The following is a 49,683-nucleotide window of genomic DNA, read 5'->3' as shown; positions in this document are numbered from 1 at the left end:
TTTTCGGGGTTCACTTCATTTTATAGGCTGGTTTCTTATTTTCTATTTAAGCAGATTTTTTATATTCTCTGCATGATATACTTCACAAATATAAAATATGCATTTGCAATTACTTACAATTTGATATTTTCTAGTTGGATACACATTCGCCGTAACAGAGCATCCATTAAATAATTCAATAATATTCCCAGATGGCTGATATCCTTCGTATAATAAGTTTCTTCTTACTTCCATCTTTTCAATAAGTTTTTCAACTGGAATATTTCCACTCTCTAATTCACTCTTAATTGTATTTGGTAAAAACGAAGTGTCCGCAAAAATTAGATTCTCAGATAACACTTTTCCTTTATAACTAACATTGGATACACGGTAAAGAAATGTTCCGTTTTTATCAAAGAAATTCTTTGCTTCTTTCGGGATGTACTGTCTATCAAGTACCTCTTGTTCGAGAATTTCAAACTGAACTGTATCATTCAAAAGCTTTTCTAAAGCATGAATAGATGATGTATCTCCAGAAAATAAAATATTTTTAATTGCTTGTACATTATAAGTGAATTCATTTGTTCTATTTTCCGCTACTAACATGAGGAACACCTCTTCTATAAGATTTTTTATTTAACTTATTTATAATTTAAAAGCGCTACTGCGTCTAACTGTGTAATTTCAGTTACTTCTTTACTAAATATTGCAATTGAAGCCATGTAATCTACACTCGGCCTTATATCTTCCATCATTGTATTTTCTACTAACTCTTGCCTATCCTTAAAAACTAACAAATTTGGAGGATCATTTGGAGCCGATACAGTAATATGTACTGGCGGAATCATTAGTCCTTCACCTGTCGCTTTTAGTACTGCTTCTTTTCGAGTCCAGTATGTTAAAAAACCTTCTATTTTCTGTTCATTAGGTAATTTCATAACTTGCGCTATTTCAATGTCTGTTAATACGCCTTCTGCCATTTTCATAACATCTACATTTGGATTCATTTGTTCAACATCCACGCCTACAGGTGCAGACTTTGTAAATGCAACAACAACCCACTCACCCGAATGTGAAACAGATATTTGCGGCATTCCTTCTGATAATTGTGGTCTACCATGTTGTAACTTACATACAGAGCACATTCGATCAATCGGTACTTGAACTGGCGACATAGAAAGGATCTTTCCAAGAACTAATCTACTAATTACACAACCTATTATAAATCGTGCGCGATCTGCCGATTGATGATATGAATTTACTTTCTCTCGTTCAACATCATTTAGTAAATTGTAATGCCATGATTGTAAATCTGAAATTCTGGCCCACCATATTTGACAACTATTCTCATTAAGAGTTGGTACAGAATCTACAACTTTACTCTCTATCATGTAAACTCTCTCCTTCTAAATACCAATATCACTTTATTTCAAATGAATATTATTATTCTATAACTTATTCGTTTACAACTTCTTTCTCTTTTTGTAATATAGGTAACCGCTTTTTCTTCTTCTTTGACATTACCTCTTTATCGGAAATACGTAAAGAAAATAGTAATGCTACGAGTAAAAATATTGCTGATCCAATTAATGCAGCTTGATATGGTAAGAAATCTGACTGAGCATTATTTTGCACACTATTATTTCCAAAACCAGCCAGTAAACTAGCTAATACTGCAACTCCTATCGCTGAACCTAATCTGTTTTGCACATTGAATATAGTAGTCGCTCTCCCCATAGAAGGTGGTGCGATATTGTTAAATGCAGAAAATTGAACTGCTCCGACAGACTGGCCTAAGAAAATACCGATACCAAACAATAATGCCCGAATTTGCCATGGGTTCGTATCATGATTTACAAAACTTAATAAAACAAAGATAATCGCCGTACAAATTAATCCAATAGAAATTACCTTTCGAGCTCCTAATTTCTTATATGACCATGGCACAATCTGTGAAGATATCATTAACCCAATCGCCTCTGGGAATGTCGTAAGACCTGATTCCAATGCGGAAACTCCTATTACATTTTGATACATAAGTGGAAAAACAAATAACATTCCTAATAAACCAGCTGATGAAAACAGTGAAATAAGACTCATTTTTCTAAAGACTGGTTCTTTTAATAAGCGTAAATCTAACATCGGTTGCTTTACTCTAAGTTCTACAATGATAAACAATGTAATGAATATAATCCCAGCTATCCCAGTACTTATAATTTCTGGAGAAACCCAGCCTTTTGACGGCCCTTGACTAAGTGCATAAATAAGCATCGCAAATCCTGGTGCTGAAAGAACAAAACCTAGAGAATCAAAGCGACCAGCTGATTTTTCAATATGCTCTTTTAAAAATAGTAGACCGAATAGTAACGCTACGATTCCAAACGGTAAATTAATATAAAATGCCCAGCGCCAAGACATTTGATCTACAAAAAAACCGCCAATAATTGGCCCTACTGCCGGTGCTACAGCAATTGGCAACACAATAAACCGTGAAATTTTCGGCCTTTCCTCTGGTGAAAATGTTCGGAATAACATCGCCATCCCAACTGGTGTTAAAAGCCCCCCGCCAGCACCTTGAATGATACGAAAAATATTCAATGAAGTAATATCGTTCGCTATTCCACATAATGCAGACGCAGTTGTAAATACGAAAAGAGCGGTTAGAAATACTCTTTTCGTACCGAAGCGATCTCCTAACCAACCAGAAATCGGAAGGAAAACAGCTAAGCTAACTAAATACCCAACATTAACCGTCCCCATTGCAGATGGAGGCACTTGTAATTCTTTACTTATCGTTTGCAATGCTACATTCACAATTGTTGCATCCATCGCAGCCATAAACATCGCTGTTATATATACGATACTTACAACTACTTTTGGATTTATTTTTGCCTTCATTATCGTTTTCCTACTAATATTTTTTCGCCAATATGATTACTTTTTGGATTCAAATCTTTCCAGTTATTTTCAACATATTGTAAACAATCATTCCTACTAGCCTCTTCATGTACGACATTCCAACCAATAGGCACATCAAGAAAGACAGGCCAGAGAGAATACTGGCCCTCCTCATTTTTTAGTACTTTATATGTGTAATTATCATTTTCAAACGGATTCGTCATACTGTACTTACCCCTTTCTTATCCTGCAAATATTTCGCTAATACTTGTCCAATCTCTGTAAGTGGTCCTGGTTGACATAAATCTTTATGTCTACAATCAATATCGTGTTGCACAATTTGCCCATCTAAATAATTTAGCCACGTATTTGGAGAGATAGGATCAAACCAGTCTGGTATAACAGTAGATCTAAAGAATAAAATATCTCCGTTATAAACTTTCGGTACATATTTCCCTAACAATCCTACCGAATTTACATATGTTTCTTTCAAATTTAAAATCGTCTCTTCTTTCAGACTTGCTAATGCACTTCCATCTTTACGAAGTATTTCTACTGCACTTTCCATCGTAAGTGGTTTACCATCCATATTATCTGGATCGTATCCACCTAAAGCAAGTAATGCGATTAACGCTTCTTCTTCAGTAGGTGCTTCCGTATTCGGTAAGAAGTGACCTGGATAAGAATCCAGCATAACGAGTAATTCTACTTCTTCCCCTTCATTTTGCAGTTGCGCCGCCATTGCATGCACAACATTTCCTCCGAGCGACCAACCGAGTAAACGATATGGTCCGTGAGGCTGTACTTCACGAACGTGTTTTAAATAATCCGCTGCCATCTCCTCTAAACTTTTTGGAAGTCCTTCATTTTTAGCAATACCACGTGCTTGGACACCGTAGATTGGATAATCTGTTCCTAAAGATTTCATAAGTCCTGCATAGCACCAACTTAATCCACCTGCTGGGTGTACACAAAATAGTGGTAATTGGTCTCCGCTTGCTCGTAATGGAAGCAACACATCAAGTGCACTTTGTCCATTTCCCACCTCAAGTCTTTCAGCAAGAGCCGCAACAGTAGGTGCTGCAAATAAAGTTCCGATATTTAGTTCAACCCCAAGTGCTTCTTTAATACGACTCATAAGCTGCACTGCAAGAAGTGAATGGCCACCTAGATCAAAGAATCCGTCATCAATTCCAATTTGCGGCACACTTAAAATTTCTGTAAACAGGTCACATAACATTTCTTCTTGCGGTGTTCTTGGTCCACGACTAGAAGATGATGCGATAAATTCTGGAGCCGGCAATGCCTTTCTATCTAATTTACCATTTGGAGTTAAAGGCAACTCATTTACTACTACAAAAGCGTATGGAACCATGTAATCTGGTAAACTACCTCCAGCATACTTACGCATTTCATTCGTATCAATCATTTCATTATTTGATGCGACGATATAAGAAACTAACCGTTTATCCCCTGGTTGATCTTCCCGTACAATAACGGCTACTTGCTCAACTTTAGGATGTTTCATTATTACCGCTTCTATTTCCCCTAATTCAATTCGGAATCCACGAATTTTTATTTGATGATCTGCACGTCCTATATAATCTAGCGTCCCATCTTGACGCCAACGTGCTAAGTCCCCAGTACGATACATTCTTGTACCTGGCTTACCAAATGGATCTGCAATAAAACGTTCTGCTGTTAAGCCTGCTCTTCCTAAATATCCACGAGCAAGCCCTGCACCTGCAACATACATTTCTCCAACTACTCCAGGTGGCACCGGTTGTAAATAGTTGTCTAATACATACACTTTAAGATCAGGTACACTACACCCAATTAAACTGTTTGCTCGTAAAGAGACGATTGTTTCATCTAATTCAATATAACTAACATGTACTGTCGTCTCCGTAATACCGTACATATTAATAAGTTTTGGTGCGTTATGAGAATGTCGACTATACCAATCTTCTAATCGACTTAGCTCAAGTGCTTCTCCTCCAAAAACAACATATCGTAAAGATAATTTTTGGCCAATTTCTTCATTTTCACGATCTGCTTGCATCAATTGATAGAACGCTGATGGAGTTTGGTTTAAAACAGTTACCTTTTCTTTAACAAGAAGTTGTAAAAATTCTTTCGGCGAGCGACTTACAGTATGTGTTACTACGACTAAACGTCCACCATATAATAAAGGTCCCCAAATTTCCCAAACCGAGAAATCAAAAGCATATGAATGAAACATTGTCCATACATCGTTCTCGTCAAATTGGAACCAATGATCAGTTGCTCCTAAAAGTCTTACTACGTTTTGATGAGGTATCATAACGCCTTTCGGTCTACCAGTTGAGCCTGATGTATAAATAACATACGCAATGTGCGAAGGAGATAACTGCTTCATGCGCTCCATTTCATCAATATTGTCTTCACTATATTTCTCGATTTCCCCTATTACTTTCACATCATCAACTAAAATCTTCAGTTCCTCATCACATTCAATTTCCACATCTGAATTTGTTAACACACATGATGGTTTCGCATCGTGGAGCATAAATGAAATACGATCTGACGGGTAATCCGGATCTAACGGAAGGTATCCCGCACCAGCTTTCAGAACAGCTAGTAAGCTTACAACCATATTTAAAGATCTCGGCATCGCTAAAGCAACGAGTTGATCAGGGCCTACTCCTTTTGCTATTAGCAATCGAGCTATTTTATTCGCTTTTTTATTCAACTCTTCATAAGTTAACTTTTCATCTTCAAAGACGACAGCAATAGAATTTGGATTTATATGAGCCTGCTTTTCAAATAATTGTGGCAATGTCATTTCTGGTACAATTTGAAAACCACCATTCCACTTTTCTAACACTGTATTTTTCTCTGCTAAAGTTAATATTTCTAATGTGCCAATTGATTGATCCGGATGTTTCGCTGCATCATCTAATAACAAAATGAATCGTTCAACTAATTTTTGAATCGTTTCACGTTTATATAAATCGGTACTAAATTCTAGTAACCCGTTTAAACCGTCTGGCGTACCATCAACTCCGTTACTCTCGCTAATTTCAAATGTTAGATCAAATTTCGCAGAACCAACGCTTTGAATTTCAAGGTTTGCTTCTATATCCGGAGCATCAAATGTTGCTTCTGGCGTATTTTGGAAAGCTAACATAACTTGAAACAGCGGATGACTATTTCGAGTACGTACTGGATTTAACACTTCAACGAGTCGTTCAAATGGAACATCTTGATTTTCATAAGCTGCAAGATTTGATTGCTTCACTCTATTCAATAATTCTTTAAAGCTTGGATCTCCTGATGTATTTGTACGTAACACTAATGTATTTACAAATAAACCAACTATGTCAGAGAGTGCATCATCGTTTCTTCCAGCAATCGGACTACCGATTGGTATATCAGTACCTGCACCTAATCTTGTAAATAGCGCACTAAGTCCTGCTTGCAACACCATAAACAAACTAACTCCGTTTTTCCGTGCAAGCTCTACTAACCTACTATGCATACCCGCATCTATTAGAAAATGAATTGTTTCTCCGTGATAACTCGTTTCAATTGGACGCTGGTAATCTGTAGGTAACTCCAGCTGATCTGGTAAACCTTCTAGCTCTTTCTTCCAAAACTCTAATTGTGTTGAAATAAGACTCTCTTCTGTAGTTTCATCACCAAGCAACTGTTGTTGCCAAAGTGCATAATCTGCGTATTGAACTGGAAGTGTCTCTAGCTGCACTCTGTTACCTTGACATCGTGCTTTATATGCCGCTGTAAAATCTCTCGTTAACGGTTGTAATGACCAGCCATCCCCAACAATATGGTGCAATAGTATTAGTAATACATGTTCGTTTTCATTCACTGTAAATAGTTGCAGACGAACTGCTGGTTCAACATCAAGGTTAAAACTATATCTTACCGCCTCTGCAAGCCCACTTTCTAATTCATCTTTACATGTTTTTGTTATTATCATTTCTAGATTTAAATTTTCCATATCTAAAATTTTCTGATAGGAACTACCTAATACGTTAGGGAAAATCGTTCTAAGCGTTTCATGTTTCTCAACTACATCATAAAAGGCACCTTGCAATGCTTCCTCGTTCAACTTTCCAGAAATACGAACGACTAATGGAATATTATAAGTAGGACTTGGACCTTCTAAACAATTTAAGAACCATAACCTGCGCTGTGCAAATGAAAGTGGAACTTCATTTGGTCTACTTACTTTCTTAATAGCTGGTCTTGCAGTTTTTGCTTGATCCAATTGTTTCGCCAGTTCAGCAACAGTTGGCGATTCAAATAATTTTCCTATTCCTAATTCAACACTTAACGTTTCACGAATTCTTGCCATTAGACGAGATGCAAGAAGCGAATGGCCACCCATTTCAAAGAAATTATCATCAATGCTAATGCGAGAAACACCAAGTACTTCTGCAAATAAATCACATAATATTTCTTCTTTCGGATTTCTAGCAACTCTCTCCTTGTTCATTTCATTAAAATCAGGAGCAGGTAATTTCTTTCTATCAACCTTACCATTTGGCGTTAATGGTAATTCTTCTAGCACAACAAATGCCGATGGCACCATATAATTCGCTAAACTTTCTGAAACATAAGAACGAATTTCTGAAAGGTTAATCCCTTCATTCCCTTCGGCAACGATATATGCAATGATTCGTTTATCATTTGGGCGATCTTCCCGTACCATTACTACCGCTTGTTGAATATATTCATGTCGTTGTAATACCATTTCAATTTCAGCTAATTCAATTCGGAAACCACGAATTTTAATTTGATGATCTGCGCGGCTCATGTACTCTAACACACCATCGTTACGCCATTTCACAAGATCACCTGTGCGGTACATGCGCTTCCCTGGTTTTCCATAAGGATCTGCAACAAACCGTTCAGCCGTTAACTCTGGTTTTCCTAAATATCCGTTCGCAAGCCCTTCCCCTGCAATATATAATTCACCAATTACTCCAGGTGGTACTGGTTGTAAACCTGCATCTAATACATACACGTCTGTACTCCAAATTGGCTTTCCAATAGGAGGTATACCAATTTCCTTTTTATCGATGTTCATGACAGTAGACCAAATAGTCGTTTCAGTTGGTCCATATAAGTTTGTAATAGAGCAACCTAATTCTTTTAATATATTTGCTAAATGGGCTGGAAGAGCTTCACCACCAACGAGCACATTTAGCCCTTGTAGCCTTTCTGGATATTCAGTTACTAACGCCTGCCATAACGTCGGTGTAGCTTGCATAACTGTCACTCTTTCTTCTTGTAACAGTGCCGTTAACTCAGAAGGCTCTTGAATTACCTCTTTTTGTGCAATTGTTAAACTTGCACCACTAATAAGAGGTAAATAAATCTCTAGAGCAGAAATATCAAACGCAAATGTTGTAACTGCTACTAAATGATCGTTCTCATTTAGTGAAAACATATCGTCCATAGCCAATAGAAAGTTACTTAAAGCTTTCATAGGAACAATTACACCTTTTGGATTTCCGGTTGAGCCTGAAGTGTAAATTGTATACGCAGGCTTTAAAAGTGATTCTTCATTTCTAAATGGTAGATTCCTATGAGAATATGCTTTTAATGCTAGTTCTGTTTCTTCTCGATCTAATTCGATTTTTTTTATATCATTTTCTATAACTAAAGTAGATGAAACAGATGAATGTGTGATGATATAAATTGGTTTTGCATCATTTACTATATAATTTATTCGCTCAGCTGGATATTCTGGATCTATCGGTAAATACGCTGCACCAGCCTTTAAAACTGCTAGCATACTAACTACCATTTCTATTGACCTTGAAAATACTAAAGCTACAAACTGATTTGGCCCTATTCCTTCTTCTACTAAATAGTGCGCTAGTTCATTCGCCCGTTCATTTAACTCTTTATACGTAAGGTCTACTCCGTTACACGTAACCGCTATTTTATTTGGATTTTTTTGTACTTGTTTTTCAAATAATAAAGGTAGAGTGATTAAATCCTCAGCTTCCTTAGTTTCATTCCATTCGAATAAAACTTTATGATTTTCTTCTGGAAGAGTAATGTTTATATTTCCAATCGACACGTCTTTTTGATAACCATTTATCACTAATTCTAATACATTCATAAATCTCTCTTTATGCAATGCTAGTTCCGAATCACTATATACCTCCGGGTTCGCATCAAAATGAATCATTAACTCATTTTCATCGAAACGTTTATAAACATTTATCGATAAATCATCGACAGGTCCTGCTGATAAATTATGTGTAATACCACGATTCCCAGCAAAATTAAGCCCATAATCAAAAGGCATCACATTCACTAACGGCCCGAATAACCTTTGATTTTCACCTAGTAACTTTAAGTCTCTTCTTAATTCCTCATGACGATATTTATGATGACGACGTACTTCTCGAATCTCTTTAGAAACTTGCCGTATGCATTCCGCAAGAGTTATATTTGGAGTTACTGTAATACGAAGTGGTACTAAATTCATTACCATGCTCGGTGTATAAATAGATGCAGAACCGAGACGCCCCATCATTGGTAAACCTAAAACAATATCATTTGCACCTGTTAATTTATGCATGTAAATACTTGTTACAGCTACAATAAATTCCGGCCAATTTGTTAAAGAAACATTGATATCTTCTAGTAAAGTTTTCGTGCTAGAACTGGATAAATAAGCTGTTTCTCGTAAAAATCCATTTGATGTTCTCGGCGCTCGTTCTGCTAAACTTATGACATCCGGTTCATCTGCAAACTTTTCTAACCAAAAAGTACGATCTTCCTGAAATTGTTTAGACTCACGATACTCCATATCTTCTTGTACAATTTTTGCAAGAGAACCAAATAGCTTTTCATTCTTTCTTGTTTCTTCTATAAGTGATGTATACTCTTTCGCTACCTTTTGGCTTAGAAGTGAAAATCCATAGCCATCCATCACAATGTGATGGATGCGCTGATACCAAAAGAAACGATTATTTTCAACTTGAATAAGTGCTTCAGTAAATAAAGTATCTCTTTTCAAATCGACTGGCATAGATAAATCATTTTTCATCCATACTTTAGCAGCTTCTTCAGGATTTTCTTCTTTACGAACGTCAATAAAATGCATATGAAACTGTAATTCTTCAATAACTTGCCATGGACCAATTTCATCCTCTTCGAAGCGAACATGTAGTGCTTCTGCTTCTGTTACAACTTTACGTACTGCTAATTCGAAAATTTCTTGATTAATATTTCCGTTTATTTCAACATATTCCCCAGTATTATAAATCGGATTAAGCGGATCTAATTGCTGTGCAAACCACATACCAGTCTGCGCAGATGATAACGAATGACGAACCTTTTGACTATTAGGCATTCTTTACTACCCCTTTATTATGTAGTCTATTTGTTACAGCACCTGTGCTGTCTGTGAAGATAGTAAACTGTACCAATAGGAAACAGTTGGACGTTCTGCTAAATCTGCAAAAGTTATTTCTTTCCCTTCGCGACGCCACATCTCTACTAAACTCATAATTCTGACCGAATCAAGTCCTCTATTTAGTAAGTCCTCATCAATATCAATACTCTCTACCGGCTCACGAAGTAGTTGTGCAACTAGTTCATGCACTTCCTGTACAGTGATTCCTTCACTCTCATCACTTTTTACACTTTGTAAATCTTTTAACAGTAAGTTTGTTGATGTCGTTACTGCACATCTATTAGATGCATACTCCAATGCTTGTTTATGATGGTCTAGTGAAAAATCAGCAACTGCATCTGCTACAAAAAATGGTTCTATACCATCCATAAATGCTTCACAAGCTGTTAAAAGGCAGCCGATATGCGCATAAATACCGCAAATAATAAGTTGATCTCTTCCCTGTTCATTTAAAATTTCTAATAGATTTGTCTTTTTAAATGCACTATATCTCCATTTTGTTAAGAATATATCATCTTCATTAGGAGTAAGTTCATCGACAATTTTCTTTTTATCTGGTCCAGCAGGAATACCGTCACCCCAGAAGTCTTGTAATAATCCACGTTGTTCTAACGTTTGTCCACCTGGTTGTGCAGTATAAACAACTGGTATACCAAGTTCCTTACATTTTTCTCTTATCACCTTAATATTTGAAATGAGTTCTACTTTTGGTGATTCTTTATCGCTATATGCATCAAGAAAATATTCTTGCATGTCATGGATTAAAAGAACCGCACGTTTCGGATCTGGTGTCCAGTTCACTTTATTTTTTGGTAGTTCTGATTCAACTGGCATTTTGTATACTGAAATAGATGGGATAGCCATCTAATCACTTCCTTCCAATTTTTATTTTTTTATCGCTTTACCGTAATAAGTTTTTCCGTAATGACTTTACGTAACTCTTTTTTGCTTACCTTTCCAACACTTGTTTGCGGGAATGAATCAATAAATTCAATTCGATCTGGAATCTTATAAGCCGCTATACCCCGTTCTCTTAAAAACATTTTTAATTCACTTACTGTCGGAGCTTGTCCACGAGCTATTACAAACGCACAAGTACGTTCTCCTAAATAATCATCAGGCATTGATACGATGGCTACATCATGTACTGCATCATGTGCTAATAAATGATTTTCAACTTCTTCCGCAGCAACTTTCTCGCCACCACGGTTAATTTGATCTTTATCTCTTCCTTCTACAATGATGTAACCTTGTTCATTTACTTTTACAAGATCACCTGTGCGATAAAATCCATCCTTTGTAAATGATCGTGCATTATGCTCTTCTGCTTTATAATAGCCACGAATTGTATAGGGCCCTCTTGTTAATAAACTACCTACTTCACCAGGTTTTACATCGTTATCATTTTCATCAACAACCCGTACTTCATCGAATGTAGACATCGGTCTACCTTGTGTATGAATAATGATTTCTTCCGGATCATTTAATCTCGTGTAATTTACTAACCCTTCTGCCATACCAAACACTTGCTGTAACGTACATCCAAATGTAGGGCGAATACGCTTTGCAACCTCAGCGCTAAACTTAGCACCACCTACTTGAATCACTTCTAAGCTCAATAAATCGTTATTACGAGAAGAAGCTGCATCAAGCCAAATCATTGCTAATGGTGGAACTAGAGCAGTAATCGTAACTTTTTCTTTTTCTATAAGAGCAAATGCCTCATCTGGGCTACCACCAGTTGCTAACACTACTTTTCCACCCGCATAGAAAGTTCCAAATGTCCCTGGAGAACTCATCGGGTAATTGTGCGCTACTGGAAGAACTGCCATATAGACGCTATCCGTATTCAAATTACAAATTTCAGCGCTAACACGTAAACTATAAATATAGTCATCATGTGTTCTAGGAATTAATTTAGAAAGCCCTGTTGTCCCTCCAGACAATTGGAGAAACGCAACATCACTTGGCTGAACTTCTGGTAATGGAACGGGATCTATATACAGATCACTTATGTTCACAAATTCTTCTTCTTCTCCCACTACAATTACATGTTGTAAAGTTGGCACTTTCACTTTTACTTCTCTTGCTAGTTTTCGATAATCAAAGCCGAGAGCCTTATCTGAAATAACGTAAGCACTCGCCTCACCAAACTCACAGAAATAACTAATTTCACTGCTTCGATGTGAAGGTAGTGCAAAAACAGGAAGTGCTCCAATTCGAAATAGTGCAAAGCATATTTCGAAAAACTCGATAATGTTAGGTAACTGTATTACAACTCGATCCTCTTGCTTTATTCCTAAATTCAGTAAACCTGAAGCTAAGCGATCTACTTTTTTATCAAGCTCACTATACGTCATATGCATATTACCACTTACAACTGCAATTTCATCTCCATACTTTTCAGCACGTTCTCTTAACAACGAACCAAATGTTTCTCCAAGCCAACATCCTTCTTCTCGATAACGATTTGCAAATTCTTCTGGCCATTCCGTGAAACCTGATAACATTATTTCTTCCCCCTATTTTTCATTCAGCGAATTATCTCTTAATCCTAAAGCCTTCAGCATTGTTTGGAACTTAGCTGATGTTTCTGCCAACTCATCTTCTGGTTTTGACTCAGCAACAACTCCTGCTCCTGCATATAAACGAAGTGTATTTTCTTGCACTTCAGCACAGCGAATTGTAACAATCCATTCACCATCTCCATTTAAATCGCTCCATCCTAGCATTCCTGTAAAGAATTCACGGTCAAATGGCTCAATTTTTTGAATCGCCTCTCTTGCTTCTTCCATTGGCGTTCCGCAAACTGCTGGCGTAGGATGAAGAGCAATTGCTAATTCCAAAGAAGTAGTATTCGGATCCTTTAGTTCACCTTTCACTTCAGTAGACAAATGCCACATCGCTTCACTATGAATAACGGATGGTTTTTCCGGAACATGTAATGTATGACAGTATGGACGAAGTGCAGCAGCAACCGCTTCAACTACTACCGCATGTTCATGTAAATCTTTTGGTGAAGAAATTAATTCCTCTGCTCTTCTCTTATCTTCCACTGGATCATCACTACGTGGTCTTGAACCAGCTAACGGATTAGAAATAACTTGCATACCATTACGTGAAACGAGTAATTCAGGACTTGCTCCAATTAATGTTTTATTACACTCGTTTTCATCTTCCGGTAAATTCACAGCAAATGTATAACCGTGCTTATTATGCTCTGCCAATTCGCGAAGTAGTTTTTGTTTATCAATCTTCTCTGAAGATTTAACATCTAACGATCTAGATAGAACGATTTTCTTTAAATCTCCGTCCTGAATTTTTTCAATCCCTTGCTTCACACCATTCATATAAACTTCAGGAGCTGGAACCGGTGTCATTTCAAATGTCAGTTTCTCATTTCGTTTTATCTCATTTGTTGTCTCTAACTGTAAACGCTCAGTAATTCTACTATGTTCTGGTACGATAAGTTGAACTTCTTTTCTACGATCAAAAGGCAAAGCACCAACAACGATAGGATTCGGATTTCCAGCTTGTTTTGCATTGCTTAATACCGCTTGTACAAGTTCTGTAAAACTTTCAATTTCATGATGTTTTACTTTAGTAAACTCTCCTTCTGTCAATATCGTTCGAGTTGGTGAAGCGAAAAAGAACGAAGATTCAGTTTTATAATCTTCTAATAATTTTTCCGACAGTTCCTTTACGGCTATAAGTTCATTCATAGTATTAAAACCTCCTGAATTTTTTATTAAACTCCTAATGTAGCTCCGCCATCGACACATAAATTGTGCATTGTAATATGACTCGCTTTATCAGAGGCTAAAAACAATACTGCTTCAGCAATTTCTGAAGGTTGTGCAATTTTTTGTAACGGAATACCGAGTCTATATGTATTTTGAGAACCAGCAATTATATTTTCAGCTCCATTCTCATCAGCCCATAATAATCTTTGCATTTCAGTTTCAGTAGAACCTGGAGAAACTAAGTTACAGCGAATATTGTATGCTGCAAGTTCTAACCCTAAACATTTCATAAACATCGTCGTTGCAGCTTTTGATGCAGCATACGCAGCCATCTCCATTCTCGGAGTATTTGCCGCATTTGAGCCAACTGTAACAATTGCCCCTGACTTTCTTTGCATCATATATTTACTTACTGCTCGGCACATATAGAAAACCCCTGTAGAATTTACAGAGAATGTTTTATTCCAATCTTCATCACTTAAAGAGTGAATCGCTCCCATACGTAAAACCCCTGCAACATTTACTAATATATCTATCGGTGCTATATCATTTTCAATCCGTTCTACTACTTCTTCAACAGCGGCACTATCACTCACATCTAAACGAAACGTTTTCACACGTGTTTCATTTAATTCATTTTCATTTAAGAGTACGTTTAACCCCTCTTCAGTTTGATCAGCCCCAATAACTGTAGCTCCTCTTTTTAAAAACATGTTTGCTACAACACTACCTATACCTTGCGCTGCACCAGTTACTAAAACCGTTTTCCCATCAAATTCCCCTATGTTCATTTCATCTATCCTTTCATATAAAAATTAATCAAATTCAACATCACAAATGATAACGATTTTCATTATCACTGATGATGTTAAAAATAATACACTTACTAAACTAATTGGTCAAGTGTACTTTTCATCAAAATATTATTCATTGATAATGTTTTTCATTTAACATTCTTACACCGAAATGATAATCTTTCTCAATAAACTTGTCAACCTATTTTTATTTTTCAGATAAAATATCTTAATGATTCTCAACACAATTACATCTAAAAGCATTAATAAGTACCTTACATTACACCTTTAATTCATACTCCTCTTTTTAAACTTGTAGAAGACTAACTGTAGATACCTTCATTTACAAAGCCTTATCAAAAAACAAAGTATATATTTTCTCAACATTTTTCTGAAAATACCGAGAAAATATATCTTGCAATTACTGATATATGTCTTGTTTATAATTTAAGATTTAATACGTATTTCGAATATGATGTATCATTTTTTGATATTCCAATATAATCCAAACAGGTATTTCACTCACTTTTTTGTCTCAAAAAATCCCAAATATTATATAACCTCGTTACAATCATTCATAAAAAAGCACCCTATTTAATAGGATGCTTTTTCGTATTTATAGTGTGATAGAAGATTTATATACTTATGCTACGCTGCGATACTCTTCTTCTTGTTCTTTTTTCTGCTTAGGTGCTTGAATTAAAATTGCGATAACAAATGATACGACACATAATACACCGATCACCATGAAGGTTGGTTTGAATCCACCTAGAAGTGCACCGATAAAGGAACCTGCAAGTGCTCCAAACCCAAATCCTTGATACACAATTCCGTAGTTCTTACTATGGTTTTTCATACCGTAGAAATCACCAACGATAGCTGGGAAAATAGTGATATTTCCACCAAAGCAAAACGCTACGCTTGCTACACATACGAAGTAGATACCATAATTCAAATCTACGAAACTTAAAACCAAGACTGAAGCTGCCATAACAACAAATGTACCAGTAACGATTTTTAAACGGCCAATTTTATCTGATAACGGTCCTAAAATAATACGACCTAATGTATTGAAGATTGCAACCATAGCCACCGCATTAGCTGCTGTCGCTGCGCTAAGCCCTACAAGTTGAACACCAATGTCTTTTACCATACCAATTAAGTATAAGCCACTCATACATGATGTAAATAACATAATAAATAATAAGTATACTTGTTTTGTGCCTAACATTTCTTTCGTTGTATATTCCTGAGTTTTTGTTTCATGAACTGCTCCTTGATCTGCAGCTTGATGGATTAAACAAGCGCCAATTACAATCATAGCTGTAACAATTAAACCCCAGTATATAAACGCTTGTGATACACCAACTGATTCAATTAACTGTGCGTTAACATATTTAAAGATTAAGCTACCCGAACCATATGCAGAGACAGAAATACCAGCAATTAAACCTTTACGCTTTGGAAACCACTTTATTAAATTGGATAGTGAAGTGATATATGCTGTACCATCTGCATAACCTACAACAACCCCTGCTAGTACATAAAGCAATATTAATGAGGAAGCTTGTGAACTAAGTATTAATCCTAGTCCTAATGCTAGTCCAGCTATCATAATAAGTTTACGAAGTCCCCATTTTTCTTGCAATTTACTCGCAAATAAAGTCGAAAACGCTAAGGAAAGACTAGTAATTGAGAAAGTTATAGCAACTGCGTTAAGACTCCAACCGTATTTACTAACTAAAGGCTGATTAAATAAACTCCATGTATATATCGTTCCAAGTCCCATTTGTACTATGACTGTACCAAGGACAACAAGCCATGGATTAACATTTGATTTTTTCATACCTTTCCGCCTCCTCTTTCTATTTCAATGCTTTTCGCTAAGTTTTCTTTTTTTAAGTTCATATTGACCACCTCATTTGATTTAACACCTTCATTGTATAAGATGTCCCCACTTATGTAAGCACTTACAAGGCAGAGCGTCAAAAATATGGAATCAGTTACAGAAAACGAAGGACGAAATACAAAAAGCGAATTATTAAATACGTAAGTAGCTATTATAATGTTTTGCATCAATACGACTTACAGCTGTTTTATCATCTCTCTTTATAAAAATTATGTCTCAAGTTATATGATGGCTATATTGCAATATTTTGATTTTCCTATACAAACAGAAAAAAACTATTTTCACACTACGATGCACTTTATTTTTTATAAAATAAAAAATATTTTATTGATAAATAAAACTAAATATTCACTAATATATCTATACGTGGTTTAATATATATAATAAAAAAATATTTCTGTCTTTAATGAGGAGGTACTATGAAAGCAAACGTAGGGGATACTATACTTTTTCAACGAAATAATTTAAAGATTACAGGATCTGTACTAAAACTTTATACTGAATCGGTCTTAGTTGAAATTACAGATGTAAGCGGTGGTACTTTTGAATTTGATCGAACAATTGTAAATCATAAAAACTATAAAATTTTAAATGCGAATACATAAAACAACAAAAAATAGCCCCTGCTCACCAGCAGCGGCTATTTTATATGAAAACACTTCATTAGTTTATATATCCTAAAACACTTACAATCTTACTCGCTTTTAAATTATTAATATGATAATAAATTTCTAAACCTCTTCTCTCAGCTCGTAACACTTTACCTTTCATTTTTGATAAATGTTGCGAAACAGTCGATTGTGGAATATTTAGTAATTCTGTTAATTGTGTTACGTTACAAGTTTTTCTCGTACTTAATTCATTTACAATTTGTAATCGGATTGGGTGCGCCATAATTTTTAAAATATCTACATCTTCTTCTGAAACTAAACTTTTTCTCATTTCATTCGTATATGTTGTCATAAGACATTCCCCTTTTATATGAATTCCTCTTATTTAGATCTATTTCCAAAATATTTAAAACTCCGATGTGAAACCTTTATATAAAAATAATAGAATTTTAAATTTTTAAAAACAGAACGAAATACAATTCACTTTATTTATTTGGTACATATACATAATACAATTTTAATATGTGCTCTATGTGAAGTTAGCATAAATTTGTAATGAAGATTTTTCAAACAATTCACATCTAACTATATACTTCCTCATAATACTATCCAGTGATTTTAACATATTTTAGGCGTTTGTATATACTATCTACAAAATAAATGTTGTTTAGGGGGATTTCAAATGCCAACAATGTTACAAGAAGAAGTTGAAGAAGCGCGCGAAACATATGTCAGTCGTATCATATTAGTCAGTGGATCAGCTTTATTTTTAGTAGGTGGTGTTATATCCGCAATTTCAGCTTTTAAAGCTTATAATCGTTTAGAAAATACTCCGCCTTCTACAGATAACTCGTAGGTGCATTATCTAATTCTGAATAACAAACAAATGCCACCTCTATAAAGAGGCGGCATTTGTTTTATCATAATTTTTATACTAGAAACTCACAAACAATGCTTTAAGCATGAATTACTATTGAACTTACTTCACCACAAACCGAGTCTGACTACACCCATCCTTCTGCTTCGTTACTTCTAAAACAGCTGGCATTGCGTTTTTCAGCTCTTGAACATGTGAAATGACACCGATAAAGCGGCCTGATTTTTGTAAGTCAATTAAGGCGTCAACTGCTTTTGTTAATGACTCCTCGTCTAATGAACCGAATCCTTCGTCGATAAACATCGTTTCGATGGAAATACCGCCTTCATATGCTTGAATGACGTCTGCCATTCCGAGTGCTAAGCAAAGCGATGCATTAAATTTCTCGCCGCCAGATAATGTTTTTACATCGCGTGTTTGACCAGTATATGCGTCGTATACATCTAAGCCTAATCCACTTTGACGATTTCTTTTTTCAACTCGTTCACTTCGTTTTAAATAAAATTGTCCATTTGATAATTTACGTAATCGTTCGTTTGCAATTTGAACAATTTGTTCTAAATACTCAATTAAGATGTAGCGTTCAAATGATATACGGCTTTCGTTATCACCTTTCATTACTTCATATAAATCAATAAGTTCTTGGAAAGCTTTTTCTTCCTCATGAATTTGCTCATCAATACGTCTAATATTTTCATGTAAATCAAAAATATATGTTACTGCATTTTGCGCACGTTGACGCTTTTCTTTAATGATATCAAGATTTATTTCTAAATCTTTTATATGTTCACCTAACGCTGTAATATCCATATACTCTTTATCTTTTAATTCAGCATGTAACTCTTCAATTTGTTTTGCAAGTACTTCAAGAGATGAATAATAGCTTTGAATTTCTTTTTGTAACATCTCCATCTCGGCATCACTTAATTTAGCTTCTTTATACGTTATTTGATTTGTAAACCCGCTCTGTTCAAGTTCTTTCATAAAGCGCGCGAAAGTCTCTTCTTTCTTCAATTTTGCACTTTCAAATTGAGTAGAAGCACCTTCCTGTTCTGCTTGAATACGTATATTTTCATTTTGCCAATGTTGATACGCTTCCTGCACTTTCTTCCATTCGTCCTCCATTAACCTAAGTTGTTGCATCGCCTGATCAAACTGAACTTTCCAAGCTTGTACTGTTTGTAGGTTTTCAGGAATATTTTTCTTATCATGGTCATATGAAGTACGAAGTTGCATACACTCCATTTCTGTACGGTGCTGCTCTGTTTCTACCTCACGTTTTTGTTTCTGCAGTGCATCTACTTTTTCTTCTACGCTTTTTATATTCACAGCTGTTTGCTTACGCGTTTCTTCACTTGCCTTTAACGTATTCACTTCAGTTGCTAATTGTTTTCCCTTGTGAACAAGTGCACTATATGTTTCATCTAATTTCTCTGAGCGATAGCCTCGCTTCTTAACCTCTACTATTATCTGCTCATATTGAAGGTGATAGAAATTCCATTTCTCTTCTAACTGAACATGTAATTTTTCAGCAAGATTCTTCTTGTCTCTTAAATCATTTAACTCTTTTTCATCGATCGCATCACTTTGCTCTGTAGCTTTTTTCGGATGGTTCGTACTACCACATACTGGACAAGATTCGCCATCATGTAGATGAAGAGCCAATATACCAGCTTGTTCACTTAACCAGCGACGTTCCATATTCTCATATGCACGAACTGCCTCTTGCATCTTAGTAAATGCAGTTTCTTTTTCTTTCTCGAATTTTTGTTTTTCTTGCCAAACATCATATGCTTGCTTTAAAAATTTTGCATCTTCTCGCATATTCGTTAGTTCTTCTACTTTAGCTACATATTGCTCAAGTGCTTGTTCTAGTTGTTGTAATTCACTAGACATTAGCTGTTTTTGATTTGTATGCTCTTCTAATTGTCGATCTAAGTTTTGCATACTTTCTTTTAATTTTCCTATTTGAATTTCTGTATTTTGTAAATTCAACTGTTTCTCAGCTAACGATGCAATAATCGATTGTAACTCTTCTAATCTTTGAACAAGTTTTTTTGCATCTTCTCTCTCAGGTTCTTTATTCTTTACTGCTTCATATTTCCCCTGAGCAAGTTCAAAATTACTCATTATATTTTCTTTTTTGGCGATAATTTGTTTTAACAAACTTTCAGCTTTCTGCTCATTTTGCATCGCTTCTTCGTGCCATTGTTCAAATGGTAATAAGCGCTTCGCTTGTTCCCCACGTTTAAAAGATGTTTCTTTCCTTTCAATAACTGTACGGTTTTCTTGTAAAGTGTTATATTTCTCATTCTTTTGTTGTAAATCTATAAACTTCTCATTTACAGACTTCGCTGCGTGAAAACGTGTTTCAGCATCCTTTAATTGCTTCGTTTGAACATCTTGTTCTACTTGTAATTGCTCAACTTCTGCCTTATACACAGCTGTTTCTTGTTCTAATGCTTCTACTACTTGATGCGTATTTACATGCTCTTGTTCCACTAATGTCTCTAATAATGCTCCATCTCGGATCGGTAATTTAAAAACATTACGAAAATGTAGCTCTCGCTCTTTTTGTTTTTCTTGTAAAACGTCTTTCCATTGTTTTCGTTTTTGATCAAGTAACTCTCGCATTAACTTATAACGATCTGTTTTAAAAATACGACGCAAAATTTCTTCTTTGTTTTCAGTCTCAGATGTTAATAGTTTTCGGAATTCCCCCTGCGGTAACATAACAATTTGACTAAATTGATGTTTACTTAAACCGATTAAATCTTCCACTTTTTTATTTACATCCGTTACATGGAAACGATCAACAGCTGGAACCTTCTCTTCATCAATTACTTCATATAATTCTACTGCATGTCCCGTAATCGTCTTGTTCCCTTGTTTTTTATGTCCCAGTTGTCGTTTTATTTCATAACGTTTCCCTTTTAATTGAAAGGTTAGTTCTACACTTGTATACACATTATCATCAGCAAATTGACTGCGGAGCATGCTCGTATCACTTCGTTCTTCTCCGCTGGCTTCACCATATAATACATAACAAATCGCATCAAAAATCGTTGTCTTCCCAGCACCCGTGTTCCCAGAAATGGCGAAAATACGATGCTCTCCCAGATCGTCAAAATCAATTACTTCTTTCTGTTTATATGGCCCAAATGCCGTCATAATAAGCTGAATCGGTCTCATCCTCGTTCACCTTCCCGTTCTTGCACTGTTTGTAATACTTCTACAAATAGACGTTCTTTCTCTTCTGATAAATCTAAGCCTTTCATTTCTTTATAAAAAGCCTTTAAAAGAGATAAATCATCCGTTTTATGTCTTGAAACAGTTACTTCATTTGACTCTGTGAACTCTCGTCTTTGAATAGATCTTTCAACATGCATTGCATTTGGATATACAGAGCGTATTTTTTCCATTGGCTGCAAGACAGGATTTTCATCTAATAATTTTACAAACACGTAATCTTCACTTACTGGATGTTGTAATAATTCATCTATTTTTGCTTCTACTGTTCGCATTTTACGGCGTGGTGCAAGTAACCTTTTTTCAATTGTTGCTTCACCTGTTTCGTTCAGTTCCACAATATAATAACCTTTTTTATGTTTTTCTTCAGAAATAGAATACGCAAGTGGCGAACCAGAATATCGAATGGTCTCATTACGTACGAAATGCGCTTGATGTAAATGTCCAAGCGCTGTGTAATGAAACTTATCAAAATAATGACTATTTACGTATTCAGCACCACCAATTGAAAGTGGTCGTTCTGCATCACTTGTATTCTCCTCCGCTTCTCCCGCAGAAGTTACAAATGCATGACCAACAAATACGTGTCTAGCTTCTTTATCCATCGTTTCAGAAAGCTCATTCATAAAAATACGCATCGCATCATCATGAGAACGTACATCTTCGTTTTTCAAAACATGTCTAACTATGCTTGGATCCGCATATGGAATAAGATGGAAGTGAACCTCGCCATATTCATCATTTAATATAATTGGCTCATATGGAAATTGAAATTGTCCCACAATAAATAATCCTTGTTTCTTCATTAAACTACTTCCAAAATGAATACGATCTGGACTATCATGGTTTCCTGCAACCGCAATAACTGGTGTTTGTAAATCAATCACTATTTTTTGTAAAACATCATTTAATAAGTCTACTGCTTCCGTAGGTGGAATTGCTCGGTCATATAAATCCCCTGCAATAATTACCGCATCTGGTTTTTCTTCTTCAACAGCTTGTACAAACTGATCTAATACAATCTTTTGATCTTCAGTCATATACACGCCATGAACGAGCTTTCCTAAATGCCAATCCGCTGTATGAAATAACTTCATAGTTTCCTGCTCCTTTTAATTTACTGATTTTAGTGATACGAGTTGATAGTTTATTGTAGTTTTTCCGTTTTCCCACTCTAACTTTTGTATCATTGCACTACCAATTCTTTCTTCATTTGATTTATATAAAGGCAATATTTCTTGAACTGTAAATAAGTGATAACCATCCAATGTTAATTGAAATATGTTTTCTTCTATATGTAATCTTACTTCTTTTTCATTTGAAATAATTTTTGTGTGCATCTCAAATTTCATGACAGATACAACCCCTTTTTCTAATCTCTACATTATTAATAGTATATTGGCTATGCAAGATTGACAAGTAAATACACGGCAAAGTACACACTTTTCTACTACTATATGTTTTTTATTTTTACATATAATACGGTATGTGAAATTTTATTTATTTTAAAAATAAAAATGTCTAATGTGACATCTTTATTTTTGTATAAAGTCTTTCATTACATAATATAAAACTGTAATGAAAACGATCGCTACAAAAAATGAAAATACTGCGATAATGTACCCATCCTTATTTAATAAAATGCAAAAAGAAATAGATATGATGAAAATCGGAAATACAAGTCGTACTTTATCCTTCACTTCCTCTGTCGTATCTGTATGATGAAAATACTGCGTTATCCCTATCATTAAAGAAGACAAAATAATCACCGACAATAGTAAAGGTACTGGCATTCCGATTTCTCCTTTCTCTATTTCTAATAAAAAGCAATTTTTCTTTCATCATAATCGCTTCAAATACTCTTTTTGAAGTCATTATGTACAATTTACACATATATAATAGCGTGTTTGTCATGATAATTTCAAATAATTACAATTACAGTAATGTTGTAATATTCATTTTCAACCCCAGAAATCCTGCAAATATATCTCGTCAAAATATGCGATATACAAATTAACACGTACCGTCAAGTTTAGACAAAATTTATAAAGGATATTTCAATACGTATCAAGAATTAAGAATAAGAAGATATGTAAGGGAGGATGAATTATGACTGAACACGTTTTATTTTCTGTTAGTGAAAACGGCGTTGCATCAATTACTTTAAACCGCCCAAAAGCGCTTAATTCTTTATCTTATGACATGTTGCAACCAATTGGGCAAAAACTGAAAGAGTGGGAAAATGATGAGCGAATTGCGCTTATCGTATTAAAAGGAGCTGGCACAAAAGGTTTTTGTGCAGGCGGCGACATTAAAACTCTTTATGAAGCGCGTTCAAATGAAACTGCATTGCAGCATGCGGAACGTTTTTTTGAAGAAGAGTATGAAATTGATACATATATTTATCAATATAAAAAACCGATCATCGCTTGTTTAGATGGAATTGTAATGGGCGGTGGTGTCGGTCTTACAAATGGTGCGAAATATCGAATTGTAACTGAGCGTACGAAATGGGCAATGCCTGAGATGAATATCGGCTTCTTCCCAGATGTCGGTGCTGCTTATTTCTTAAATAAAGCTCCAGGGTTTGCTGGCCGTTATGTTGCTTTAACAGCATCTGTTTTAAAAGCTGCTGACGTATTATTTATAAACGCTGCTGATTACTTTATGACATCTGATTCATTACCAATTTTCCTTACTGAACTTGAAAGTGTAAATTGGCATAAACAAGATGATGTACATACTAATTTAAAAGAAGTCATTCGTACATTTGCAACTGCTCCAAACTTAGAAAGCGAACTTTCTCCTTCATTAGAAGAAATTAATTCACATTTTGCATTCGATACAATTGAAGAGATCACCAATTCATTGGAGAAAGATCAAAGTTCCTTTGCTTTAAAAACGAAAGAAACGCTATTATCAAAATCCCCTATTTCATTAAAAGTAACTTTAAAACAGTTTATTGATGGACAAGATAAATCCGTTGAAGAATGTTTTGCTACCGACCTTGTACTTGCTAAAAATTTCATGAGACATGAAGATTTCTTCGAAGGAGTACGATCCGTTGTCGTTGATAAAGATCAAAATCCGAATTATAAATATAAGCAATTAAGTGATGTTTCAGAAGAAGATGTAAATCGGTTCTTTAACTTACTTAATGCATAATAAGGTGAAACATTAATCAGTGGGGTTCATTACCCGCTTATTATTAGCCCTCACCGATCGTCCGGTCATGCGGGATAAAATTGAGGCTATATAGTAGTGGAATTTCACTACTATATAGCCTCTTTCTCGTTTAATAATTTTTAATAAAATTTAATTTTATTAAATCAAAAATGTGTGCTACACTATTTTTAATTAAATATTCTAAAAATAAAAAGGAGGAGCAACTATGATTGAAAATTATTTTCTTTTCATCATTATGTCTATTTGTCTTATTATTTTACCCGGTCCTGATACTGCAATGGCGACGAAAAATACATTGGTTGCCGGTAAGGTCGGTGGAGTAAAAACAGTGTTCGGTACATGTGTTGCACTTTTAATTCATACTTTAGCAGCAGTAATCGGACTTTCCGCAATTATTGTAAAGTCAGCGCTTTTATTTTCTATTTTCAAGTACGTTGGAGCTCTATATTTAATTTATATTGGCATTAAAGCCCTTTTAGCGGTAAGAAACAAAGAAGGCTTTGATACGAACGATATATCTTTAAATAATGAAGATGAACACACTTCTTGCTTTCGCCAAGGGTTTCTTACGAATTTATTAAACCCTAAAGTTGCAGTCTTCTTTTTAACCTTTTTACCGCAATTTTTAAATCCAAATCATAATACGTTTATTCAACTTCTCGTAATGGGTCTTACTTACCTCGTTTTAACAGTTATTTGGTTCGCTTTTTATATATTTTTAATTGATAAAATTAGTGCTTTTATGAAAAAACCGAGGACGCAACGTTATATTCAAGGCTTAACAGGAATCGTCTTAATTGGTTTTGGTATTAAACTAGCTTTTGAAAAAAATAATTAACAAGACGAAAACCACCACTATTAATAGTGGTGGTTTTCATTTAACAACTGATTTGGCTGTTCACTCTCTATTAAAACCAGCGCTCAGTTACAACTTTTTTACGTGTATAGAATTGAACGCCATCTGTACCATTTGTACCTAAATCACCAAAGAAGGAAGCTTTATTTCCTGCAAATGCGAAGAATGCCATTGGTGCTGGAACGTTTACGTTTACACCGATCATACCAGCATCGATATTATCACGGAACGTTTGTGCATGTTTACCATTTGACGTATAAATAACCGCGCCATTTGCAAATTTAGATTGATTTGTTAATTTAATACCTTCTTCTAAATCTTTAACTCGTACAATGCTTAATACTGGAGCAAAAATTTCATCTTGCCAAATTTTCATTTCTTGATTTACACCATCAAAGATTGTCGCACCTACAAAGTAACCTTCTCCAACTTCTTCCTTAATTTTGCGACCATCAACTAATAAAGTTGCTCCATCTGCTACACCGCTATTAATATAGCCTAATACGCGCTCTTTATGAGATTCACGAATTAATGGTCCAACATAATTATCTTCGTGGAAACCGTCACCTACTTTTAACTTCTTCGTCTCTGCTACTAGTACGTCGATGAATTCATCAGCAATTTCATCAACTACTGCTACTACTGAACATGCCATGCAGCGCTCTCCACTACTTGCGAATGCAGATCCAATTACACCTTGCACTGTTTTCTCAAGATTGCAATCCGGCATTACAATCGCATGGTTTTTTGCACCAGCTAACGCTTGTACACGTTTCCCGTGTTTCGTACCTGTTTCATACACATAACGAGCTACCGGCTCAGATCCAACGAATGAAATAGCTTGAATATCTTTACTTTCTAAAATGCTATTTACAACATCTTTTCCGCCTTGTACTAAATTCAATACCCCTTTTGGAAAACCAGCTTCATAGAATAACTCTACAAGTCGCTCTGCTAAAAGTGGCGTTCTTTCCGATGTTTTTAATACGAACGTATTACCGCAAGCAATTGCAAGTGGGAACATCCATAATGGAATCATCATTGGGAAGTTAAACGGTGTAATACCAGCAACAACTCCAATTGGGTAGCGCCAAATCGATCCATCAATGCCGCTAGCAATATTCGGAAGAGCTTGTCCCATCATTAAATTTGGTGCTGATGTTGCAAGTTCTACCGCTTCAATCCCTCGCTGCACTTCACCAGTTGCATCCGTTAATGTTTTACCATTTTCTAGCGTAATGATTTTAGCAAGCTCTTCTTTATTTTCTTGTAAAAGCTGTAAATATTTATACAATTGTCTTGAACGATTCGGAACTGGTACTTTAGACCATGTTTCGTATGCTGCTTTTGCCGCTTCAACAGCTTTTTCAACATCTTCTTTCGGAGATAGCGGAACGTAAGCGATAATTTTTCCAGTCGCCGGATTCGGAACTGCTTCTACTTCTGTACCAGTAGATTCTACCCACTCACCATTAATATGATTTTTTACTCGTTTAATTTCAGTTGTAATCATTATATTCTCTCCTTTTTTATGAAGTACATAAGTCTATTATTTTTGATTAGAAATTAATTGTTCACTAACTTTCTTATATAAAGCAGCCATATCGTTTTCACCATATCCTGCCTCACTTGCTTCTTCATATACGTTTAATAGCATTTCGCTTACTGGTAAGTGAAGTTCGCTTTCTTTCGCTAAATCTACTGCAAATCCTAAATCTTTCTTTAATAAATTCACAGTAAAGCCTGGATCGTAGTTTTCAGTTGCAATGAAACTTTTATAATTACGCTCATAAATTCTACTTTGACCGTAACTTACATTTAAAATATCAAACATTTTATCTAAATCCATATTATTCTTTTTCGCTAATGTTAAAGCTTCACTCACACCAGCTGTATAAAAACCAATTAATAGGTTATTAATTAATTTAACTGTTGTGCCACTATCAATCTGCTCACTAACATGGAAAACATTTGCGCCTAGTACGCCCATGATAGATTCCGTTTTCTCATATACTTCTTTCGATCCACCAACCATAAACGTTAATGTACGGTTTTCAGCTCCAATTACCCCACCACTAACAGGCGCTGCTAAAAAGTCTACTTTCTTTTCCTTTGCAGCTTCCTCTAACTGTTTGTTTAATTGTGGAGATACAGTACTTGTATCAATTAAAACTACATTCGAGTGGCTATTTTCAAATAATCCTTCTTCCCCCAAATACACCGCTTCAACAGCGCGAGGTGAAGGTAAACTTGTAAAAATCACATCGCATGTTTCTGCTAGTTTTGAGATTGATAAGCCAATAATTCCTCCTTCATTTTCAAAGGAAGCTTCGGCCTCTTTATTTAAATCCACACCGTATACTGTGTAACTCGATTTAACTAAATTTTTAGACATTGGAAGACCCATATTACCTAAACCGATAAAACCAATCTTTTTCATATCGCTTTCCTCCTATTTACACAATATACTTTCCACGATTTATAATAGCTTTCGCAATTTCTCTCTTTTTTGTAAATACGTTCGTGTATAAAGGCACTAATAATTGACGAATTTCAGCTAAAATTACGTGTCTATCTTGTTCTTCTGTGACAGCCGCTGAAAGTATAGAAATCGCTGCTTCTTCTATTTTACGATAGCCTTCTTCACAAATAACATCAGTTATCATTTGTTTCGTACGCTCTTTCTCTTCACCATTTTTACTAATTGCTTTCCTCGTACGTAAAAATGCTGATTCCATGACGTACACGTCCGTTAACATATTTGATAATACACGTGAATATTCTTGTTCTTGGTCAATTTTTAACCCTGGAGTTTTAGAGAGCGTTTTCAAAGATTGTTTCAACAATTTTTTCGATAATAAAATGTAACGATGGTTTCTTTCAACATTTGCTACATCAACTTCTACTACAGTATCTTCAATTTGTTCCATTTGCTTCATTAACATTTTAGCAACTGTTAATCTATTAATTTCGTTCGTTCCTTCAAAAATACGACTAATTCTAGCATCACGATATAATCGTTCTACCTCGTACTCTTGCATATAACCGTAACCACCATGAATTTGTACAGCTTCATCTACGATATGACCAAGTGTTTCAGAAGCATTTACTTTATTAAGTGCACATTCAATTGCAAATTGAGACATTTTCTTCATAAGATCTTCATCACTCTCATGAATTGCTTCATCAATGACACCTGCTGTACGGTAGGCTGCACTTTCTGCTCCATATGTAGCAATGATCATATTTGCAATTTTCTCTTGAATCATCGTAAAATCTACTAATTCCGTTTGGAACTGTTTTCGCTCTTTTCCATATTGAACCGACAAACCAATTGCTTGTTTTGCTGTTCCAATATTTCCAAAAGCCAGCTTTAGTCTAGCGAAGTTAAGAATATTAAGAGCTACGTGATGCCCTTTTCCAACTTCCCCTAAAACATTTTGAGCAGGGATGACAACATCTTCTAAAATTAGGGTAGCCGTTGAAGAACCTTTAATCCCCATTTTCTTTTCTTCTAATCCAATGGATACACCTTCACATGTTCTTTCGACAATAAACGCTGTCATTCCTTTATTTGTCTTCGCAAAAACAACGTATACATCTGCCATATGAGCATTTGTAATCCATTGCTTCTCACCATTTAACTTCCAAGCAGTACCATCTTCATTTAATACTGCACTTGTTTTTGCACTTAAAGCATCAGAACCAGCATTTGGCTCAGTTAAAGCATAAGCCCCAATCCATTCTCCAGACGCAATTTTCGGCAAATATTTTTCTTTTTGTTCTTTCGTTCCGTAATATATGTAAGGCAATGTACCTACACCAGCGTGTATATTAAAGGAAACACTAAATGCACCAGCGTATCCCATTTTTTCTGCTACAAGCCCTGAAACTGCCTTTCCTAACTCAAATCCGCCGTACTCTTCTGGGACTTCAATACTTAATAATCCAAGTTCTCCAGCTTTCTCAAATAATTGACGAGAAATTTTATAGTTATGTTGTTCTATATTGTCCATTTGTGGAACAATTTCTTGTTTAACGAATTGTTCTGTCGTTCTTGCGATTAAATCTTCATCTCCTGAAAAATCTTCTGGCGTAAAGAAAGTATAATTCACATCTTTATTAAGTGAAAAAAATTCATCCCACGGTAACTTTGTTTTCTCCATCTGAATCCCCCTATCATTTCGGCCTTACTTGCTACTACGTATGCTCGTCTACGATGAGTGGAATTTCTTATTTTTGAAAACAGAAGGCGATGAATTGTCACATCAAGCAGTTCGTTTTGCCAAAGATGTATTCTCATCGCCTTAGTTGTTTTATCTATTGATCCTCTGATAATACTGTTTTTGCAATTCCAGTATCTAGTTCTTCAAAGTCATGATATGAAATTGTTTCATATAACTCACTTCTCGTTTGCATACTTGAAAGTGCATCTTTTTGAGAACCTGTTTCCTTAATTAAAGTAAACACATTCTCATATGCTTTCGCTGCAACACGAAGTGAAGTTACAGGATAAATAACCATTTGGAAGCCCATATTTGCAAATTCCTCTGCACTATAATACGGCGTTTTCCCGAACTCAGTCATATTCGCAAGTAAAGGCGCATTTACTTTACTATTAAATAGACGGAACTCTTCTTCTGATTGAAGCGCTTCAGGGAATATTGCATCTGCACCTGCTTTTACATAAGCGTTCGCTCTTTCGATTGCTTCATCTAAGCCTTCTACACCGCGAGCATCTGTACGTGCCACAATATATAAGCTTGGTGCAACTTCTTTAATCGCTTTAATCTTTTGAACTAACTCTTCTGTAGTAACGAGTTTCTTACCATTTAAATGTCCACATTTCTTCGGTAATTGTTGATCTTCAATTTGAACAGCTGCTACTTTCGCTTCCACCATTTCTACTGCTGTTCTCGCTACGTTTAATACACCGCCAAATCCTGTATCAATATCAACAAGAACCGGTAAATCTGTAGCTCTTACTAGATCTCTTGCTCTCTCTGCTACTTCAGTAGACGTCACGATTCCTAAATCTGGTAGCCCTTTACTTGCAGTGTAAGCAGCTCCCGATAAATATAAAGCTGAAAAACCTGTATTTTTCGCAACAAGAGCAGCCATTGCATCATGAGCACCTGGAATTTGCAAAATTTCATTTGCTTCTACTAAAGCTCGGAAGCGATTCGCAAGCTCCTCTTGTGTTGACTGTTTATTCACAACCCAAGCCATTCTAAATTCCCCCTATTATTAATTTAAGAATAGATCTACAAATTCGTTTACATTCATATTTTCTAGTTTTTCTTCATTTAGACAAACTTCATGAATTTGTTCTTGTTGCTTACTAGAATAATGACCTGCCATATTTGCAGTGAATTTTTGAACAACTTTTGGAATTGCTTCGTCTCTACGGAAACGGTGACCAAGTGGATATTCACATTCCACATTTTCTGTTACAGTGCCATCCTTGAAATGAACTTGAACAGCGTTGGCGATTGAGCGCTTGTTCGGGTCAAGGTAATCTAAACTGTACTGTTTGTTTTCAACAACAACCATCTTATTACGTAATTCATCTACACGTGGATCATTTGCTACTACATCCTCATAATCATCCGCAACGATATCTCCTTTTAATAAACCAATTGCCGTAATGTATTGTAAGCAATGATCACGATCAGCTGGGTTATTTAATGGACCTTCTTTATCGATAATACGAATTGCTGATTCATGAGTTGTAATCGTAATACGATCAATTTCATCTAATCTTTCTTTAATTTCTGGATGTAATTTCACAGCACACTCTGCAGCTGTTTGTGCATGGAACTCTGCTGGATATGAAACTTTAAATAATACATTTTCCATTACATAAGACTCTAATGGTCTTGCTAACTTTAATTCTTGTTTATTGAATAATACATCTTGGAATCCCCAGCCTGGTGCAGATAATGCTGTTGGATATCCCATTTCACCTTTTAGAGCAGTCATTGCAAGATGAACACCTCGGCTTGTTGCATCACCTGCTGCCCATGATTTACGTGAGCCAGTATTTGGTGCATGACGATATGTACGAAGACTAGAATTATCAATCCATGCATGTGATAATGCATTAAAGATTTCTTCACGTGTTCCGCCGAGCATTTTTGCAACTACAGCAGTTGTTGCTACTTTTACGTATAATACATGGTCAAGACCAACACGATTCAAACTATTTTCTAAAGCTAGTACACCTTGAATTTCATGTGCTTTAATCATCATTTCTAATACTTCACGTACTTTTAATGGTTCTTTTCCTTCTGAAATACGAACACGGCTAATATAATCTGCAACTGCTAAAATACCGCCTAAGTTATCAGATGGATGTCCCCACTCTGCTGCAAGCCAAGTATCGTTATAGTCTAACCAACGGATCATACATCCGATATTAAATGCACCTTTCACTGGATCAAGCACATATGACGTACCTGGTACACGTGTACCATTCGGCACGATCGTTCCTGGTACAACTGGTCCTAGTAATTTCGTACACTCTGGATATTGTAGTGCTAAAATTCCGCATCCAAGTGTATCAAGTAATACGTAACGAGCAGTACTGAATGCTTCTGCGCTATTTACCTCTTTATTTAATACATAATCCGCAATTTCTTCTAATAATGCATCTTTTTGTTTAATTTCATTTGTTTTAATCATACTATTCTTCCCTTTCTGTCGAAAATTCGTTATTATTAATGATGGGTGTCGGTCAAACACCCATCTAGCGAGCGGCGCTAACAACTCCCCAGTTGTTCTTATTTACTAAGTACATGTCGCTCGCCAACATAATTTACACGTGGACGGAACAATCGATTGTTCGCATGTTGCTCAATTACGTGCGCACATAGTCCTACTGTTCTAGAGCTAAAGAAGATTGGTGTGTAAAGTTGAATTGGAATACCAAGCATCCAATATACTGGAGCTGCATAATAATCAAGGTTCGGATAAATTCCTTTTTCCTTCTCCATAATCTTTTCTCCAGCTTCACACATTTCATATAGTGTATAATCACCTTTTACATCACATAACTGCTTTAAAGCTTCCTTCATCATCAGTGCTCTTGGATCCATCTTCTTCATATACACACGATGTCCAAAGCCCATAATTTTTTCTTTGTTATATAGTTTCTTCTGTAACAACTCTTCAAACTTCTCAACATTACCAGCTTCTAAAAGCATGTACATAACCGCTTCGTTTGCACCACCGTGTAAGCTACCTTTTAAAGATGCAACTGCACCTGTTAAAGCACCATATAAGTCCGATTGCGTTGATGCAATAACGCGCGCTGTAAATGTAGAGTTTGGCATTTCATGTTCACTATATAAAACAAGGGAACGATCAAAGATCTTCTCCTCAAGTTCAGTTGGTTTTTTACCTGTTAACATATAGAAGAAATTCGCGCTATATGTTAATTCTTGAAGAGGCTGAATTGGCTCTTCATTATTTAAAATATGATAGCTATTCGCTACAATGTTTGGTACTTTGCTCAATAATTTGTACCCGCGGCTTTTGTTTACTTCTAACGAGCGGTTTTCGATATCATTATCGTAACCAGCTAATGCAGACACACCTGTACGCAATCCATCCATCGGGTGCGTTTCTTTCGGTAATGCCTTTAATACGTTGAATACACCTTCTGGTACCGCGTATTCTTCTTTTAATTTCTTTTCGAGTTTTGCTTTTTCATCCTCATTTGGTAGATGTTCTTCCAATAAAAGGTGCACAATGTCTAAATACTCTTTTGTTTTTGAGAGTTCGATTAAATCATACCCTTGAATTACAATTTCACCTTTCACTGTGTCAAGAAACGAAATTTTCGTCTCCGCTGCCACTATACCATCTAATCCCGGGGAAAATTTTTCTTCAGCTTTCATCATTATTTCCTCCAATCCTAATAGATCTTCGTGCACATAACTGTAAGCCTTTACAAAATCGTGAAACTACATTTCTATTTCAATGTATCAGAGTTTTTAGAAGATTTCAATTTATTTTATAATGATAAGTTTCCTATACTTTTACCGATGTAGCAATACAATTTTCTAAAAATAATTTTCACATTTTATAAAGAAAGGACTGACTTCTTTATGCGTCTTATTAAAACAAAATATAAGGATGACTCAGAAAATCCCACAGAATATATCATTCAACCAATTTTTTTAAGAAAATAAAAAAACGAGCTGTACACATATACAACTCGTTTCTACATGATATCTATTTCACTATCTCATCAATATAATTCTTATATAAAACTTATTTATTTTTAAAAAAGTTATTATTTCACATAATTAAATTGAATTTCTTCCGTTTCCTCATAGTAACATTTAACTAAATGATAGTTTTTAAAGTACCAAAGATTATAAACATCTCCCAAAATAGAATGACTTTTTTCTCAACTGACACGATTTCCCCATCTGATTTCTCAGAAACTATCCCTAAAGAATAGTCCGGCTGAATTGAACTATTATTATGTTATCCTTTAACCATTGTAAATCGTTAAGTTCAATTGAAATTTTCATCTTTGTTACTCCCGTTTACGCAAATTCTTTTTTATCTAATCTCTGTTTTACAAAAACGACAAAAATAATGAAAGCGATTAGTCCTGAAATTGCACTACCTGTAAATAAAATACGGTAACCAAACATTTCCGAAACAACTCCAAGTAAAATCGCACCAAGTCCAATCCCTAAATCAAATGCAGTAAAGAATGAAGCGTTAGCAACTCCTCTCTTACTCGGGTCAACAATTGTAAGCATCGTTGCTTGTAATGCGGGCTGTGCTGAACCGAATCCAACACCGTATAATGCAGCTGCGATAACTACCCCTATTAAACTATTTGAAATCATTAATACAACTATCGCGATAACAGTAATACATAATGCCGGGAGTATGATAAATACTTCTCCATACTTATCTAATAGTTTTCCTGAAATTGGTCTTACAATCGTTAAAGCAACTGCATATACAAGAAAGAATGTCCCAGGATTCACATCGATTGAAGATGCAAATAGCGGTAAAAACGTCGTAATCCCTCCATATGCAATTGATAAAAAGAAAACTACAATTGTAATGGATAGAACCGATTTTTCAAACAACTGCATTTTCCCTTTTTCTTTTTGTGGTGTGAATGGCGTTTTCGTCATGGACGATAATAGGACTGCCATAAAGGATAAAAGAGTTGCCAACAAGAATAGGCCGTGAAATGAATAATGTTGTACAACCGATAATCCAATCATTGGGCCGATTGCCATTGCAATTGTCATAGCCATCCCGTACCAACCCATACCTTCACCACGGCGTGAATCTGGAATAATATCAGTTATCGCTGTTCCAACAGCTGTTGTAGAAACAGCCCATGTCACCCCATGAATAACCCGTAAAACAGCTAAAAGAACAATAGTCGATGCTAAATTATAAGAATACATCGTTATCCCAAAAAAGACGAGTCCGAAAATAATAAACGATCTTCTCCCATATTGATCTAACATTCCTCCGATAATCGGTCGTATTACAACTGCTGCTATTGTAAACATTCCCATCATAAGTCCAACTTGTGATTCATTGCCGCCTATCTCTTTAATAAAGAGCGGGAGCGTTGGTACAAGTAAATAAAATCCTGTAAATAAAACTAACATTGCGAAAGTCATTTGAATAAATGATTTCGTCCATAATCGTTCCATTAAAATTCCTCCATAAACACGTATATTCTTGCAATTAACACCTCCATTTTACATTTTCTTAGTCCCTTTTCCCTCCGTAAATAGACGTATCTTTTTATAATAAATGGTCCACCATCAATTTATATACATTAGCCTAAAGTCCTATCTATATGTACCTTTATACGCGTGAAAAGAATATACTACTTTATTATCACAACTTAGGAGTGATTATGTTATGTGGGTATCTTCAAGAGTAACAGCCGTCGTTCCTTCGACTCCTGGGATACACGTTCCAGCCGTTCATACAGCTAGTTCCGATGTAGGAATTGAACTTCCTGCAACTTGGCAACAATATCAAATTCCAGGTCAAGTTACTCCCTCATTTTGGCATCATGGCGCACATCCAAGTAGTACCACCTTTCAAAGCCAAAGTTATCCTCCATTACCTCAGGCTCAAGTTTTTTATCATTTCCCTTCCATTTATTTTCAAAATTTCTATGGTACTTTTAACATTTAAACGAAAAAAGCACTTAAGATTTGTAATGTTTACAAATCTTAAGTGCTTTTTAATATTATTCATAAAATTTTCTTTTTGACTTTTACAAATCTTAAGTGCTTTTTAATATTATTCATAAAATTTTCTTATTGCCCATTATTAGCAGGAGCCTCTCCTGTATTCCCACCAGTATCTGGTTGTGTGGTCGCTGGTGGCGTTGTATTTCCTTGACCCCCTCCATTATTTGCTGGAGGTGTCGTATTTCCTTGGCCTCCTCCATTATTCGCTGGAGGTGTTGTATTTCCTTGGCCTCCTCCGTTATTCGCTGGAGGTGGTGTTCCTTGGCCTCCTCCATTATTTGCTGGAGGTGTTGTATTTCCTTGGCCTCCTCCGTTATTCGCTGGAGGTGTCGTTCCTTGGCCATTTCCATTATTTTGTTCATTTTGTTTCTTTTCTTCTTCTTGTTTCTTTTCTTCTTCTTGTTTCTTTTGCTCTTCTAGTTTCTTTTGTTCTTCTTGCTTCTTAAGATCCTCTTGTTTCTTTTCTTCTTCTTTCTTTAATTCTTCTTGCTTTTTCTCTTCTTCAGTTTTTTGCTGTTGATCTTGTTTTGGTTGTTCCGTTGTATCCGGTACGCTCGTATTTGGAGAAGAATCACGTTTTTCCCCTTTTATACGCAACTCACTACCTTCTTGAATTACACTACTTGGCATTTTAAATCTTGATTTATCTGTAGCCATCTCGCTCATCATTTCTTTAAAGATCAACTGTGCAATTTTCGTATTTTTACTACTAATATACTCGTCTTTACCATCTTTCATATACCCAGTCCATACTGCCATCGTATATTGCGGCGTATAACCTGCAAACCAACTATCACGAGTTGCACTTTCTGGAATTTTATATTGAGCTAATTGTTTTGAAGCATAGTTTGTTGTACCTGTTTTTCCAGCTACATCTAAAGAACTTATATTTGCCGCTGTACCAGTACCTGATGTCACTACTGAACGAAGCATATCAGTAATCATATATGCTGTAGAGTCAGCTATAACTTGTTTTGGTTTTTGCTCAAAACTTTGTGACTTGCCGTCTGGATAAACTATTTTCTTAACAAAATGCGGTTTTGCATACTTTCCACCATTTCCAAATGTCGCATAAGCACCCGCCATTTCAGTTGGTGATACTTCGTTTGTACCAATAGCTGTAGATTCTGCCAGCGGTTTATTAAATGTAATACCTAATTTCTCAGAGAATTCCTTTGATTTATTAAGTCCTACTTCTTTTGCAGTTTTAACTGCTGGAACGTTACGTGACATTTTTAACGCTTCACGCATAGTAATTGGGCCTAAATGACTTCTGTCGGCATTTCGAAGTTCTTGTCCAGTTGAATATTTAAATGGAGAATCATCAATTTGATGATACGTAGCCCATTTTAAGTATTCAATTGCAGGACCGTAATCAAAGATTGGCTTCATCGTCGAACCAGCTGCACGATCTAATTCAATTGCCATATTATGCCCTTTAAATACTGCTTTATTTTCACCGCGTCCACTACCTATAGCACGAACCTCACCTGTTTTCGTATCCATAAATGTGAAAGCACCTTGGAATTTATCATTTGGATAATTAATAATATTTGTATTTAAAATATTATCAGCTAATTTCTGTGCTTTTGGATCCAAAGTTGTATGAATTTCTAAACCATCTGAGCCAATATTAGCATCGGGCAATTCTTTTTCTACTTCTTTCACAACTGCATCCATAAATGCAGGATATGGCATTGCTTGAAGTTCAGTTGCAGGTTTAAGACCATCCGTTACTGAAACTTTCGATGCTTCTTCCATTTCTGCTTTTGTAATATAACCATGTCGATTCATTAATCCTAGTACAACATTTCTTCTTTCTGTTGCCCTTTGAACATTTTCTGTTTTCGTTGGATCATAGTTATTCGGCGCTTTTGGTAAACCTGCAAGCATCGCAACTTCTGGTAATGTTAACTCTTTTAAATCTTTATCATAATAGTTTCGTGCTGCTGTTGCGATACCATATGAACGGTTTCCTAAATTAATTTTATTTAAATACATTTCTAAAATTTCATGTTTTGAATACTGTTGTTCTAGCTTATACGCTAAATATATTTCCTGAACTTTACGTTTTGATGTTTTTTCCATCGATAAGAAGTAGTTTTTAATAACCTGCTGCGTTATTGTACTTCCACCTTGTGAACCGTAATCTCCTTTAAGACTCACCAAAACAGCACGGGCAGTACCTTTAAAGTCTACTCCACTATGCTCATAAAAACGTGCATCTTCAGTTGCTAAAAATGCATTTTCCACTAATTTAGGAATTTGATCATACGTAACATTCGTCCGTTTTTCTTTCCCGTATTCATATACCAAATCGCCATTTTTATCATAAATTTTTGAGGATAACGGATTAACAAGTTTTGCTTTCTCAAGTTTTGGTGCATCCTTAATCATTACGAAGAAGGTAGCAACCCCCGCCACTAAACCAACAATACCAAGTAATAAACAAGTAATCAAAAACTTACGAAAGAATGATGTTTTACCTTTTGGTTTTTGTGTTTTAGACGCTGGCTGTTTTTTCTTTTTAACTTGTCGTCGCTCCTCTCGAGAACGATAATTTTCTGACATGTTACTTTCTCCTGCCTTTCAATTCTCCCGTTGATTTACTTAAAAATATTGAGGTCACTTTCTAAAATGAATTTAATTAAGAAAGTATATTGACCTGGAGCATTCAATATTTTCCTAATTCACAGATTATAAATTTTAGAATTCTTCTTATACAAACTATTTTCACTTCTATTTTCCTAATAATGCTGCCCCTTGAAGCATAGAATGTAAAAAGTGAATTTTTCATACCTCGTATAAATAATATACCTTTTTTTCAAATGGTCAATATTTTCTTATTTATAAATCAAAGGTGAAATAAAAATAGCACAATGATATGTACTTCGTGTGAACTTCCTTATCATTACGTATAACGAACATTTAATATATTGTATATAAGTATAATACCGCTTTAATTATAAGGATTTCAACACTACAACCTCAACATCTACAAGAAATTATTAAAAATGAAAAGTGAGGAGTTGCATAATGATGAAGTTATCTCCCGTGAGTTCCAAAAATATTGTTGCTGTTGGCTATAATCCTTTTTCTATGATTTTACGCATTCAATTAAAGAATGGAACGTATGATTTCTTTAACGTGCCTGAAAACATTTACACCGGTTTATTAAGCGCACAGTCTAAAACTAATTATCACAATACTTATATTAAAAATTCTTACCGCTATACTAAAATTTAAACTTAAACAGAATGAAAAAAAGAAAGGAGGTAGTCCCCCTTTCTTTTTACAATCATTTCACGACTTAGCTATCTTCTATTCCTCTTATTCATTTCACCATATGCTCGAATTTGTTTTTTTAAACGCCGATCTGCTTTTTTATCATGTACAACTAATATCGCATGTATAACTCCTGGAACCCAAAATATTAATGTTAATAGGAAGTTAATTATCGCTTGAAATGGTTTGCCGCAAAATAATACGGCTACAGGTGGCAGAAGAATTGCCAATAAATACATCATCTCTTGAAAACTCCTCATTTTGTATTTTTATCTCTCTTCTTTTCAAACGCTCACAAAACCAATTATTTTTATATTTCATACATTCCAATTAAGCATGAAAAACTTTTCTACTCTTATATATTCTATTCATATGCCTAAAAACCTACTACTTCAATCTTACCACGTATGTAAAATTGAAATTTCCCTACCTTTATCAAATGTGTATTTTCATATATTTATTTTTTCTAATTTTTCTTCTTCCTCTATTATAGTTAATCCAATTGCAGAAATAATAGTTCCTATTGCTTGTATCCAAATACCAATGAGTGCTATTATCTTCTCATTCTTCTTATCAACCATACTGCCTTCATTTTCTATTTCATTCTTTGATACATTAATAATACCTTGATACGCTTGAAGTCCCGCACCTAAACTTTGCAAAGAATTACCTAGTATTATAATTCTCTGTATTGCTTTCATCTGAAGTAAAGCTGCTTCTACTCCTAAAAAAGCACCAATCGATTGTAAACTGTTCCCGATAATTATGAGATAATCATTCTCTTTCAATTGTTTATTTATATTAAAATATGTTCCTATTACATTTGATATATTCCCTAATGCTAATAATTCAATGCCCATTTTATCAAGCATTTCACTTTTATTCTCCAAACACATATTTTGATTTTCTCTTTCAGCTTCATTTCCGGTATCATTACTCGCTATTATTTGTAATATATAACCGAGGGCTTGTAATGAGCTTCCTACAATTACAAGATCTGATTCAACTTTCTCTTCTCCAATAAATCCTCTTGTCGTCCCAATAGCCGCAGTAAGATTTCCTCCTACTTGAAACCATGCTCCTGTCACTTTTAAATCGCTTGGATTCATTTTTATCACCTATTTAGAAATTTTCTAGTGCTTTTTTCGCCATACACAAATGACATCCTTTATCTCATATTTATTTTCTATATGTAATTTTGTGCATTCTAAAATGTGTTAATCATACAAAAAAGCACCTTTAAGGTACTTTTTTTAGACAAAGCGTATATCACTGAAAATATGCTAATTAAAAGATACGTATACAATTCAAAATATATTTACATACATTCTGGGCATGTCAATGAAGCTCCATTTTTATCTATTGTTATATTTAATATATATTGAATCGCATGATGTGACCACATTTCAGGTGTGGGTGATTCATTTACATACTGTGGTGCACATGAATACAGCATTGGGCTCCTAATACTTCCGCCCGGATCTAAAGCAACTACAGCCATACCATAGGGTAATTCAAGTGCCATAGATTTCGTGATACCTTCAATTGCAAACTTTGAGGCACAATATGGCGCCAGCTCAGCTTCTCCCTCTCGGCCCCAACTAGAACTCATATTAATAATCATTCCTTCTTTCCTAGCTACCATCGCTGGGACAAATGCCCTAATTACATTTACTACACCATTTACGTTTACATTCATTACATTTTCGAATTCTTGAGCTGTTACTTTCCACAGTGGCGCATTTTTATTAACAATCGATGCATTATTTATTAACAAGTCAGGTGCTCTATATCTATGAAGTATATAACTCGCCCATTTACTTACTTGCTGGGAGTCTGAAACATCGATTATTTGAAAATTATGTATATTACCGTAATATTTTTTCAATTCTTCAATTTTATCTTTTGAACGTCCACAGCCATATACATTCCATCCCAATTCATGAAATCGATCAACCATTGCACGACCTAATCCTTGCGTCACTCCTGTAATCATTACAACTTTTCCAGTTTCGTTTCGCTGCATATACCTCTCCTCCTTTATAAAATTTTACACTCTCCCTTTTCATTCAGCCATTTACTAAAGTATCAACTCATTTCATACTTTAGTAGGAGTTTTTATGTAAGCAAAAAGAGTAACCATAACAGTTACTCTTGCTTATATATCAAAAAAGTCATTATTTATTTCGTTATTGCTTTTATATTTCAGCTTCTCTTTCCCGCATTTCTCACACAATATATAAAAGTTACACCTAGATTACCTCTTTTAAAATCTTCATTATCCTTAATAAAACCATATTTATGCTTACAGTGAGATTCATCTAAAAAAATTTTAAACCATTTTTTCAACATAGAACAGTTAACCTCTATGAAAGAATCTTCATCTATTCTGATTACCGATTTTTATTTAAATTCTCAATCTCATTTTGCAACTTTTTGAATTGTTCAAAATGCATAGTGATAGATTGACTATTTCCATAATCAACACTATGCTTCACAAATAAAACACCAGTGTCATGAAAAATTGCTTCCAGTTCTTTTCTGATGGATACTTTCATTATATGTGCTGTTTTAATAGCCGATAAAATTGCAATTTCATTAAACTTTAATTTTATTTCATTTGGACAAAATGCTTCTTCAACCAATATAACTTCATTGCTATAAATAAGTGCAACAAGATTACTTGATTTTGCATCTGTTAAATCTACTTTTTTTATAACATTATTCATTACATTTTGCCTCCTTTGATTTTATATATATTAATTATACAATTGTTTTTTTTAAAATTAATCGACCTTACATTAATTTTAACATACTTTTATTGTAGGATTAAGCTACACTTCAAACGTTTTACTATTCCACAATTTTTGTTACATGAACCATTTGGACTATAAGGCCATATAGTAATGTTAACAAATGATTGTAAAGCGGGTGAAAACTATGCCCTCAGTTGTAGGGAATTTAGTTGTACAAAATAGTAACGGTTCATTTAACTTAGGCGATTTCTACAACGTTTCTCCGAAAGAAAATACGAAGGCTTATAATGGATCTGGTGCTTCAAACGTTGGTTTTGTTGTTAATACTTTTAATGGCGTGAGCGCGACTAATACGTTTGATTCTGACCTTGCAGATCAAAACCAAGTGGGTACAGCCTAATCCTATTTTTTCATCGTTCTGTTTAGGAATTTTAAATTTGTCTATACTATAATTAGGCTGTTACACAGCTATTATTGATTTTTGGAGTACCCTATCTTTTTCTCCCTTTCCCTGGGGCTCAGCAGCTAGTATGAAGCTAGCTGCTTTTTCGTTTCATTATTTATATCCCTCATCTAAAATAACGTAAAGGAAGCTAAAATTGAAATTCCAGCTTCCTTTACGTTATTTCAATAATATCAGAAGTATTAAATACGTAAGTTTTATAAAATGCGTCAGTACATATTACAATGCACTTTAGTGGGTTTATATGCACTACTGTCATATAACTTGTAAGGATGTAACCATCTTCAAAATATGTCACCAATATTTCTTTCTCAGACAATAATGACGTTAATAATTTATCAGAAATTCTCTCTTTTGCTTCGTTTGTTAAGAGCGGTTTTTTTACTTTAAACTTCTCTCCAACAATCTTTCGCATACTTAATAACTGTTCCGACATTACTGTAAATGGAACCCATTCTCTTTCTGCTTTCTGCACCTTTACATCATTCATTTCTTTATCTCCTTGATCATTTATCCATTCTATTTCACACATATTGTTCCTCGATTATTCGTTAATAATTGCTAGGCTCATATTTATCCCGCATTAACAGGTAGTGAAGCTCCTACCTCAAAATCCGCTATATGCGAGGAGGTAAGACGAAAATCAACTGCCCGTAAACGCTTAATTAGTGAAAGCTAATACATAACGGACGATGAACACCCCGCTAATTAAAGTTTCACTTTATTTCTTATTCGTATACTATCTGTACACACAAGAACATTCGTTCTAATTATACACGAACCTACGTTCTTTTGGAATGATTTAAATTATATTTTTATCCATCATTTATTTTTTCTTCATCAAATGAGCTTTTCACTTCTTATATAAAAGTTTTAATTTTTCAAGTTTATTAACCAACTATAAATGAAAGCATATATTATAAAGAACGAACTCACAAAATTTCTATAGAAAAGAGAGCAATGTAAACACTCTCTTTTCGTACATACTGTTTAAGAATACATAATCTCCCCTTACTACATATATTTTGGTTGTACTATTATATGTAATTCCCTCTCCGTTACTGCTTTTTTTGGGTTACGAAAATACTCTAATTCGTATTTTAATACTTCATACTCAACCATCCCAATCTTAATCCCTTTCGTTTCTTTTAAAATAGCTAATAAGTTACTTATATCTTCATCATGCGATTCAAAAACCTTCCCTCCGCCTTCTCTCTGAAAAATTACTTTCATATTTTCTCCTCCTACATAATATATTTATCTATTAAGTAATTCGTTTAAAAGCATTCTTTCTTTATCCTAAAAATTTCATAATAAAAAGAACATCCTTTTTTAGTAGAATGCTCTGCTTTTCACTTCATTTCGCATCAATATTTTTTCAATACTATTGTATGTTTCATTCTGCAAATTATGTTTATACACTTCAATAAAGAAAAACTTAAATCAATTCAGGTTTTAATTAGCCCATGCCAATCAGACTACATGCAAATAGTGGGATAAAATTAATAAATCCACTTTATATTTAATGAAATTAAGCAAACGAAACATTATAATATCAACATTCTATGAAGCATTGATCATTCCTATTTAAAATAATTACATAAATTCCCATTGTAATTCTTAATATTTAAATGTAATATTACATTGTCTTACTATCTATTTATAACACACACACTAATTAGAAAAGGGAACCTATATAGGTTCCCTTTTCTAATTACAGTCATTATTTCTTTTCTAGAAATTCAAATGTATTTTTAAAGTCTTTATCGTTCACTTTAATATCAGCATCTTTCAGTAAATCATTGACTACTTGTTGTTTCCATTTTCCAGTCGTATCTTGTAGTCTTTGCTGTTCTAAATCTTTACGAATTTGATCTTTTACTTCATCAAATGGCTTCAATTCTTTTTTATCTGTCACTTTAATAATATGGTACCCGTAAGTTGTTTTTACCGGCTCACTTACTTGTCCTGCATCTAATTTATATGCAGCTTCCTCAAATTCTTTCACCGTTTGCCCTGGAGCAAAACCAGTTATTTCTCCGCCTTGTTCTTTTGAACCAGTATCCTCTGAATATTGCTTCGCTAAAGCTGCAAAATCTTCTCCATTATTTACTTTCTCTTTCACTTCTTTAGCAGTCTTTTCATCTTTCACTAAAATATGACTTACCTTCATTTCTGGTTTATAGTTATCTTTTACATCTTTTTCTGTGACAGTCGCTTTAATCGCTTTCTCAAATGCAATTTCTGGCTTCATTTTTTCTTTTAATTCATCTTCATTCTTCAAGCCAACTTGCTCTAAAGTCGATTTGAAGTTATCACCCATTTTATCTTTTGCTTCTTCTACTTGTTTTTTTGCTTCCTCATCTGAAACTTTATATTTATCTAGCAACGCCTTACTTAACACCATTTGGTATAAAGTACTTTCTCCATATTTTTGTCTTAATTCTTTACTTAACTCTTTCTCTGTAACATTTCCTACTTTTGATGTTACTACATTGTCTGAGGAACCACATGCCGATAATGCCAGTACTACGCATGAAATAATTGTTCCTAAAAATAGCTTTTTCTTTTTCAATTCAAAATACCTCACTTTTATTATTATATAAGAATAACTATACAATGTACTTGTGTTAACAATGTGTTTTCCACATGTAATTCATTTCATTTGAATAAACTATGTATCTTGTTCTTTTTTGTTCAAATATTAAAGGTCATCTTACTATGTATCAGTAAAATGACCCTTTACGTATTCCTATAGATTCTTAATAGTTACATGTTCTTCCAGTATCCAATTATTTTGCCCGATATCTACCGCATTTTTGGCTCTGCCCCACACACGAAAAGATTTTGATCCATCAATATTTCCTTTATAATTTATACATTCAGGCTCTGCATAGTAATTCACTCCATACCCAACGGGATATTTTGAAGATGCATAAAACCATTTCACATCAAAATGTTTTACATATACCCACTGTTTATCATTGCCTAAGCAAATCATATCTTTATTTGCGCCTCCCCAATAACCATGTAAGACTAAATATGGAGTTTTTTGAGTGATTGTACCTGTAAACTGAGGATTCGCAGGATTTTCATATAGATTTATGCCATATCCATCAGAATATTTTGAAACCGCAATACCAATACCAGTTGATTGTTGTGTATCCTCTTTGCCGGATTGAACAGATTGATTTACTTGATCCGATCCTATAAACCAAGAAAGCGACTTTTTTCCTATTAATTGATTTAAATCACATTTCCCAATACCAGGAACATTTCCCGAATTAGTATATTGCCAAATATCACACGGATATGCTGGCTTATTTCCTCCATAACGAGGAATCCATACAAAATCAACTTCAATATTACGTGCTCCAAATGATACATACGTGTGATGCCCCACGTATAGCCCTACTTTTTTCGCACCTAAACGGCGTAATTCATCTATAAACGCTTGTGTCCCCCCTTGCATATCCATCATCGTTTGAATTTCTACGTCCACCACCCAAAACTTAGCAGATTTATCGCCACGACTCCAAAAATCTTGTGCCTCTTTCCTTGCATCAGCAATAGATATAAAACGACAAAATGCATAATTACCAAATGGAATACTGCGTTTCTTCATTTCATTCACATAATTTTGATACATAAAATCTACCGTATTCGAACCATCTTGAACTCTAGCAATAACTAAATCTAGCTGAGATGCTGCAATATCCCAATCAATAGTTCCATTCCATTTTGAAATATCGATAATATACCCCACTACAATTCATCCCCTTTTTAATATCATATTCAAAGCTTGTCTTATTGAAAGCCCCTTATGCCTAATACTAGCTATCTATAATATAAATAAGGAGAATCTATATTATTTTTCAAAACATATAATCTTTTAATTAAACTTCCACTAATTTTATTTATTTTTCATACAGCTCATTCACAAATTCGAGATATGCACTATCATCTATTAGTAAATAATATCAATTAATTAACCTTTCATTAGCGCTATTATTAGAAACGTTTTCATTATTACTACTCATCGATATTAATCTTCTTTAGACTAATAAACATATGTATGACAGCTAACTTACTGTGTTTCTTGCGATTATTCTATATTCACGAAAATGATTTCCCTCACATTTCTTATATATTTTCAATTCAAACAGACTACTTTTACATACTCTATGAAATTCTGTAACTCTTTCATCAGTGGCAGTTTCGTTCATGATTCACAGCTTGTTAACCTGTAATTAGCTAGACAAAGTAACGTTTATGCATACAAAGAAGACATTTTCTATTAATGAAAATGTCTTCTTACAATTTAGTAAAACAGTTTTGGTGTCAACTCTGTATTTTGTAATTGTGCACTCTCACCGCTCGGAACACAGCTTGTGGAGAATAAAATTGGGATATCACAAATGTCATCGTTCATTACATCATGAAATACATTTGCAGCAACACCAGTAAATGTTTGACATAAATTTGAAATATCATCATTAAAAAATTGAATCACTTGCGCAGTAAAAACTGGAAAGACAACATTTGATCCACCAGGAAGCTGCGGCTGTACAACAACTTGTTCAAAATAAGGATTATTTTCTAACGCCACTTGAAATAAATGAGCAATTTCAAATGCATCTAGTGGACATGGAAGTGGATTTACAATGTTATTTTCATTATTAGTTACAATAACTGTTACACTTACATTCCCAAATTCTACAAAAGATTTTAAAAGCGTTGCTAACGCTATCGCTTTTTCATTACTTAACGCATGCACTAAAATAATATAATTCCCGCCAACTGGAATTAGCGGACCAACTGAAACAGTTGGATCAGCACCAATTGAATTTTTTAACTCATTGAAATATGTGATCCACGGTGGTGAAAGCTGAGCTTGTACATTTTCTTGCACTCTTTCATTACCTCCTAATACAATTCTTACTACTATAATATGTATCAAGGAAAAAAGTGTATTAGATAAATTACTTATTTTTTACTTTTACCTATTATATCGATTAAACATTTTATAGAACATTCTCAGTTTCCAATGCATTTCCCACATTTTCACCACGGCATAAAACCCCATATTATTATCAACTCAACTAAAATTTCATATTATATTAATACGCCTTTATAATCTGAACGAAAAAGTGCAGAATAAGATGCTGCATATGAGGAGCTGATTTTATGAAAAAAAAACCTATCGTGGTTAAAGTTCCACCAAACTCAAAACTAAAAATCACATTTTTCGGTCCATGTAACGAGGTAATTACAAATGTTTCTATAATTAACCAACTTTCCACACCTAAGTGTCAAACTATTACGCAATATCCAAACTATAAGAAATACGAAACTGAAGTACGATCATTATCCAGTTGTTAATCCATTCTATTCACAATCCTTACAATTTGGTTAGCTCCGCGACTACGGGAATAGACCAAAATTACTCATTTCATGTTATTCCATTGATAATCTATTGATTTTTCACACGTTTTTATTAACCGAGCATATATTATCGTATGAAAATTATCCACTCATAAAACCTATCTTTCTTTAGAGCCTACTGTTTTGATATGATCCCCTTATAGTACACAGGAAAAAGAAAGAACACTAACCTGTTTACTATGGAGGGGATTTTTTTATGGGAAAAATTAGAGTCACTTACGATGTAGAATTTAAGAAAAAAGCTATAGATTTATACTTAAAAGAAGGCATGAGCTATAAAACCATTGCGAAAGAATTAGGTATTCATCACTCGGTTGTAAGTCGTTGGGTGAAATACTTTGAAGCTGAAGGAATCAAAGGACTAGAAGAAAAACGCGGTAAAGCGAAAGGACCAGGTTTAGGTAGACCAAGGCTTAGACCCGAAGATTCTGAAGCTAAGATCCGACGATTAGAAGCGGAAAATGAAATGTTAAAAAAGCTCTTAGGGATGTAAAAGGAGGAATGAAAGTCGTATCCAAAACGAAAAAATTCGAAGTCATCCATGAAATGAAAAAAACAAGTTATACAGTGACCATTCTATGCGATATTGCTGGTGTAACCAGAAGTGGGTACTACAAATGGATAAAACGGCATACGACGCCTTCAATAAAACAATCCGAGGATATCGAAATTAAGAAAAAGATATTGAAGTGTCATAAAAAATTAAGAGGAATTTATGGATATAGAAGAATACAAGTGTGGCTGAAAGCCACATATAACCTTCATTTGAATCATAAGCGCATCCAAAGATTGATGAGTGAACTAGGTATCAAAGCCGTAATTATGAAAAAACGACCTTATTACGGAAAAAAAGAAGCTTATGTGATTTCAGAGAACCATCTAAATAGGGAGTTTCAAGCTTTAAAACCGAATGAGAAATGGGTAACCGATATTACCTATTTGATTTTCAATGGACAGCGCTTGTACTTATCCGCTATTAAGGATTTATATAATAATGAAATTGTTGCCTATGAAACCAGTCGTAGAAACGACTTAAAACTTGTGTTAGATACACTTAAAAAGGCAAAGAAAAAACGAAATGTGAAGGGAATCCTCTTACATAGTGATCAAGGGTCCCAGTATACATCTCGTCAATATAATCAATTACTTAAAAAATATCAGATGAAGGCAAGTATGTCTCGAAGAGGCAACTGTTGGGATAATGCTTGTATGGAAAACTTCTTCAGTCACTTTAAGGCAGAGTGTTTTCATTTACACTCCTTCCGTAAAGCGAATGAGGTCAAACTTGCCGTGCGTAAATATATGTACTTTTATAATCATCAAAGATTTCAAAAGAAATTAAATAACCTGAGTCCATATAAATATAGAACTCAGGTTGCTTAGTTGCGCTTTTTTAATACTGTCTACTTGACAGGGGTCACTGCATTTATGTATGCTCTTTTTTTTATTTATCTCTCATTCTGTAAACATAAACCTGCTCACTTTTATATTTCACGGGCGATCAACCTATCTGCTGCTTATAAACAATTTAATCAATGTGTAATCAACAATACTCCTTTATTTATTATACGTTCACTATTCTGTTAAATTAGTGTATTGATTCAATCATCATTCATTAATATATTCCCCTTCTAAATTGACCAAATATGTATTAAAATTCTTTATATACTCAAGGAGGTCAAAATGTTCAAGTTGCATCCCATACTACTCATCTTAGGATTTATTTTATTTTTATATAGTGTAATCGTCTTAATGTTTTTCCTTTCTATACAATAGCAATACCTACACAAACCTTTGTTAAATATGTAATTTCTATATAGTAAAGAAAAAACGTAATTATACGGACATAAATCAAGATATCTTTTCTATTACGTTAGACAGCTAGCAAATGTAATACCAAAGAACTTTCACAACCATGTTACTTGTTTCGTT

General features: G+C 34.6%; 42 protein-coding genes and 2 pseudogenes. 10 read left to right on the top strand and 34 right to left on the bottom strand.

Going from position 1 to position 49,683, the window contains the following annotated elements:
- Positions 1–42: 42 nt before the first annotated feature.
- The 10 genes from DN389_RS20020 to DN389_RS19975 all read right to left on the bottom strand — a co-directional run bounded on the left by DN389_RS20020 (position 43) and on the right by DN389_RS19975 (position 16,701).
- A complete protein-coding gene (locus DN389_RS20020) occupies positions 43–585 on the bottom strand; it encodes a hypothetical protein (RefSeq protein WP_060488695.1) in 543 nt (180 codons plus the stop codon).
- 35 nt (positions 586–620) lie between these two features.
- Positions 621–1,370 (bottom strand): 4'-phosphopantetheinyl transferase Sfp, encoded by a 750-nt coding sequence (gene sfp / locus DN389_RS20015; RefSeq protein ID WP_060488694.1) that lies wholly within the window; start codon positions 1,368–1,370, stop codon positions 621–623.
- A 64-nt stretch (positions 1,371–1,434) separates the two neighbouring features.
- Positions 1,435–2,877 (bottom strand): MDR family MFS transporter, encoded by a 1,443-nt coding sequence (locus DN389_RS20010; RefSeq protein WP_149237506.1) that lies wholly within the window; start codon positions 2,875–2,877, stop codon positions 1,435–1,437.
- Positions 2,877–3,101 (bottom strand): MbtH family protein, encoded by a 225-nt coding sequence (locus DN389_RS20005; protein ID WP_060488692.1) that lies wholly within the window; start codon positions 3,099–3,101, stop codon positions 2,877–2,879. Before DN389_RS20005 ends, DN389_RS20010 begins: the two co-directional genes overlap by 1 nt.
- On the bottom strand, positions 3,098–10,255 hold the full coding sequence (locus DN389_RS20000; protein WP_149237505.1) for an amino acid adenylation domain-containing protein: 7,158 nt from the start codon (positions 10,253–10,255) through the stop codon (positions 3,098–3,100). Before DN389_RS20000 ends, DN389_RS20005 begins: the two co-directional genes overlap by 4 nt.
- Before the next feature lie 33 nt (positions 10,256–10,288).
- Positions 10,289–11,182, bottom strand: coding sequence for an isochorismatase family protein (locus DN389_RS19995; protein WP_149237504.1), 894 nt, complete (start codon positions 11,180–11,182; stop codon positions 10,289–10,291).
- A gap of 29 nt (positions 11,183–11,211) precedes the next feature.
- Positions 11,212–12,828 carry a (2,3-dihydroxybenzoyl)adenylate synthase gene (locus tag DN389_RS19990; RefSeq protein WP_149237503.1) on the bottom strand — a complete coding sequence of 539 codons (1,617 nt, stop codon included), beginning with the start codon at positions 12,826–12,828 and terminating at the stop codon, positions 11,212–11,214.
- Between the two features lie 12 nt (positions 12,829–12,840).
- Positions 12,841–14,040, bottom strand: a complete 1,200-nt coding sequence (gene dhbC / locus DN389_RS19985; protein ID WP_149237502.1) for an isochorismate synthase DhbC — start codon at positions 14,038–14,040, stop codon at positions 12,841–12,843.
- Between the two features lie 26 nt (positions 14,041–14,066).
- Positions 14,067–14,852 carry a 2,3-dihydro-2,3-dihydroxybenzoate dehydrogenase gene (gene dhbA, locus DN389_RS19980; RefSeq protein ID WP_088122058.1) on the bottom strand — a complete coding sequence of 262 codons (786 nt, stop codon included), beginning with the start codon at positions 14,850–14,852 and terminating at the stop codon, positions 14,067–14,069.
- A 646-nt stretch (positions 14,853–15,498) separates the two neighbouring features.
- Positions 15,499–16,701, bottom strand: a complete 1,203-nt coding sequence (locus DN389_RS19975) for an L-lactate MFS transporter (RefSeq protein ID WP_060488686.1) — start codon at positions 16,699–16,701, stop codon at positions 15,499–15,501.
- 482 nt (positions 16,702–17,183) lie between these two features.
- Here DN389_RS19975 and DN389_RS19965 point away from each other — a divergent pair, with 482 nt between their 5' ends.
- On the top strand, positions 17,184–17,369 hold the full coding sequence (locus DN389_RS19965) for a YkvS family protein (protein ID WP_000646787.1): 186 nt from the start codon (positions 17,184–17,186) through the stop codon (positions 17,367–17,369).
- Between the two features lie 58 nt (positions 17,370–17,427).
- On the opposite strand, the gene DN389_RS19960 is transcribed toward DN389_RS19965, so the two are convergent.
- Positions 17,428–17,727 (bottom strand): ArsR/SmtB family transcription factor, encoded by a 300-nt coding sequence (locus tag DN389_RS19960; RefSeq protein WP_064477290.1) that lies wholly within the window; start codon positions 17,725–17,727, stop codon positions 17,428–17,430.
- 330 nt (positions 17,728–18,057) lie between these two features.
- On the opposite strand from DN389_RS19960, the gene DN389_RS28490 reads away from it, so the two are divergent.
- A complete protein-coding gene (locus DN389_RS28490) occupies positions 18,058–18,231 on the top strand; it encodes a hypothetical protein (protein WP_001142750.1) in 174 nt (57 codons plus the stop codon).
- A 123-nt stretch (positions 18,232–18,354) separates the two neighbouring features.
- Here DN389_RS28490 and DN389_RS19955 read toward each other — a convergent pair whose 3' ends face one another.
- From DN389_RS19955 to DN389_RS19940, 4 genes are all read right to left on the bottom strand, one after another.
- Positions 18,355–21,444: an AAA family ATPase gene (locus tag DN389_RS19955; protein WP_149237500.1), complete on the bottom strand. Its 3,090-nt coding sequence runs from the start codon at positions 21,442–21,444 to the stop codon at positions 18,355–18,357.
- On the bottom strand, positions 21,441–22,598 hold the full coding sequence (locus DN389_RS19950) for an exonuclease SbcCD subunit D (RefSeq protein WP_000765140.1): 1,158 nt from the start codon (positions 22,596–22,598) through the stop codon (positions 21,441–21,443). Before DN389_RS19950 ends, DN389_RS19955 begins: the two co-directional genes overlap by 4 nt.
- A gap of 15 nt (positions 22,599–22,613) precedes the next feature.
- Positions 22,614–22,853 carry a DUF2584 family protein gene (locus DN389_RS19945; RefSeq protein ID WP_000667351.1) on the bottom strand — a complete coding sequence of 80 codons (240 nt, stop codon included), beginning with the start codon at positions 22,851–22,853 and terminating at the stop codon, positions 22,614–22,616.
- A 183-nt stretch (positions 22,854–23,036) separates the two neighbouring features.
- Positions 23,037–23,294 (bottom strand): hypothetical protein, encoded by a 258-nt coding sequence (locus DN389_RS19940; RefSeq protein WP_001145039.1) that lies wholly within the window; start codon positions 23,292–23,294, stop codon positions 23,037–23,039.
- Between the two features lie 316 nt (positions 23,295–23,610).
- Here DN389_RS19940 and DN389_RS19935 point away from each other — a divergent pair, with 316 nt between their 5' ends.
- Both DN389_RS19935 and DN389_RS19930 read left to right on the top strand, forming a co-directional pair.
- Positions 23,611–24,666 carry an enoyl-CoA hydratase/isomerase family protein gene (locus DN389_RS19935; RefSeq protein WP_098190148.1) on the top strand — a complete coding sequence of 352 codons (1,056 nt, stop codon included), beginning with the start codon at positions 23,611–23,613 and terminating at the stop codon, positions 24,664–24,666.
- Between the two features lie 226 nt (positions 24,667–24,892).
- Positions 24,893–25,525, top strand: a complete 633-nt coding sequence (locus tag DN389_RS19930) for a LysE family translocator (RefSeq protein WP_000572331.1) — start codon at positions 24,893–24,895, stop codon at positions 25,523–25,525.
- A gap of 70 nt (positions 25,526–25,595) precedes the next feature.
- Here DN389_RS19930 and DN389_RS19925 read toward each other — a convergent pair whose 3' ends face one another.
- The 8 genes and pseudogenes from DN389_RS19925 to DN389_RS19890 all read right to left on the bottom strand — a co-directional run bounded on the left by DN389_RS19925 (position 25,596) and on the right by DN389_RS19890 (position 35,247).
- A complete protein-coding gene (locus DN389_RS19925; RefSeq protein WP_060488680.1) occupies positions 25,596–27,056 on the bottom strand; it encodes a CoA-acylating methylmalonate-semialdehyde dehydrogenase in 1,461 nt (486 codons plus the stop codon).
- 36 nt (positions 27,057–27,092) lie between these two features.
- The gene (locus tag DN389_RS19920; RefSeq protein ID WP_097907490.1) at positions 27,093–27,983 is read right to left on the bottom strand and encodes an NAD(P)-dependent oxidoreductase; all 891 of its coding nucleotides are present in this window, start codon (positions 27,981–27,983) and stop codon (positions 27,093–27,095) included.
- Between the two features lie 16 nt (positions 27,984–27,999).
- Positions 28,000–29,709 carry an acyl-CoA dehydrogenase family protein gene (locus DN389_RS19915; RefSeq protein ID WP_149237499.1) on the bottom strand — a complete coding sequence of 570 codons (1,710 nt, stop codon included), beginning with the start codon at positions 29,707–29,709 and terminating at the stop codon, positions 28,000–28,002.
- Positions 29,710–29,863: 154 nt separating this feature from the next.
- Positions 29,864–30,772, bottom strand: coding sequence for a methylisocitrate lyase (gene prpB, locus DN389_RS19910; protein ID WP_046955730.1), 909 nt, complete (start codon positions 30,770–30,772; stop codon positions 29,864–29,866).
- Positions 30,773–30,790: 18 nt separating this feature from the next.
- A complete protein-coding gene (prpD, locus tag DN389_RS19905) occupies positions 30,791–32,227 on the bottom strand; it encodes a 2-methylcitrate dehydratase (RefSeq protein ID WP_000598116.1) in 1,437 nt (478 codons plus the stop codon).
- 98 nt (positions 32,228–32,325) lie between these two features.
- Positions 32,326–33,447, bottom strand: coding sequence for a citrate synthase (gene mmgD / locus DN389_RS19900; RefSeq protein WP_116867973.1), 1,122 nt, complete (start codon positions 33,445–33,447; stop codon positions 32,326–32,328).
- Positions 33,448–33,842: 395 nt separating this feature from the next.
- Positions 33,843–34,033 (bottom strand): annotated as a pseudogene (locus DN389_RS19895) (hypothetical protein); the annotation flags it as partial.
- A gap of 68 nt (positions 34,034–34,101) precedes the next feature.
- On the bottom strand, positions 34,102–35,247 hold the full coding sequence (locus DN389_RS19890; RefSeq protein ID WP_149237498.1) for an MFS transporter: 1,146 nt from the start codon (positions 35,245–35,247) through the stop codon (positions 34,102–34,104).
- Between the two features lie 214 nt (positions 35,248–35,461).
- On the opposite strand from DN389_RS19890, the gene DN389_RS19885 reads away from it, so the two are divergent.
- Complete coding sequence (locus DN389_RS19885; protein ID WP_046955727.1) at positions 35,462–35,743, top strand: hypothetical protein; 282 nt, start codon at positions 35,462–35,464, stop codon at positions 35,741–35,743.
- A gap of 125 nt (positions 35,744–35,868) precedes the next feature.
- Here DN389_RS19885 and DN389_RS19880 read toward each other — a convergent pair whose 3' ends face one another.
- The gene (locus DN389_RS19880) at positions 35,869–38,373 is read right to left on the bottom strand and encodes a transglycosylase domain-containing protein (RefSeq protein WP_149237497.1); all 2,505 of its coding nucleotides are present in this window, start codon (positions 38,371–38,373) and stop codon (positions 35,869–35,871) included.
- Positions 38,374–38,838: 465 nt separating this feature from the next.
- On the opposite strand from DN389_RS19880, the gene DN389_RS19875 reads away from it, so the two are divergent.
- Positions 38,839–39,048 carry a KTSC domain-containing protein gene (locus DN389_RS19875; protein ID WP_046955725.1) on the top strand — a complete coding sequence of 70 codons (210 nt, stop codon included), beginning with the start codon at positions 38,839–38,841 and terminating at the stop codon, positions 39,046–39,048.
- Between the two features lie 68 nt (positions 39,049–39,116).
- Here DN389_RS19875 and DN389_RS19870 read toward each other — a convergent pair whose 3' ends face one another.
- From DN389_RS19870 to DN389_RS19850, 5 genes and pseudogenes are all read right to left on the bottom strand, one after another.
- Positions 39,117–39,329 carry a YqaE/Pmp3 family membrane protein gene (locus DN389_RS19870; RefSeq protein ID WP_088122047.1) on the bottom strand — a complete coding sequence of 71 codons (213 nt, stop codon included), beginning with the start codon at positions 39,327–39,329 and terminating at the stop codon, positions 39,117–39,119.
- Between the two features lie 207 nt (positions 39,330–39,536).
- Positions 39,537–40,196 (bottom strand): DUF6944 family repetitive protein, encoded by a 660-nt coding sequence (locus DN389_RS19865; protein ID WP_098190143.1) that lies wholly within the window; start codon positions 40,194–40,196, stop codon positions 39,537–39,539.
- 209 nt (positions 40,197–40,405) lie between these two features.
- The gene (locus tag DN389_RS19860) at positions 40,406–41,113 is read right to left on the bottom strand and encodes an SDR family oxidoreductase (protein WP_149237496.1); all 708 of its coding nucleotides are present in this window, start codon (positions 41,111–41,113) and stop codon (positions 40,406–40,408) included.
- 132 nt (positions 41,114–41,245) lie between these two features.
- Positions 41,246–41,439 (bottom strand): annotated as a pseudogene (locus DN389_RS19855) (hypothetical protein).
- A gap of 41 nt (positions 41,440–41,480) precedes the next feature.
- Positions 41,481–41,816, bottom strand: a complete 336-nt coding sequence (locus DN389_RS19850) for a hypothetical protein (RefSeq protein ID WP_001066867.1) — start codon at positions 41,814–41,816, stop codon at positions 41,481–41,483.
- A gap of 211 nt (positions 41,817–42,027) precedes the next feature.
- Between DN389_RS19850 and gerPF the strand changes: the two genes are divergently transcribed.
- Positions 42,028–42,243 carry a spore germination protein GerPF gene (gene gerPF / locus DN389_RS19845; RefSeq protein WP_001141565.1) on the top strand — a complete coding sequence of 72 codons (216 nt, stop codon included), beginning with the start codon at positions 42,028–42,030 and terminating at the stop codon, positions 42,241–42,243.
- A gap of 217 nt (positions 42,244–42,460) precedes the next feature.
- On the opposite strand, the gene DN389_RS19840 is transcribed toward gerPF, so the two are convergent.
- The 5 genes from DN389_RS19840 to DN389_RS19820 form a co-directional block, all read right to left on the bottom strand.
- Positions 42,461–42,796: a YolD-like family protein gene (locus DN389_RS19840; RefSeq protein WP_098190162.1), complete on the bottom strand. Its 336-nt coding sequence runs from the start codon at positions 42,794–42,796 to the stop codon at positions 42,461–42,463.
- Positions 42,797–43,320: 524 nt separating this feature from the next.
- On the bottom strand, positions 43,321–43,539 hold the full coding sequence (locus tag DN389_RS19835; RefSeq protein ID WP_048546639.1) for a hypothetical protein: 219 nt from the start codon (positions 43,537–43,539) through the stop codon (positions 43,321–43,323).
- A 490-nt stretch (positions 43,540–44,029) separates the two neighbouring features.
- Positions 44,030–44,881, bottom strand: coding sequence for a peptidylprolyl isomerase PrsA (locus DN389_RS19830; RefSeq protein ID WP_098190142.1), 852 nt, complete (start codon positions 44,879–44,881; stop codon positions 44,030–44,032).
- A gap of 177 nt (positions 44,882–45,058) precedes the next feature.
- Entirely contained in the window at positions 45,059–46,072 is a 1,014-nt protein-coding gene (locus DN389_RS19825) for a glycoside hydrolase family 25 protein (protein ID WP_088122043.1), read from the bottom strand.
- 555 nt (positions 46,073–46,627) lie between these two features.
- Positions 46,628–47,218: a hypothetical protein gene (locus DN389_RS19820; RefSeq protein WP_087982465.1), complete on the bottom strand. Its 591-nt coding sequence runs from the start codon at positions 47,216–47,218 to the stop codon at positions 46,628–46,630.
- 275 nt (positions 47,219–47,493) lie between these two features.
- Here DN389_RS19820 and DN389_RS19815 point away from each other — a divergent pair, with 275 nt between their 5' ends.
- The 3 genes from DN389_RS19815 to DN389_RS19805 all read left to right on the top strand — a co-directional run bounded on the left by DN389_RS19815 (position 47,494) and on the right by DN389_RS19805 (position 49,134).
- The gene (locus DN389_RS19815; RefSeq protein ID WP_060488666.1) at positions 47,494–47,688 is read left to right on the top strand and encodes a hypothetical protein; all 195 of its coding nucleotides are present in this window, start codon (positions 47,494–47,496) and stop codon (positions 47,686–47,688) included.
- 259 nt (positions 47,689–47,947) lie between these two features.
- Positions 47,948–48,244 (top strand): transposase, encoded by a 297-nt coding sequence (locus tag DN389_RS19810; protein WP_078183867.1) that lies wholly within the window; start codon positions 47,948–47,950, stop codon positions 48,242–48,244.
- A gap of 8 nt (positions 48,245–48,252) precedes the next feature.
- The gene (locus DN389_RS19805; protein WP_149237495.1) at positions 48,253–49,134 is read left to right on the top strand and encodes an IS3 family transposase; all 882 of its coding nucleotides are present in this window, start codon (positions 48,253–48,255) and stop codon (positions 49,132–49,134) included.
- Positions 49,135–49,683: the final 549 nt, after the last annotated feature.

The sequence above is a fragment of the Bacillus sp. AY3-1 genome (genome assembly GCF_008368785.1).
In the GTDB taxonomy this organism is placed as follows: domain Bacteria; phylum Bacillota; class Bacilli; order Bacillales; family Bacillaceae_G; genus Bacillus_A; species Bacillus_A wiedmannii.
Note: the sequence above shows the minus strand (reverse complement) of the source record. Positions and strands in the feature narration are given on the sequence as shown.

Excerpts from the sequence above, each read along its gene's own strand:
- DN389_RS19885 (WP_046955727.1), top strand. The coding sequence starts at position 35,462 with ATGTGGGTATCTTCAAGAGTAACAGCCGTCGTTCCTTCGACTCCTGGG.
- DN389_RS20005 (WP_060488692.1), bottom strand. The coding sequence starts at position 3,101 with ATGACGAATCCGTTTGAAAATGATAATTACACATATAAAGTACTAAAA.
- DN389_RS19975 (WP_060488686.1), bottom strand. The coding sequence starts at position 16,701 with ATGAAAAAATCAAATGTTAATCCATGGCTTGTTGTCCTTGGTACAGTC.
- DN389_RS19860 (WP_149237496.1), bottom strand. The coding sequence starts at position 41,113 with ATGCAGCGAAACGAAACTGGAAAAGTTGTAATGATTACAGGAGTGACG.
- DN389_RS19955 (WP_149237500.1), bottom strand. The coding sequence starts at position 21,444 with ATGAGACCGATTCAGCTTATTATGACGGCATTTGGGCCATATAAACAG.
- DN389_RS19810 (WP_078183867.1), top strand. The coding sequence starts at position 47,948 with ATGGGAAAAATTAGAGTCACTTACGATGTAGAATTTAAGAAAAAAGCT.
- DN389_RS19805 (WP_149237495.1), top strand. The coding sequence starts at position 48,253 with ATGAAAGTCGTATCCAAAACGAAAAAATTCGAAGTCATCCATGAAATG.
- DN389_RS19865 (WP_098190143.1), bottom strand. The coding sequence starts at position 40,196 with ATGAATCCAAGCGATTTAAAAGTGACAGGAGCATGGTTTCAAGTAGGA.
- DN389_RS19940 (WP_001145039.1), bottom strand. The coding sequence starts at position 23,294 with ATGCCAGTACCTTTACTATTGTCGGTGATTATTTTGTCTTCTTTAATG.
- DN389_RS19950 (WP_000765140.1), bottom strand. The coding sequence starts at position 22,598 with ATGAAGTTATTTCATACAGCGGATTGGCATTTAGGAAAGCTCGTTCAT.
- DN389_RS19815 (WP_060488666.1), top strand. The coding sequence starts at position 47,494 with ATGAAAAAAAAACCTATCGTGGTTAAAGTTCCACCAAACTCAAAACTA.
- DN389_RS19965 (WP_000646787.1), top strand. The coding sequence starts at position 17,184 with ATGAAAGCAAACGTAGGGGATACTATACTTTTTCAACGAAATAATTTA.
- DN389_RS19840 (WP_098190162.1), bottom strand. The coding sequence starts at position 42,796 with ATGAATGATGTAAAGGTGCAGAAAGCAGAAAGAGAATGGGTTCCATTT.
- DN389_RS20020 (WP_060488695.1), bottom strand. The coding sequence starts at position 585 with ATGTTAGTAGCGGAAAATAGAACAAATGAATTCACTTATAATGTACAA.
- DN389_RS19960 (WP_064477290.1), bottom strand. The coding sequence starts at position 17,727 with ATGACAACATATACGAATGAAATGAGAAAAAGTTTAGTTTCAGAAGAA.
- DN389_RS19875 (WP_046955725.1), top strand. The coding sequence starts at position 38,839 with ATGATGAAGTTATCTCCCGTGAGTTCCAAAAATATTGTTGCTGTTGGC.
- DN389_RS19915 (WP_149237499.1), bottom strand. The coding sequence starts at position 29,709 with ATGGAGAAAACAAAGTTACCGTGGGATGAATTTTTTTCACTTAATAAA.
- DN389_RS19925 (WP_060488680.1), bottom strand. The coding sequence starts at position 27,056 with ATGATTACAACTGAAATTAAACGAGTAAAAAATCATATTAATGGTGAG.
- mmgD (WP_116867973.1), bottom strand. The coding sequence starts at position 33,447 with ATGATGAAAGCTGAAGAAAAATTTTCCCCGGGATTAGATGGTATAGTG.
- sfp (WP_060488694.1), bottom strand. The coding sequence starts at position 1,370 with ATGATAGAGAGTAAAGTTGTAGATTCTGTACCAACTCTTAATGAGAAT.
- DN389_RS19995 (WP_149237504.1), bottom strand. The coding sequence starts at position 11,182 with ATGGCTATCCCATCTATTTCAGTATACAAAATGCCAGTTGAATCAGAA.
- DN389_RS19920 (WP_097907490.1), bottom strand. The coding sequence starts at position 27,983 with ATGAAAAAGATTGGTTTTATCGGTTTAGGTAATATGGGTCTTCCAATG.
- DN389_RS20010 (WP_149237506.1), bottom strand. The coding sequence starts at position 2,877 with ATGAAGGCAAAAATAAATCCAAAAGTAGTTGTAAGTATCGTATATATA.
- dhbC (WP_149237502.1), bottom strand. The coding sequence starts at position 14,040 with ATGAATGAACTTATAGCCGTAAAGGAACTGTCGGAAAAATTATTAGAA.
- prpD (WP_000598116.1), bottom strand. The coding sequence starts at position 32,227 with ATGATTAAAACAAATGAAATTAAACAAAAAGATGCATTATTAGAAGAA.
- DN389_RS19880 (WP_149237497.1), bottom strand. The coding sequence starts at position 38,373 with ATGTCAGAAAATTATCGTTCTCGAGAGGAGCGACGACAAGTTAAAAAG.
- DN389_RS19850 (WP_001066867.1), bottom strand. The coding sequence starts at position 41,816 with ATGAATAATGTTATAAAAAAAGTAGATTTAACAGATGCAAAATCAAGT.
- dhbA (WP_088122058.1), bottom strand. The coding sequence starts at position 14,852 with ATGAACATAGGGGAATTTGATGGGAAAACGGTTTTAGTAACTGGTGCA.
- DN389_RS19990 (WP_149237503.1), bottom strand. The coding sequence starts at position 12,828 with ATGTTATCAGGTTTCACGGAATGGCCAGAAGAATTTGCAAATCGTTAT.
- prpB (WP_046955730.1), bottom strand. The coding sequence starts at position 30,772 with ATGGCTTGGGTTGTGAATAAACAGTCAACACAAGAGGAGCTTGCGAAT.
- DN389_RS19890 (WP_149237498.1), bottom strand. The coding sequence starts at position 35,247 with ATGGAACGATTATGGACGAAATCATTTATTCAAATGACTTTCGCAATG.
- gerPF (WP_001141565.1), top strand. The coding sequence starts at position 42,028 with ATGCCCTCAGTTGTAGGGAATTTAGTTGTACAAAATAGTAACGGTTCA.
- DN389_RS19945 (WP_000667351.1), bottom strand. The coding sequence starts at position 22,853 with ATGAAATTTGAGATGCACACAAAAATTATTTCAAATGAAAAAGAAGTA.
- DN389_RS28490 (WP_001142750.1), top strand. The coding sequence starts at position 18,058 with ATGCCAACAATGTTACAAGAAGAAGTTGAAGAAGCGCGCGAAACATAT.
- DN389_RS19835 (WP_048546639.1), bottom strand. The coding sequence starts at position 43,539 with ATGAAAGTAATTTTTCAGAGAGAAGGCGGAGGGAAGGTTTTTGAATCG.
- DN389_RS19935 (WP_098190148.1), top strand. The coding sequence starts at position 23,611 with ATGACTGAACACGTTTTATTTTCTGTTAGTGAAAACGGCGTTGCATCA.
- DN389_RS19930 (WP_000572331.1), top strand. The coding sequence starts at position 24,893 with ATGATTGAAAATTATTTTCTTTTCATCATTATGTCTATTTGTCTTATT.
- DN389_RS20000 (WP_149237505.1), bottom strand. The coding sequence starts at position 10,255 with ATGCCTAATAGTCAAAAGGTTCGTCATTCGTTATCATCTGCGCAGACT.
- DN389_RS19870 (WP_088122047.1), bottom strand. The coding sequence starts at position 39,329 with ATGATGTATTTATTGGCAATTCTTCTGCCACCTGTAGCCGTATTATTT.